General features: G+C 40.5%; 37 protein-coding genes and 2 pseudogenes (1 of these 39 running past the window's edge). 9 read left to right on the forward strand and 30 right to left on the reverse strand.

Translation table 11 applies throughout. The annotated features are described in order from the left end of the window. The 3 genes from CZ487_RS24595 to CZ487_RS24600 all read right to left on the reverse strand — a co-directional run. Positions 1-499: transposase (locus CZ487_RS24595; protein WP_077214996.1), on the reverse strand; the 499-nt coding region annotated here is incomplete at its 3' end. Positions 500-1,151: 652 nt separating this feature from the next. Beyond that, the gene (locus CZ487_RS26830) at positions 1,152-1,310 is read right to left on the reverse strand and encodes a hypothetical protein (RefSeq protein WP_154676063.1); all 159 of its coding nucleotides are present in this window, start codon (positions 1,308-1,310) and stop codon (positions 1,152-1,154) included. A gap of 674 nt (positions 1,311-1,984) precedes the next feature. Next, entirely contained in the window at positions 1,985-4,162 is a 2,178-nt protein-coding gene (locus CZ487_RS24600; protein ID WP_077214997.1) for a leucine-rich repeat domain-containing protein, read from the reverse strand. A 614-nt stretch (positions 4,163-4,776) separates the two neighbouring features. On the opposite strand from CZ487_RS24600, the pseudogene istB reads away from it, so the two are divergent. Then, positions 4,777-5,449: pseudogene (gene istB / locus CZ487_RS28240) on the forward strand (IS21-like element helper ATPase IstB); the annotation flags it as partial. Positions 5,450-5,641: 192 nt separating this feature from the next. Here istB and CZ487_RS24610 read toward each other — a convergent pair. The 5 genes and pseudogenes from CZ487_RS24610 to CZ487_RS24630 form a co-directional block, all read right to left on the reverse strand. After that, the gene (locus CZ487_RS24610; protein WP_077214998.1) at positions 5,642-5,941 is read right to left on the reverse strand and encodes a hypothetical protein; all 300 of its coding nucleotides are present in this window, start codon (positions 5,939-5,941) and stop codon (positions 5,642-5,644) included. Positions 5,942-6,018: 77 nt separating this feature from the next. Beyond that, positions 6,019-6,507: pseudogene (locus CZ487_RS27825) on the reverse strand (JAB domain-containing protein). A 487-nt stretch (positions 6,508-6,994) separates the two neighbouring features. After that, complete coding sequence (locus CZ487_RS24620; protein ID WP_139339615.1) at positions 6,995-7,765, reverse strand: hypothetical protein; 771 nt, start codon at positions 7,763-7,765, stop codon at positions 6,995-6,997. Between the two features lie 129 nt (positions 7,766-7,894). Next, entirely contained in the window at positions 7,895-14,671 is a 6,777-nt protein-coding gene (locus CZ487_RS24625) for a hypothetical protein (RefSeq protein ID WP_077215000.1), read from the reverse strand. Positions 14,672-14,773: 102 nt separating this feature from the next. Beyond that, on the reverse strand, positions 14,774-18,268 hold the full coding sequence (locus tag CZ487_RS24630; RefSeq protein ID WP_077215001.1) for an S-layer homology domain-containing protein: 3,495 nt from the start codon (positions 18,266-18,268) through the stop codon (positions 14,774-14,776). Between the two features lie 489 nt (positions 18,269-18,757). Here CZ487_RS24630 and CZ487_RS24635 point away from each other — a divergent pair, with 489 nt between their 5' ends. Further along, a complete protein-coding gene (locus CZ487_RS24635; protein ID WP_077215002.1) occupies positions 18,758-19,741 on the forward strand; it encodes a C40 family peptidase in 984 nt (327 codons plus the stop codon). Positions 19,742-19,866: 125 nt separating this feature from the next. On the opposite strand, the gene CZ487_RS24640 is transcribed toward CZ487_RS24635, so the two are convergent. Then, positions 19,867-22,329: an S-layer homology domain-containing protein gene (locus CZ487_RS24640; RefSeq protein WP_077215003.1), complete on the reverse strand. Its 2,463-nt coding sequence runs from the start codon at positions 22,327-22,329 to the stop codon at positions 19,867-19,869. 404 nt (positions 22,330-22,733) lie between these two features. Next, the gene (locus CZ487_RS24645; RefSeq protein WP_077215004.1) at positions 22,734-26,225 is read right to left on the reverse strand and encodes a S8 family serine peptidase; all 3,492 of its coding nucleotides are present in this window, start codon (positions 26,223-26,225) and stop codon (positions 22,734-22,736) included. Positions 26,226-26,472: 247 nt separating this feature from the next. Between CZ487_RS24645 and secA2 the strand changes: the two genes are divergently transcribed. Together secA2 and CZ487_RS24655 are read left to right on the forward strand one after the other, a co-directional pair. Beyond that, on the forward strand, positions 26,473-28,830 hold the full coding sequence (secA2, locus tag CZ487_RS24650) for an accessory Sec system translocase SecA2 (protein WP_077215005.1): 2,358 nt from the start codon (positions 26,473-26,475) through the stop codon (positions 28,828-28,830). 105 nt (positions 28,831-28,935) lie between these two features. Then, positions 28,936-29,838 (forward strand): accessory Sec system S-layer assembly protein, encoded by a 903-nt coding sequence (locus CZ487_RS24655; protein WP_077215006.1) that lies wholly within the window; start codon positions 28,936-28,938, stop codon positions 29,836-29,838. A gap of 544 nt (positions 29,839-30,382) precedes the next feature. Here CZ487_RS24655 and CZ487_RS24660 read toward each other — a convergent pair. From CZ487_RS24660 to galU, 6 genes are all read right to left on the reverse strand, one after another. Next, positions 30,383-31,648 (reverse strand): oligosaccharide repeat unit polymerase, encoded by a 1,266-nt coding sequence (locus CZ487_RS24660; protein WP_077215007.1) that lies wholly within the window; start codon positions 31,646-31,648, stop codon positions 30,383-30,385. 12 nt (positions 31,649-31,660) lie between these two features. Then, entirely contained in the window at positions 31,661-33,187 is a 1,527-nt protein-coding gene (gene murJ, locus CZ487_RS24665; protein ID WP_077215008.1) for a murein biosynthesis integral membrane protein MurJ, read from the reverse strand. Positions 33,188-33,202: 15 nt separating this feature from the next. Then, on the reverse strand, positions 33,203-33,910 hold the full coding sequence (locus CZ487_RS24670; RefSeq protein ID WP_077215009.1) for a WecB/TagA/CpsF family glycosyltransferase: 708 nt from the start codon (positions 33,908-33,910) through the stop codon (positions 33,203-33,205). A 30-nt stretch (positions 33,911-33,940) separates the two neighbouring features. Beyond that, the gene (locus CZ487_RS24675) at positions 33,941-35,218 is read right to left on the reverse strand and encodes a nucleotide sugar dehydrogenase (RefSeq protein WP_077215010.1); all 1,278 of its coding nucleotides are present in this window, start codon (positions 35,216-35,218) and stop codon (positions 33,941-33,943) included. Positions 35,219-35,449: 231 nt separating this feature from the next. Further along, the gene (locus CZ487_RS24680) at positions 35,450-36,754 is read right to left on the reverse strand and encodes a UDP-glucose dehydrogenase family protein (RefSeq protein ID WP_077215011.1); all 1,305 of its coding nucleotides are present in this window, start codon (positions 36,752-36,754) and stop codon (positions 35,450-35,452) included. An 87-nt stretch (positions 36,755-36,841) separates the two neighbouring features. Then, positions 36,842-37,717, reverse strand: coding sequence for a UTP--glucose-1-phosphate uridylyltransferase GalU (gene galU / locus CZ487_RS24685; RefSeq protein WP_077215454.1), 876 nt, complete (start codon positions 37,715-37,717; stop codon positions 36,842-36,844). A gap of 460 nt (positions 37,718-38,177) precedes the next feature. Here galU and CZ487_RS24690 point away from each other — a divergent pair, with 460 nt between their 5' ends. Next, positions 38,178-39,353, forward strand: coding sequence for a C40 family peptidase (locus tag CZ487_RS24690; RefSeq protein WP_077215012.1), 1,176 nt, complete (start codon positions 38,178-38,180; stop codon positions 39,351-39,353). Between the two features lie 133 nt (positions 39,354-39,486). Here CZ487_RS24690 and CZ487_RS24695 read toward each other — a convergent pair whose 3' ends face one another. Then, positions 39,487-39,792, reverse strand: a complete 306-nt coding sequence (locus CZ487_RS24695) for a hypothetical protein (protein WP_077215013.1) — start codon at positions 39,790-39,792, stop codon at positions 39,487-39,489. Between the two features lie 565 nt (positions 39,793-40,357). On the opposite strand from CZ487_RS24695, the gene CZ487_RS24700 reads away from it, so the two are divergent. After that, on the forward strand, positions 40,358-41,260 hold the full coding sequence (locus CZ487_RS24700) for a helix-turn-helix domain-containing protein (protein ID WP_077215014.1): 903 nt from the start codon (positions 40,358-40,360) through the stop codon (positions 41,258-41,260). Positions 41,261-41,326: 66 nt separating this feature from the next. Here the strand turns inward: CZ487_RS24700 and CZ487_RS24705 are convergent, their stop codons facing one another. Both CZ487_RS24705 and CZ487_RS24710 read right to left on the reverse strand, forming a co-directional pair. Further along, positions 41,327-42,514, reverse strand: coding sequence for an efflux RND transporter periplasmic adaptor subunit (locus tag CZ487_RS24705; protein WP_077215015.1), 1,188 nt, complete (start codon positions 42,512-42,514; stop codon positions 41,327-41,329). Between the two features lie 14 nt (positions 42,515-42,528). Beyond that, complete coding sequence (locus CZ487_RS24710) at positions 42,529-43,191, reverse strand: hypothetical protein (RefSeq protein ID WP_077215016.1); 663 nt, start codon at positions 43,189-43,191, stop codon at positions 42,529-42,531. 511 nt (positions 43,192-43,702) lie between these two features. Here CZ487_RS24710 and CZ487_RS24715 point away from each other — a divergent pair. Together CZ487_RS24715 and CZ487_RS24720 are read left to right on the forward strand one after the other, a co-directional pair. After that, positions 43,703-45,325, forward strand: coding sequence for an SWIM zinc finger family protein (locus CZ487_RS24715; protein ID WP_237562943.1), 1,623 nt, complete (start codon positions 43,703-43,705; stop codon positions 45,323-45,325). After that, positions 45,318-48,122: a DEAD/DEAH box helicase gene (locus CZ487_RS24720; RefSeq protein ID WP_077215017.1), complete on the forward strand. Its 2,805-nt coding sequence runs from the start codon at positions 45,318-45,320 to the stop codon at positions 48,120-48,122. The genes CZ487_RS24715 and CZ487_RS24720 overlap by 8 nt, the downstream gene beginning before the upstream one ends. Positions 48,123-48,361: 239 nt before the next feature. Here CZ487_RS24720 and CZ487_RS24725 read toward each other — a convergent pair whose 3' ends face one another. Further along, the gene (locus CZ487_RS24725) at positions 48,362-48,541 is read right to left on the reverse strand and encodes a hypothetical protein (protein ID WP_077215018.1); all 180 of its coding nucleotides are present in this window, start codon (positions 48,539-48,541) and stop codon (positions 48,362-48,364) included. Beyond that, a complete protein-coding gene (ssb, locus tag CZ487_RS24730; protein WP_077215019.1) occupies positions 48,538-48,900 on the reverse strand; it encodes a single-stranded DNA-binding protein in 363 nt (120 codons plus the stop codon). The genes CZ487_RS24725 and ssb overlap by 4 nt, the downstream gene beginning before the upstream one ends. A gap of 279 nt (positions 48,901-49,179) precedes the next feature. Here ssb and CZ487_RS24735 point away from each other — a divergent pair, with 279 nt between their 5' ends. Further along, positions 49,180-49,608, forward strand: a complete 429-nt coding sequence (locus tag CZ487_RS24735; protein ID WP_077215020.1) for a YwpF family protein — start codon at positions 49,180-49,182, stop codon at positions 49,606-49,608. A 299-nt stretch (positions 49,609-49,907) separates the two neighbouring features. On the opposite strand, the gene CZ487_RS24740 is transcribed toward CZ487_RS24735, so the two are convergent. The 9 genes from CZ487_RS24740 to CZ487_RS24780 all read right to left on the reverse strand — a co-directional run. Continuing rightward, entirely contained in the window at positions 49,908-50,333 is a 426-nt protein-coding gene (locus CZ487_RS24740) for a hypothetical protein (protein ID WP_237562944.1), read from the reverse strand. 274 nt (positions 50,334-50,607) lie between these two features. Next, complete coding sequence (locus tag CZ487_RS24745; protein ID WP_077215021.1) at positions 50,608-50,940, reverse strand: hypothetical protein; 333 nt, start codon at positions 50,938-50,940, stop codon at positions 50,608-50,610. A 156-nt stretch (positions 50,941-51,096) separates the two neighbouring features. Further along, positions 51,097-51,531 (reverse strand): 3-hydroxyacyl-ACP dehydratase FabZ, encoded by a 435-nt coding sequence (gene fabZ, locus CZ487_RS24750; protein ID WP_077215022.1) that lies wholly within the window; start codon positions 51,529-51,531, stop codon positions 51,097-51,099. A 124-nt stretch (positions 51,532-51,655) separates the two neighbouring features. After that, positions 51,656-52,789, reverse strand: a complete 1,134-nt coding sequence (locus CZ487_RS24755) for a M20 family metallopeptidase (RefSeq protein ID WP_077215023.1) — start codon at positions 52,787-52,789, stop codon at positions 51,656-51,658. Positions 52,790-52,807: 18 nt separating this feature from the next. Continuing rightward, a complete protein-coding gene (locus CZ487_RS24760) occupies positions 52,808-53,848 on the reverse strand; it encodes an ABC transporter ATP-binding protein (RefSeq protein WP_077215024.1) in 1,041 nt (346 codons plus the stop codon). Continuing rightward, positions 53,848-54,834, reverse strand: coding sequence for an ABC transporter ATP-binding protein (locus tag CZ487_RS24765; RefSeq protein ID WP_077215025.1), 987 nt, complete (start codon positions 54,832-54,834; stop codon positions 53,848-53,850). The genes CZ487_RS24760 and CZ487_RS24765 overlap by 1 nt, the downstream gene beginning before the upstream one ends. Positions 54,835-54,848: 14 nt before the next feature. Further along, complete coding sequence (locus tag CZ487_RS24770; protein WP_077215026.1) at positions 54,849-55,775, reverse strand: ABC transporter permease; 927 nt, start codon at positions 55,773-55,775, stop codon at positions 54,849-54,851. Positions 55,776-55,790: 15 nt separating this feature from the next. Then, positions 55,791-56,708, reverse strand: coding sequence for an ABC transporter permease (locus CZ487_RS24775; protein ID WP_077215027.1), 918 nt, complete (start codon positions 56,706-56,708; stop codon positions 55,791-55,793). 65 nt (positions 56,709-56,773) lie between these two features. Beyond that, positions 56,774-57,671, reverse strand: the 3' portion of a protein-coding gene (locus tag CZ487_RS24780; RefSeq protein WP_077215028.1) for an ABC transporter substrate-binding protein. 674 nt of this gene lie beyond the right edge of the window; 898 of the gene's 1,572 nt are visible here — the last part of the coding sequence; the start codon falls outside the window, past its right edge — the gene reads right to left on this strand; its stop codon occupies positions 56,774-56,776.

The following is a 57,671-nucleotide window of genomic DNA, read 5'->3' on the forward strand; positions in this document are numbered from 1 at the left end:
AGTTTTCGAGTGTGATGTATTTATCTTCAATCAACTTTATTATCATGGCTTCAAATAATTCGTCCATCAAGACTTTCATCCGTTCTCCACGGAACTCATTAATAGTACGAAAATCAGGTTGGTGCATCGCAGCTAACCACATAGCTGGTATGTTTTCTTTAATCAATGTTTCTATTCCTCGGCAAGAGTAAACCTTCTGAGAATACGCGAACAGAATGATCTTAAGCATCATTTTGGGATGAAAAGAACTTCGTCCTCCACCTTTATAATGAGAGAATAACCGATCGTTTGGAACAGCTTCGACCATTTCATCCACTACACGAGCCACATGATTCTCTTGAATAAGTGTTTCAATATCAAAAATGGATTGAATTTGACGGTTGTCATAGGGTTTAAACGTAGGAGCTAATTGTCTTTTAGGAGGCGATTTCTCATCAACCTCTGGAAGAAGAATCATTTGAGTGTTATAATCTGCAGTAGTAGTCTTTGGATTACACATAAAAAATCGTCCTTTCTAAAATGTTGGTTTGGTCACTTACATTTTACTAAATAGGGCGATTTTTTTGTGTGCTTTTTTATAATTAGATGGATTTATAAGCCAAAAAAGATTAAATATAGGTTGATTGGAACGGAAGGCACGAAGACTCCTGCGGGACGACGGGGCAGGGGAGACCCCACAGGCGCTTAGCGCCGAGGAGGCTCCCCGTACCGCCCGCGGAAAGCGAAGTGCCTGGAGTGGAAATCAACAACTCCGTTTAACCAACTACTAAAAAATAAAGGGCTGTCAAAGGTCAGTTACCTGACTTTTTGGACAGCCCCTTTGTTTTAAATAGGGAAAGAGTAAATTCGTATGATCGCATATGCACTTTGTTCTTTTACTGTTTCATCTAATCGGAAGAAACCAAGTGACTGAGAAATGTCTTCTTAGTACCATAATATTCGATTCCACTGACTAACCTATCATAGTAAAAATGTACATATCTAGGAAAAGACTAGAATGCAAATGACAGATGTCGTATCCTACAACCTGTTTTTTTAGGACCCAAAGCATATATGGTTTACAAAGATAAATTCTAACCTTCTAAATTACCAATAATTTTTCTTGAGATTTCTACTCTAGTTGTTACATCATGAGAGATACCTGGCACTCGCTAGATATATGCTGTGGTGGCATTGTCTATTTGGGCTTGTGTTTTATTTTCCCTATCATCATAGACACCTTCAGCAGTCGTTATAGCTGCTGCTAACGCATCTCTATCTGCTTGAGCTACCTGTCCTACTTCTGTACCTACAGTCACTTCATTCAACACTGTAGTTGCCACACCTATTTTTGCATTTAGATTTTTGGCATTTATACTATTCTCGTCTTATACCTTCTTTTTTCGGATTTATAACGAGACTTCACCATGCAGGCGGCTTTCGCCGCACACAGCGATCCATCAGCAGTAGTTTCTTACTTATTTCCCCACACTAATTATAAAATAAGGGAAAACGAATTTAAATAATATTTACTAAAAATTCGGACTATTATCGAAGGTATATGGGTTAACTAATAGGGATATAGGTACCTAATGTTTAAATTTGTTATACGGTGATGAGAATAGTCGCTAATTTGACCATTCTCGCATATCCATCTTCTGGGGATATAATTCTTCTATCCTTATAAAGCATGCTAGATTCTTTCACCATTCTTAAGCTAACAATGTTTACACTTTATCAGGCTGCTTCTTCATTTCCACTCCTTCTTCAAGTAGTTCTAATTGCTTCATTGGCTTCCTTACATATTGGTTCATAATTTCTTCTCCTAAAATAAAAATAGCCCTTAACTCCCTGAAAGGAATTAGGGCCTAAAATAGATTCATAATTAAATTAATCTGATCAAACTATTAGTGCTTTTTCATGATTTCTTAAAGATGACTGAACATCTTTCACCACACGTATATGGTGATCAATTAAAGAATATGAAAATGTAGAGATTTCATTTTTATTTGGATCTTACTTCTTCCAGCAATTCTAGTGATTCTGGTGACAGCGGATTATAATCAGCATAAATAATTTGCAGGTTCTTAAGATTTTCCAATGGAGACAAATCGGAAACATTATTGAAACTGAATCTAATTGTTCTAAGGTTGGTTAGTTGACTCACTACGTCAATAGTGGAAACATTATTATAATCAAAATAAAGCTCCCGAATATAAGTGTGATTTTTCAGCGGGCTGATATCCGTAATCTGATTTTTTTCTAATGATAAAGTGTTCAACTCAGTCAAATTACTTAACGGTGTTAAATCTTGGACTCTATTATCATCTAGATGCAAATATACGAGAGATGTTAATGACGATAGTGGCTCTATATCGGTTATTTTATTTTGATTTAAATTTAACACATCCAGGTTTGTAAAATGACCTATTTCATTAATAACACTCAAATCATTCCCATCCAAATTTAAATTTTCCAAATTAGGAAAAGCAGCAATCCCGTGAAGACTACTAATTTCATTGTAGGCAAAGCTTAAAGACTCCAAGTTTGGTAGTTCTTGTAGGCTACTAAGTGTGGAAACATTATTACCATCGATACTAATATGTTTAAGATTTGGAAGTCCAGAAAGAGGAGAAACATCTGATATGTTACTATTTTGAAAGTTGACTCGCACCAAATTTGTCAAATTGCTTAATGGGGTGAGATCGGAAATGCTGTCTTTCCTTAGCTCTAAAACCTCTAAATTTATTGCATATTCTAATCCACTCAAACTTTTAATATTTTCATCTGGACCTGTACCGTAGCCCAATAATTTCGTGAGCTCTGTGATTTTTTCTTTCGTTACCGGTGTATTATTCTCTATCTCAAGGGTGTGTTTAACCGATTTCTCAAGATACTTATCTTCAAAAATTACAATATCATTTACAGGTTCCGGTTCATTATCTTCTTTGATTGTAAATTCCATGACGATGGGTTGTGTTAACGTATTGCCATCAGCCGACTGAATTGAATCATTAATATGTAGAACATATGTGTCACCATGTTTAAAACCATCTGCTGGGGCTTTAATTGTAACAGACTCCCTATCTGTATTTCGATGAACAGTAATCCCGTCTACGTTTTTATCCTCGTGCATAATAAAAATATTATTCGTATTAATGGTAGATTCATCTAAAATAGCATTGAAGGTGATCGTCCAGTCATGATTAGGGTCGACATTCCTTCTCGATTCCCATCGAAATGGTTCCATGGGATATTCCCCTTTTAATTCCTTCTCTATTTCTTCTAGTTCTTCCATACTTCTTTTAATATTTTCTTCAAATCCTGCTTTTGCTGCATAATAAGTGCTTACTAAAAATGGCGAATAGTATTTAAAATATACCGGATCTTGTCCTTTCAAGATTTGATAAATGTCAAAAAGAATTTGCTCCAAGTCCTTTTCAGTTGCTTTACCATATCCATAAGAATTATCGGTTTTAATAATTGGAATGACTGGACCGTCAAGTAATGATAAATTTTCTCCATTAATAATATTTAAGTATGTATCAAACCTTTGAATATTTTCATTGAGTTGTTTTCCATTTTCCATCCATGTAAACTTATCTCCGTCATTAAAAATTCCATCCATATAAGGGATGTTTAGAATAATCCAATCATCTGTCGAAACAGTCCCGCCTTCTTCTGCAATGAGACCATAGTTTAATATTTTTATCGCTTCAATAGCGTAGCTGTCTGGATACTGTTCTGACGGTGTAAAGGTCTTAATCATCTTCTCTACTGTCTCTATGTTTGATTTAACGTCATTTATTTTCCGAATGGCTTCTACACCTTCAAAAAACTTTCCACCTATTATTAAACTACCTGCCTCATAGATTCCTTCTTTCCCATTCTCCACAACAACCTCCCAAGGACTTTCCGCATAGTAAGCATTCTTCATCATAGGACCAACAATAGGAATAAAATCATTAATAAAGTCAAAAAAAACACGAGTATCTTCTGGAATAAAATGCACTTCCCAAGTATCGTTCCCACTGAGGTTATTCCAATAATCCACCTTAATCCCTCTTTGTTTCAGTTCCAGCTCAGCGTCACTATCAAAGAACGCATAGGCTTGGATCGGTGTAAAAACTGATATTACAAGAAGTAATGAAAGTAAAGACTTTAGCCAATTCCCATTTTTCATTATCGATTCTCGCCTCCCGTTTCATAATGCTAAAGTACTAGTTATGTATATATCTCCCATGTTAACACAGTTAAATTTTCCCTTCAATTCTCCGTATGCCAAAAGAGTCAATGACACAATTAAAAGCGAGTTAACAGCCCAAATAATCACTTTTTACCTGCAACTATGTAACATCTGTTTAAATTGAAGGGGGCAACCCAAATAAAAAATGCCCTACAGAGAAATTCCCTAAAGAGCCACATACTCTTTTATTCCTTCGTAACACTCACCACATTCTCTCCATCACAAACAGCTAGGTACATTTTTACTTTCAAATCAATTTTATTCATGTTTCAATTCTTCCGTATATTTCTCTGCTAGCTTATTAGCATGTTAGCATGTCAGCAACCCCTTTTCACTACCACTTGCTTCATAGAAATTGAGAAAGTCCTGTTCAATAGAGTGAATCAGTTCCAATGCCGGCACATTAGCAAAAGTTCAGTCTTACTAATTCATTTTTTAGTCGACCAAAAATTAAACAATCCATTACAGTACATGGATTGGAGTGAATGATGTGAAAAAATTACACTTAGGAAGTCGGGCTCCGCAGACTGGACAAAAGATTGCTCAACTAGAAGGGCTGGACTTATCATGAATTCATATATGAGGTTTTGAGTCATAAATGAATTATCGAGAGAGAAAGAATAAAGAAAGATTAATGAAATGGGCGGACTTCCCGGAGAAATTGACATTCGAAAGTTATAACCTTAGTGAACAGACTGCCATTGGAGAAAAGCAACTAAACGTCCTAAAAGAGTTAAATTGGATAGAAGGGTGTTTCACACTCATAATGATGGGGCCAACTGGAGCTGGAAAAACGCATTTATCAATTGCATTAGGCATTCATGCAGTAGAAAGAGGCTATAAAGTATCATTTGTATCCATGAATCAGCTTATATATATCTTAAAGACTAGGGAATATATCAATAAATCAAAAAACGATATAAAAGAATAATAAATTCAGACTTAGTAATCATCGATGATGTTATGTATATGACCTATGAGCCAGTGGAAGCCAATATGTTTTTTCAATTTATTTATGATTTATATGATAAATCAGCATTTATTTTAACATCAAATAAAGGACCAAGCGATTGGGGCAAGTTTTTAGGTGACCCCACCCTAACGGCAGCCATTCTAGATCGGCTTCTCCATCGTAGCGAGATTCTTACATTCGATAGTGAAGCCGACAGCATTAGAATGAAATACAGAAAAACAATTTTTGAAGATCAAACTGTTGAATCTTAATTGTGGAAAACTGCTTAAAATTATTTGCGGAAAACTGTTTAATTCTACTTGACGGTTACACACCTCCTTTAGAAAATGTTCCTAACATAGCGTCTCACGACAGTTCTATAATAATGGCGTGGGTTTTATTTAAATAAAATAGTCAGTATCTTATGATATTATTGGGTTTTGCTTTACTTTACTTTTTAGTATTTAGAAATGTCGTAAGTTTCTATAAAGAAATGTCGTGAGCTTACTCAAAGGACTCAGGACAGCTTCAAGATAATTGATATAGTTTTGGACCATCTTCCGTTGAAATGGGCTAGAAATACAATTTATAGCTCTTTCAATCTCACCTTCATCAATTTCTACCTCTGCTTCCACCACTTCCTCCATTAGCTGTTGTATTAGCTCGTCCTCAGTCAGCATTTCATTTTCATAGTAACCCCTTGTTGTATCAAACTCTCTAAAGAAGACACTTCCGTTAATCGTGATTTTATGGTATGTTGGCATAATTCATTCTCCTCTGCTATTCTTTTAATTTTTTTATATTCATCAATTTAGCTATTCTAGTTCTTTTACATCCTTTGTCAAACATATCCTTTTTCTTTAAGGGACACATATTTTTCATCGCATACAATCAAATGGTCAAGAACATCAATCCCGATAATCTTACCCGCCTCAACAAGTCGCTTAGTGACTTCGCAATCTTCTCTACTTGGCGTTGGGTCCTGGGAGGGATGATTATGTCCGACAAGAATGGATGCTGCATTAGATATAACAGCTACCTTCATCACTTCTCTTGGATGTACTATACTAGCGTTTAGGCTACCCACATGGCAGATGTTAATGGCAGTTGGTTAATTTTTCGTATCCAAGCAGACAACTACAAATCGTTCCCTGTCTGATTCTACTAGAAAATCTTTTAAGAGTTTGTAAGCATCTTCTGGGGAACTGATTCTTCGCTCCTTGTATAAAATGCTAGATTCTTTTACTAGCTTTAGGCTTACAACGTTCACTCGTTTGGCATGTTGCTTCTTCTTTTCTACTCCTTCTTCAAGTAGTTCTAATTGCTTCATTGGCTTTCTTACATATTGATTCATCATTTTTCCTCCCTAAATAGAAATAGCCCTAACTCCACGAAAGGAATTAGGGCTGATATAAAATATATGTTCTCGTTATTATAATATATATTTATTTTAAATTTTATTCCATTTAAGTTGAGTGATTTTAATCTCAAAAGACTAATAGACTAATACACATAGGTTTCCATTATAGAAATAGTATTTCTACCCCCTCATATTTCATTCTCAATACGAATCACTGTAGTAACAGTGATTCGCTAAGGAACTCACCTTACAAAAGGCAATTTTTAAAATTAATTCATCTAGTAGGTTATTTCTTTATTTCATCACAATCCCTTTTTATCTTCTGATTAAGACTGAATTTCTTTTAAAAAGGCGAAATAGACTTATTTCTAAGCTCATCTCGCCCTATTTTGCTCTACTTTTCCTTGGAGAAACGAGTTCTAATTTGTAAATATTTATCCAATATGGTTTGGTTTGTTTATGAAGATAACGCTAATGAAGGAGCAATAGATTTCATGAATGGATTTATCGATAAAATACCTAAAGCATTTGCTTTAATTAAATCATATTTTTCAATCATTTTTCGCAGCTGAATTTGAAGCTGATTTAACGTGTAGACATTAGATTTATCAAAATGAGTATATAACTGGTATAACTTTTGTCCATCAATTAAACTATTATCAAAACCTAGCCTTGTTAGTGATTTTAACCATTGTTCTTCATTTGTTGGAACCAAGCATTGCTCCCAAATATCTTTGTATATTTCTAGCATTTCTTTCGAATGCTGCATTAATTCTTCTTCAGAATTAAATTGAGTAATACCTTTCATTTGTAACTGCTCTTTAATCCAGTTTCTAGCGGCTCTCCCAATATTAAAAAATGCATCAAAACGCAGTTGTAGCAATGCATCATCCATATATTCAATTGATAAAGGATATGAGATATCAGGAGTAACAGCTGGCTTTTTCTTCTCTATAAACTTCCATTTTGTCTTCAAATTTTGAATACGGATGATACATTCCCAATATAAATCTCCACCATCAGTAAATGCAGTTTTTACCTGTTGTTCGATTTCAACTAACTCCGACTCTAAGACATTTTTAGAAGCTTCTAGTTGCTTAATTTCTTTATTAAAAGCAGTATATTTAGATTCAATAGACTGATATGGTGTCAATGTTAATATCACATTTATATTACCTGCATCTAACTTTAACTGTTCTATCTCTGATGTGTGAGCAACTGTATGCATAGTTCTAATCCTTTCATTTTTAGAATATAAATGATTCATTATTATTTAAAAGAAAACCCCTTCCCTCTAGTGAGGAAAAGGGTTGTCCTATTATACCTTATTAAGATACTAATTTATAAAACTAATAGATTATTTGTTAGCTTCAACGATTGCTTTTACTTGAGCAATTGTTTTAACTGCATAACCTGCTTCTGGCTTAGCGTCTAAGATAGCTTCCGCTAAATCAAGCTTTTGAACAGATGTTAATCCAGCTAAATATTCAGTGCCAGTTAAATCAGTGATTGCAGTAATAATTTCATTTTTAGCTGTAGTAATTTCAGCTGCTGTTGCATCTGACGCAATATCTACATTAGCTTTAGTGTTGAATGCTGCAATATTAGTAGTATAAGTACCTACATATGTTGAAACTGCTTCATCAAATGTTGTTGTACTACTAAATACCGTTTCGTCTGTAGTTGCTTGTAGAATAATGTAAGCACCTAATTCAGAACGTTGAGCACTTGATAAACTAGAGAAATCTACATTGTCTAAAGCAACAATGATTTCTTGTAATGCTATTACATCACCTTCACCGATTGCTGCGTTAATAGTAACAACGTCAAGTAATTCTTGTGCTGCTGCTAAATCAGCTTCTAATGCTGCTTTATCTGCATTGAAATCGTCTGCAGGTGGGTCAGTAACTTCTGTAGTTCCTGGTAATGCTTCTACTAATTTTGCGGCTGCATCAATCTCAGCTTGACCTACACCTTCTGCCAGTGCTGAATCATCTTCATTTGTTAATGCATCCACTGCTGCTTCTGCTGCTGCTAAGTTAACTCCATCTTGAAGAACTTGTGCTGCTGCTAAATCAGCTTCTAATGCTGCTTTATCTGCATTGAAATCGTCTGCAGGTGGGTCAGTAACTTCTGTAGTTCCTGGTAATGCTTCTACTAATTTTGCGGCTGCATCAATCTCAGCTTGACCTACACCTTCTGCTAGTGCTGAATCATCTTCATTTGTTAATGCATCCACTGCTGCTTCTGCTGCTGCTAAGTTAACTCCATCTTGAAGAACTTGTGCTGCTGCTAAATCAGCTTCTAATGCTGCTTTATCTGCATTGAAATCGTCTGCAGGTGGGTCAGTAACTTCTGTAGTTCCTGGTAATGCTTCTACTAATTTTGCGGCTGCATCAATCTCAGCTTGACCTACACCTTCTGCTAGTGCTGAATCATCTTCATTTGTTAATGCATCCACTGCTGCTTCTGCTGCTGCTAAGTTAACTCCATCTTGAAGAACTTGTGCTGCTGCTAAATCAGCTTCTAATGCTGCTTTATCTGCATTGAAATCGTCTGCAGGTGGGTCAGTAACTTCTGTAGTTCCTGGTAATGCTTCTACTAATTTTGCGGCTGCATCAATCTCAGCTTGACCTACACCTTCTGCTAGTGCTGAATCATCTTCATTTGTTAATGCATCCACTGCTGCTTCTGCTGCTGCTAAGTTAACTCCATCTTGAAGAACTTGTGCTGCTGCTAAATCAGCTTCTAATGCTGCTTTATCTGCATTGAAATCGTCTGCAGGTGGGTCAGTAACTTCTGTAGTTCCTGGTAATGCTTCTACTAATTTTGCGGCTGCATCAATCTCAGCTTGACCTACACCTTCTGCTAGTGCTGAATCATCTTCATTTGTTAATGCATCCACTGCTGCTTCTGCTGCTGCTAAGTTAACTCCATCTTGAAGAACTTGTGCTGCTGCTAAATCAGCTTCTAATGCTGCTTTATCTGCATTGAAATCGTCTGCAGGTGGGTCAGTAACTTCTGTAGTTCCTGGTAATGCTTCTACTAATTTTGCGGCTGCATCAATCTCAGCTTGACCTACACCTTCTGCTAGTGCTGAATCATCTTCATTTGTTAATGCATCCACTGCTGCTTCTGCTGCTGCTAAGTTAACTCCATCTTGAAGAACTTGTGCTGCTGCTAAATCAGCTTCTAATGCTGCTTTATCTGCATTGAAATCGTCTGCAGGTGGGTCAGTAACTTCTGTAGTTCCTGGTAATGCTTCTACTAATTTTGCGGCTGCATCAATCTCAGCTTGACCTACACCTTCTGCTAGTGCTGAATCATCTTCATTTGTTAATGCATCCACTGCTGCTTCTGCTGCTGCTAAGTTAACTCCATCTTGAAGAACTTGTGCTGCTGCTAAATCAGCTTCTAATGCTGCTTTATCTGCATTGAAATCGTCTGCAGGTGGGTCAGTAACTTCTGTAGTTCCTGGTAATGCTTCTACTAATTTTGCGGCTGCATCAATCTCAGCTTGACCTACACCTTCTGCTAGTGCTGAATCATCTTCATTTGTTAATGCATCCACTGCTGCTTCTGCTGCTGCTAAGTTAACTCCATCTTGAAGAACTTGTGCTGCTGCTAAATCAGCTTCTAATGCTGCTTTATCTGCATTGAAATCGTCTGCAGGTGGGTCAGTAACTTCTGTAGTTCCTGGTAATGCTTCTACTAATTTTGCGGCTGCATCAATCTCAGCTTGACCTACACCTTCTGCTAGTGCTGAATCATCTTCATTTGTTAATGCATCCACTGCTGCTTCTGCTGCTGCTAAGTTAACTCCATCTTGAAGAACTTGTGCTGCTGCTAAATCAGCTTCTAATGCTGCTTTATCTGCATTGAAATCGTCTGCAGGTGGGTCAGTAACTTCTGTAGTTCCTGGTAATGCTTCTACTAATTTTGCGGCTGCATCAATCTCAGCTTGACCTACACCTTCTGCTAGTGCTGAATCATCTTCATTTGTTAATGCATCCACTGCTGCTTCTGCTGCTGCTAAGTTAACTCCATCTTGAAGAACTTGTGCTGCTGCTAAATCAGCTTCTAATGCTGCTTTATCTGCATTGAAATCGTCTGCAGGTGGGTCAGTAACTTCTGTAGTTCCTGGTAATGCTTCTACTAATTTTGCGGCTGCATCAATCTCAGCTTGACCTACACCTTCTGCTAGTGCTGAATCATCTTCATTTGTTAATGCATCCACTGCTGCTTCTGCTGCTGCTAAGTTAACTCCATCTTGAAGAACTTGTGCTGCTGCTAAATCAGCTTCTAATGCTGCTTTATCTGCATTGAAATCGTCTGCAGGTGGGTCAGTAACTTCTGTAGTTCCTGGTAATGCTTCTACTAATTTTGCGGCTGCATCAATCTCAGCTTGACCTACACCTTCTGCTAGTGCTGAATCATCTTCATTTGTTAATGCATCCACTGCTGCTTCTGCTGCTGCTAAGTTAACTCCATCTTGAAGAACTTGTGCTGCTGCTAAATCAGCTTCTAATGCTGCTTTATCTGCATTGAAATCGTCTGCAGGTGGGTCAGTAACTTCTGTAGTTCCTGGTAATGCTTCTACTAATTTTGCGGCTGCATCAATCTCAGCTTGACCTACACCTTCTGCTAGTGCTGAATCATCTTCATTTGTTAATGCATCCACTGCTGCTTCTGCTGCTGCTAAGTTAACTCCATCTTGAAGAACTTGTGCTGCTGCTAAATCAGCTTCTAATGCTGCTTTATCTGCATTGAAATCGTCTGCAGGTGGGTCAGTAACTTCTGTAGTTCCTGGTAATGCTTCTACTAATTTTGCGGCTGCATCAATCTCAGCTTGACCTACACCTTCTGCTAGTGCTGAATCATCTTCATTTGTTAATGCATCCACTGCTGCTTCTGCTGCTGCTAAGTTAACTCCATCTTGAAGAACTTGTGCTGCTGCTAAATCAGCTTCTAATGCTGCTTTATCTGCATTGAAATCGTCTGCAGGTGGGTCAGTAACTTCTGTAGTTCCTGGTAATGCTTCTACTAATTTTGCGGCTGCATCAATCTCAGCTTGACCTACACCTTCTGCTAGTGCTGAATCATCTTCATTTGTTAATGCATCCACTGCTGCTTCTGCTGCTGCTAAGTTAACTCCATCTTGAAGAACTTGTGCTGCTGCTAAATCAGCTTCTAATGCTGCTTTATCTGCATTGAAATCGTCTGCAGGTGGGTCAGTAACTTCTGTAGTTCCTGGTAATGCTTCTACTAATTTTGCGGCTGCATCAATCTCAGCTTGACCTACACCTTCTGCTAGTGCTGAATCATCTTCATTTGTTAATGCATCCACTGCTGCTTCTGCTGCTGCTAAGTTAACTCCATCTTGAAGAACTTGTGCTGCTGCTAAATCAGCTTCTAATGCTGCTTTATCTGCATTGAAATCGTCTGCAGGTGGGTCAGTAACTTCTGTAGTTCCTGGTAATGCTTCTACTAATTTTGCGGCTGCATCAATCTCAGCTTGACCTACACCTTCTGCTAGTGCTGAATCATCTTCATTTGTTAATGCATCCACTGCTGCTTCTGCTGCTGCTAAGTTAACTCCATCTTGAAGAACTTGTGCTGCTGCTAAATCAGCTTCTAATGCTGCTTTATCTGCATTGAAATCGTCTGCAGGTGGGTCAGTAACTTCTGTAGTTCCTGGTAATGCTTCTACTAATTTTGCGGCTGCATCAATCTCAGCTTGACCTACACCTTCTGCTAGTGCTGAATCATCTTCATTTGTTAATGCATCCACTGCTGCTTCTGCTGCTGCTAAGTTAACTCCATCTTGAAGAACTTGTGCTGCTGCTAAATCAGCTTCTAATGCTGCTTTATCTGCATTGAAATCGTCTGCAGGTGGGTCAGTAACTTCTGTAGTTCCTGGTAATGCTTCTACTAATTTTGCGGCTGCATCAATCTCAGCTTGACCTACACCTTCTGCTAGTGCTGAATCATCTTCATTTGTTAATGCATCCACTGCTGCTTCTGCTGCTGCTAAGTTAGCTGTTGCTTCTTCTGCTGCTTTTAATTGCGCAGTTAATGTTGCTACTTTATTGCGTGAACCTTCAACATCTGGTGCTAAACGATTGATTGCTGTTTCTGCTGCAGTAATGTTTTCAGGCGTTAAGTTTGCTACTGCATCATTCACTAAATCTTCAGCAATATCATCATTTACACCATCAATAAGCCCTTGAATTTCAGATAAGGAATCTGCTGTTGTAGTTAAACCTTCTAATTCTGTAGCATATTTAACAATATAATCTTCATAAGCACGTTCTACACCCGCTTCTTGTAGAGCAGTATTTAATTTCGCTTGATTAATTGGTGTGCTTGCAGTAATTACAGTGTAAACTAACTTAGCTGATTTAATATCTTCTACAATCGCAGTTAAAGCTTCTTTAACATTTTGACCTTTAACTTCAATTGTTACTCCAGCCACTGTTAAATCTGCTTCACCATCAGCGAACACTGAATCTACGTCAACTACAGCTACTTTTTCTTCTGCTTGTGTAATTACTGTATCATTAGAATCTGCAGTAAGAGTTTTCACCGCATCAACAGCATTAGTAACAGTAGCTTCTTGAGCTTTATCAATTACGTTTGATTGGATACCAGTTGCAGTTAATTTTGCAGCGTCAGCTGTTGCAAAACCTTGAATTGTTGCTACATAAGTAGTGAAGTATTTATCAAAGTTTACTCCTGTTAATAAACCTTTTTCAACACCGAATTCAAGAGCAGTATATAATTTTGAATCGTCTACAGTGGTAAGGTCAGCTGTTACACCCAAGTTTACAGCAGCTTCTACTAATTCAACAAATTGTGCTTCAGAGAAGTAAGCTTGGATTTCTTGAACAGTTGTTACTGCTTGTAATTTATCTACTGCTAAATCTGCGATAGTAATAGTTTCATATTCAAATCCAAATGCATCTAATGCTGCTTTTGTTTGGATTGTAGAACCTGCTGTTGCAGCTGTTGTTACTGATTCAACAACGCCAGTTAATTGCTCATCAAAGATTGCTGTTTGAGCATCTAATTGAGCTTGTAATTCAGTCTTAACAGTTTCATCAGCTACTGCGTCTACTGCTGTTTGTGCTGCTACTTCTAATTCTACGACAACTGCAACATCAGCATATGTAGAAATTGTTGCTTCTTCATAAGCTGCGATTGCTTCTGCTGCTGCTACTACTTCTGCAGGAGTTACAAAGTTTACTTCTTCAGCTGCTGCAGTACCGTTAACTGTTAATACACCAGCTTTTTCTGCTAAATCAACAGTTAATGTTACTGTAACACCATCTTCAGCTACTTCAACATTTGAAACTGCGATTGTTTCTTCGCCAACAGTTACGATAAAGTCTTCTGCTGTTGGTACTTCAGTTAGAGCTTCAGGTAATGTAACAGTAACACTTGTAGCGTTAATCGCACTTACTTCAGAAACCTCAAGTGTAGGTGCTTCTAAAGTAACAGTTTGTCCTTCCTGAATTACCAGATCTTCGGATGTAACTGTGTATTCAGTATTTGCTACTAAAGAACTATTTTCAGGCAAAATAAAAGTCACCTTGTTATCTGATAGGCTTCCCTCACTATATGTAAGAGTTAAAGTCTGATCACCGGCAGTTAGAGTAATTACTTTACCTGTTAAATCAGCCTCTTCCACGCCGGAGTTACTGGGAAATGATACGTCAACACTTGTCTCGTCGACTGCACTGATATCGATTACTTCAAATTCAGCAGGTGTTTCCCCACCAACTTCTGGTGATTTTCCATTTTCATCGACATTTTGATAAGTTCCTACAGGGATATCACCAGGTGTATAACTTACAAAACCTGTTTCATTAATAATAAGATCTTCCATAGTTCCAAAAGTATCTTGTCCAAGATACACATATACTTTATCAAGGCCAGCTTTATTTAAAAGTTCATTTACTTTTTCTGGTTGAAGTACATAATCTGCAAGTGACATGTATGCATTTGCTTCTCCACCAAAATAGAAACCTTGTTCTAGTTGTGCTACTTCATCAGCAGATACAGATGCAACTGGTACAGCAAGTAGAGCTGCAAAAGCTGCTGCAGAAAGTAATTTTACGGGAGACTTTTTCATTTCATTATTCCTCCTAATTATATTACACTAGTTCATTTTTTATTTTAAAGAATAGCCGAAGCCAGTTAAAGGGTTCGGCTATTCATACGGTTTAGTTAATAATTACTGGATAGTAACTTTCTGAGTTCCTACTTCTTCTGTTCCGTTGTAGAATACTAGTGTTACTTCATTAAGTTTTTCTGAATTAGCAAATCCAAGTTTAAATCCACCATCTGCCACTGTTGTTTCTGCACCTGCAATACCTTGTGCAACTACACTAGTAACAGTCTTCCCATCCACGATAGTACCTTGGATAGCATGGATGAATTGGCCAGCAATTTCAGATGCCTTTGCAGCTTGAATAGTAGCTATATCTTCAGCAACTACTTCAGCTTCTTCAACTGTAATAGTAGTTTTTGCTTCTACTGCCTTACCTGTAGCATCAGCAGCATCTGCATATACCACTTCTAGTTGATCACCAGCATTTCCTGCGACAGTGTAAGATACTGAGAATATACCAGTATTAACACCAGTTTCAGTCAACTCTACATTAGCAGCACCTACAGTAACAGTAACTTTTTCTACGGTAGTAGCAGACTTGTTTAGGTCAGCATCTTTAACAGTAATTGTTACTGCTTCGCCAACTTTAGCTTTCTCTGGAGCTTCAACTGTTCCAGTAGCTGTTGTTGGTGTTGGGTTTTGTGTATTAGACGCTTTAGATGTAACTAAAACAACATCGATAAAACGAGTTGAGTTCGGGCTGTACACTACTGTTACAGAATCCCCAACTTTAACATCTCTGAACTGTTCTGTTTCTATATTAGAACCTGTATAGTCATAAACGTCAGCACCATTATCAAGTGAATATACAGATCCGTCAACTGTGATTGTTTTATTAGCAACGCTAACAGCATCTACTTTACCTGACTTAGTTGCAATTACATCAACATCTTTAACAAGATCAGTGTTGTCGTTGATTTCTAATACAACAGTCTTTCCTTTAGCAATGCTACCGTCTTTTACTTTGTCAACTTTATAAGTTTCTTCTTTTCCATCAACAAACACTTTAACTTCAACGATTTCATCACTTGTATTACGGATTACCTTTGTAACAACACCATTGTAAAGTGTAGTGTCTTCCGCATCAGAGTTTTCGATCACTAGATACTCAACTTCATCATCTTCGTTGTAGTAATAAGTTGCCTCAGTGATATCGAAACCTTTATCCTTCAAGTCAGCCCAAGTTGTTACTTCGATTTCATCTGCATCAGGATTATATTCAGAACCTGATTTTGATGCATCCCAACCTTCAGAACCATCAAGAACGATAGTGTCAGAAAGAAGTCTATAACCGTTAACAAACTTATCATCAAGCTTTAATTCGTTGTTAGTATTTAATTTGTTGTCAGAGTTTAAGAATTCTAGTTCTTTCACTTGACCATTATCATTTGTTTTAACTTCGAATAATGCGTTATCAGCAGCAGAAACACTAAGGTCAACAATTACTGTTGCAGTTCCGAATGAAGTAGAGACTGTAGTTCCACCAGCGTTGATAGCATTGCCATTTTCATCTAGAGCGATAACATTTCCAGTTGCATTACCAGAAGCGTTATCCGCTAAAGCGAATTTATCAATTTCAACAGATGTTCCTGGGAAGTTTTCATCAACTTCAAACTCAGTACCTGCTGCATTAGTAATCATATCAAGAGCATCAATACGGAATTCGTATAGCTTTTCTTCACTGTTAGTTGTTAAACCTTCAATCTCAACGATTCCTCTTTCTTTGATACCATTGTTATAAGAAACAATTGGAGCTTCAACAGAATGGAATCCAACAGTATTAGAATCAACATCTTCTTGTGCACCAGTGATGAATACTACATCGCCTTTGCGGTCTAAGAATAATGTTACTTCTCCGCCTGCTTGGAATTCTTCAGCGTCGTTATCTGAAAGATCTTTAAACTTATCTCCATCAAGGAATTGAGTTTTCTTTCCGTTGTATTTAACGCTAGTATACTTATAATCTTTTCCATCAATGCGGATATATTCAGCAAATACATCTTCAATTTCACCAGTAACTGTTGTATTTAATACTTCAGCAACGCCGTTCTTTTCGTTAGCATCTTCGTTAAAGTAGATGATGTCGCCTTCTTCAATATCACCAGCAGTGATTTGCTTTCCGTCTTTCATAATCAAGTAATCTTCAAGGTCCAACTCTGAATCATCACCAGCGATTACTACATCTTCATCCATAGAATCTACTACAATGAAATCGTCCCAGTTGTACGCTAAGATTAATTCTACATCACCGTTTTTATCAAATAGAAGTTTAGCATAGTCATATTTGTCACCGTCAGTACCAGCGCCGAATAGGTTGCTTGCTGTCTTCTTTTCATCGTTAAGATATACTTCTACATCTTCAGAAAGAGTATATACATCCCCTGAAGATTTAACCTTAATTTCTCCATCTTCCGTTGTGGAAACTTCTTCAACAACTTCGAAAGAGTCTACTACTACATCTTCTTCAACATAAGAGATGTTAACAAGATCTCTATCTTTATTAAACCAAGCATTCACTTCACGACCAAAAGCATCAGCGTAATCAAATTCAGTATCTTTTGGAATATTAATTGTAGAAGAACCCACTTTGATAGTTCTATCTTTCGGATCAATTTCTACAACTCTTTCATTAACGTGTGCTGGACGGATAAATGAAGTTTGGATTGTTTCACCATTAACAAATACAGTTAAATCATAATATTTAAGTGTATCTAATACCATTTCAGCTACATTTGGTCTTTCGTCTGTAGTGAATAATTCTATAGTAGCGATTTTACCATTTGAAGATAACTTAACGTCTTTAACACCTTTTCTTGCTTTTGAGTCAGCATCTTGAATGATAATATCAGAAGCTTCTACACCAACAACCGGCTTGTTGAATTGCACTTCAACAAATGCACCAACTGTATCAAGCACAGTTACCTTCTCAATTTTTACTTCTTGTACTTTTTCGATCGCGCGTACGATGAATGATGCGAATTGACCACGCTTCACATTTCCAAGTGGATTGAAAGTAGCTTCAGTTGTAATTCCATGTTCAGAAAGCAGGTTAATATTAGCGCGGTGTACTTCCCAAGCTGAATCGTTATCAGTTACTTTTGATTCAACATCTTCAATATCAGTAAGTTCGAATAAACGAGCAACTACTGAAGCCATTTCTTGACGAGTGATGTTTTTACCAGCGTTTAACGCACCGTCAGAACCAGTGAATACGCCAGCTGCACGTACTTTTAAAGCTGCTGCTTTAAGTTCAGTATCAGGTGAAGTAGCAACATCAGTGAATTGTTGAACACCAGTTGTGTCAACATTCCCTAGATAACGAGCGATGATTTTTGCAACTTGACCACGAGTGATATCTTGGTAAGTTCCAAAAGTACCATCTGGATATCCGTTGATAAGACCCATTTCTACTGCCTTATTAACGTTGATTGCATGTGTATCGTTTGCAGATACGTCAGAAAATGCTGCGCTAGCAGCTGGAGCAACAGCAGAAGCTACAACAGCAGCTGTTACTGTACCCGCTAAAAATTTACGGTAAGACTTTGGTTGGTAAGCCATTGAGATATTTCCTCCCTTTAATTAACTAAAAAATTATAAAAGCGTGATCTAAGAGTCTATCTACTTATATATGTATTGAACTCTTAAACTAGCTCGTTAACAAATATTAGTATAGAAGTTTATGGGGTTAATGTCAATGCATATGGTGATTTCCTATAAATTACCATACATATTAATCTGTACCCATAAGAAGCTACTATACATTCTATAATTCTACAGGATTTGCCATAAATATCAATAGATTATTGATATTTTTTTGGTCTTTTGTGAAAAAAGTATGGATTTATGAAGGAGAAACCAACATAATACCTGTCATTCTAACACTCTAGCAAATTTCGACATACACATTACTTCTATAGTTATATTACAGACTACGAATCTTTTGTTACAAAACTGTAAAATAACAATCTTCGATAATATGGTACTATTTTCTTGTCTGAAAAATTTGTAAAATATTCGACTATTATGCCAAGGAGGTTTTTTCCCTATATGTATAGACGATTGATTTTAGGATTGGTTTCAACTTTTGCAATTTTTTTCTTATGGGCTGGATCGGCATCTGCTTCCACGAATTATGATAAGCTTCTTCCAGTTGCAAAAAAGTACATAGGTGTTCCATATAAATATGGAGGAACAACAGCAAGCGGGTTTGATTGTTCAGGATACATAAATGTGGTTTATAAAGAATTAGGTATTAATCTGCCGCGTACGACGAAAGGAATAGCCACAGCTGGTACATATATTGAACGTGATAACCTTCGTGTCGGTGACCTGGTTATTTTCAATACTTTTGGTTCTGGTCCTTCACATGCAGGTATATACATAGGAAATGATGAGTTTATTCATTCGTCCTCAAGCAAGGGCGTTACGATCTCAAGCTTAAATGATCCTTATTATTGGAAAAATAAATACATCGGTGCACGCCGTGTTCTCTCATTTGACCTAGGTGTTGGCGAGTTCCGCGATATTAACTCTGATCATTGGGTTCAGCCGATTGTTAATGAGCTGGCGAAAGAAGAACTAGTACTTGGTTACGAAAACAGTTATTACAAACCGCAAGATAATATCACAAGAGCTGAAGTGGCAGCAATGCTTGCTGAAGCGTTCGACCTAAAAGTGAACAACCGCAGCGGTAATTTCCCAGATGTTAATTCTAACCACTGGGCGGTAGGTGTTGTTAATGCCGTCTACCAAGAAGGAATTTTTCAAGGAAATGATTCTAACCACTTCCGACCAAGCGACGCTTTAACTCGGGGTCAAATGGCTGCTATTATCTCCAGAGCATTTGATTTAGGCGCACCTGCATCAGCAGTTGAATTCTCAGATGTATCTGCAGATCACTGGGCTTATAACGACGTACAGAAGCTTGCAGGTTCCAGAATTACCGTTGGTTTCCCTGACGGAAGCTTTAAACCTGAAGAGCATGTAACACGATCACAGTTTGCAGCGTTTTTATATAGAGCAATGAAATAACAACTTGGCGGGCTGCCAACAGAGTAAAGCCTCGGTTCAATAATTGAACCGAGGCTTTTTGGTTATTTTTATAAAAAAAACACGATTTGCCTCCCTAATGGTGACAAATCGTGTTTCTCTAGCTATTATTCTTCCATCAGTTTAATCGTTCTTTCAAGGAAGAGTGCAAATTGTGATCTTTTGACTGCTTCATTCGGTCTGAATGGGTCAGCCACTGTAATGTTGTTATGTGCTAGTGTGTTAATGTCGTCATAGTTCCAGAATGACCCCTGGTCTGTGAATGAAGTCTGCTGCGTTGGTTCTTCATAGACTTCATCAAATGCTCTGACCAAGATAGCCGCCATTTGCGCACGGGTTAGGGTTTCATTCGGACGAAGTGCTCCGCCGCTTCCCATTAAGCCATGTGCTTCTGCAATGAGCATATCCTCATACCCAATCTGACCCGGCGCCATGTCTGTTGCTTTCATCTCATAGCCTTGTGGCCGTTTCATATCAAGTGCTTTTACAATGAGAGATGCAGCATGACGTCGGAGTAATTGCGTTTCCGGTCTAAACGTGCCATCTGTGTATCCATTAATAATGTCTCGATGCTGCAAGTAAGCAACAGCCGTAGCAACTTCTTCTCTGTTCACATCCGGGAACAAATTGATATTCCCCTCTACAATATTAGAAGAAGCAATATAGCCTTCAAAGCCTGTACCCTTTACCTTATACATGGCATACTGATTTTCAGGGTTTGAAGTCGTCTCAAAAGGACCGCCGATGATTTCTAGCGGATTATAATGCTTCAACTTCTTAGACACACTTCCGTCAATCCCATCTCGAAGGTTGGAATAGCTTAGGTGTGGATTTTGGCTGTGTACCATATCTCCAACCTGATAGTTTTGTGTAGTCCTTGTCTGCGTTGGCCACTTGTAATTTGATGTTTCACCAAAGACGATGATTTCCGGTTTGTCCTCATGTGGATAGCTGATATCAAGTTCAGGTGTCTGTCCAATCTCAAGCAAGCTGCGATTTCTGATAATGTCATAGACGCGTTCTTGATAGGCATCCTCATTTAGATTTGGATCATTACGTTTTGATAAGCCGTTATATGCCATGACAGCAAAATACCAATCTTCAATGCTATTTTTATCATGATTATTGATCGTTGGCAGACGTAAATCCCATTTTTCTAGTAAAATATCTGCCCCAACTTCAATGTTGTAGCGGATGTCGTATTTTACTTTTTCCTTATCAATGCCCTTACTTCCATACTCCTCATCACTCATCGTGATTTGCATCATGCCGATCCCGCCGTCAGCCGTAATGAGCGGTTCGCCATTTTCATCAAATTGCTGAAAACCTGTTTCTACATAAGCAATAGCCTTTAAGATCTCGGCTGGAATTCCTTTTTCATTCGCCACTTCTGTCAGCATTTCCTTAATTTCAGGAACAGTAAGCTGCATTTGCTGATAAGCGTGGATTTGCTCTTTTGTCTTTACAGTCTCATTAATAGTTTCATAGGCAAGGTTGTATGTGGCAGAACCTCTGTTGAAGCCGTCAGCATTATGCTGCACCGCCTGAAGCCTTACTCCAGTGAAATCTTCCCCATTTAATACCCAAGATTTCTCACTATCTAGTTGACCGTGGCGCACCCAGCCTTCCTGCTCATCCTCACCTGTCCACTTTAAAATTTGAACCGGAGAATAAGCGAAGTTGTCATCCTGTGCCACCACGTATGTGTTCTGACCATTTAAATTTTGGCCATAAAGCTTCAAGTCATAACGATTATAAGGTGACTTTTCAAAATCCGTAACATATAAGGAAGGACTTTCTTCTAACGGATATTCTCGGTCAGTCAGTAGATCATTCCAATATCCCATGATGCTTGGATTATCAAATGGTGTATCAATCTGTCCGTTCATTTGCATATGGTCTTTGATGGCCGATTCTGTTCCAAACAGCTGTACATAATCTTCAGCCAAAATTTCCGGCATACTCCATTGGTACTCGCCGCTTCCATCTACATGGACATCAGGAAGTGAGCTTAAGCCTCTCTCCTGCGCATATTGTGATGACAGCCAATTTTCCGGAAGAACCCGCTCTCCTACTATTAAATGGTAGTACGTAAAATGATGTCCGTACTCATGCGATAGTGTCGTTGCCATTGCTTCAGGAGTACCATAGTCATTCCCGCCGTACAGCTCAATCACACGGTCGTCTGAATAACGGATGATGTTTCCTCCATGCTCATAGCTCGCATAGTACTGCCCAAGCACACCTTTACCTGCTGGATAATCCGAGAAAATTTTGACCTTTCCTAAATAAGCAAGCTCTTCGCCTGTCTTATTTTTCAATAATTCCTGCTCAAGTGCTTTTAATTCTTCAACAGTCTTCCAATTCTTACTATAGTCCTTGCTGTAGCTTTCGAACGTTACGCCGCTTTCGCCTGTATATTGCTGCTGAAGCGTGTAGTAATCCTCATAGCTGCCTGCAGCCGCCTGCTTTCCTTGCACTTCGTCAATGACATTCGCGCTTGCACTTCCTGAAAATAGGAATGCTAAAAGAAAGAAGAGGGAGCCAGCTGCTAGTTTCCAATTCTTCATTTCCAATCTCCTTCCACTCTTTTTCTATTATATTAACATGAATAAAGGAGGAACCTATAATAAAAGAAAAGATTGGGAATTTAATAGAGCTAGAGTGTCGTTGAGGTTTTTATATAAAAATGGTCATTGAGCTTGGTAATTGATGTATAAGTACGTCTATTGGACCGATTTTCCTCGAATTTACTGATTTGGGGCCTTTAGAATTTTCTAATGGACCAAGTTATGTAGTTTCCGGCATGTTTGGGTCATTAGACTCTTTCTATTGACCCAAATACCTTCAATGTTACCTATTTCGGGCCATAAGAGTTGCTTAGACCACTATCGTTAACCCTAAACCACAATAACCTTTTTCAAACAAAGAAAAACCCAGCAGTTCAACACCGCCAGGCTTCTCTCCCAATCTATTACTTCACTAAAACCTCTAACTCATAAGCTTTCGTACTAGCACGGCTTGCTGCTTCGCTAACTTCAATGTAATATTGGCCTTTTTGCAGGGCAACTGTACCTACTTCATGATCGGCTACACCATAGTAATCCATTTCCTTCACAAGAGCGCCGTTTGCATTATAGACTTTGATTACACCGTCTAGTGAACCTTCTGTCTTAAATGTTATTGTGGCAGAACCATCCTTCGCCATATTCAATCCATAATAGTCCTTGTCGCCGAAATCAACGCCAGAGTTCAAGTAGCCTTGTGCTTTTAACACACCATTTGCCGCTGTTAGTGCAAGTGGTTTTGATGGAACATTGTTTTTCACAACAGAACCGGCATCTTCATCAGCCTTCGTCATATCTGTTAATACGACTTGATACGGCTGCACAGAAGCTGTTCCCCATGAACCATTTTGGGCCATCACAAAGTAACCTACATCCTTCTTCGCTTTGAAAGACGCACTTACTTCATACGTCAACGCATTCGTTGGGTAGAACGATAATGCCTTCATCGCTTCTTCTGGATCAATGTTCATGTTTCCGTTGCTGTCTTCAATGATCGTTGTGTAAATGTATAATGGTTCTTGTACAGACTTCGGTAAGTTTTTCTTTTCCTCAGCTGTGAATGGTTGAGGAGTTAACTTCAGATTGAAAATCTTTTGATCGGCGCGATGCTTATAATAATAGATGTCGTTATCCGTATTCTGGATTAGGTAGTTTGTATACGCTTTTCCAGGACTGATGACTTTCGCACGGACTGGATCATTTTCATCATTGTCATTTTCTTCTGGTGAATCCATGATCTTGCTCGATTTAATCACATAAGGATCTGCTGACATTGCGTACATTTCATTGCGCATTTGAATAAAATACTTCTTATCCTTCTCTAACGCGGTAGACATCTTAATGTCTTCACCATACGAATAAAAGTATCCGAAATCAGTGATAGGAATTAAATCATTGTGCTCTTCATCATATTCATAAATCGTTCCCCATAAGTAGGTTTCTTCCCCGGCATCTAAGCCGAATTCATAGATCGCATCTGAATCAGAAGTGAATGAATAGAAATCTTCATCTCCTGCGAACTGGAAGTAGCCTTCAACATCTGTGCCAATTGTCATTTCCGGGGCACCGTTTACAATCTGATCAACCATTTCTTCTTCAAACATGCGGTAGTAAGTTTCCGCTTCTTCAACTACATCTTCCGCAAATTTCTTGAAATCAGCTTTCTTCGCTTCCATGTACTCAATTGTAGTCATTTCGTCTTTCATATACATTTCTTCTGGACTGTTCATAGGGTAGCCATCTTCATCAGGAGGCAGCTCTAACCCTTCAATATCTAACTCATAAGGAACACTAGAGTTACCAGGTGTAAAGTCTAAATTAATGCCTGTAAAGAATGGATCATAAATCATATACTCAAAGCTAGGTGCAGCCGAAACCTCTAACACATACTCCATGCCTGGTACCGCTTCAAAGACAAGCTTTTCATCTGCACCTTTGCCACCTTTATTTGACATCTGCACTGGGTATGGCCATGTTTCCCATTCCGGCAGATCCGGCGGACGCTCCATTTCAAAGTCTTGTTTAAAGTATAGCCCGAGTGTGGAGTCGACACCTGGAATTCCGGATACATCGATTGATAGCATTTGCGGTTCTTCTACGGAGAAACTAAAGTAATCCTTATCTCCTTCTTCATCCTCTGAGAAAAGGGTGAATGGTCCATTTTTATCATCAGCGCTTGCATATGGAATCGCTGAAATTGGGATGATATTGTCCTTGGACGATTTGTCACTCTTAATCTCTGAAAGTACCTCCGCTGTGAACGTATACTTAGAATCACCGCCCACATGATAGTTTCCGTTCGCATCCTTGACTGTAATCAACAATGTTCCCGCTGACTCTGCTTTATATAAGTAACCTTCTGCTTCTCCTGCTCTTGCTGCGTTCACCTTTACAGGCTCCGCCGTTGCACCGACCTCTGGAATAAACGTCAGCTCCATGCCATAATCAAATTGCTCTGATCCTTCTAGCCCCGTTTGTAAGTATTCACCTTCATTTAGATGAACTTTGTAGTAATGTCTTTCTTCTGGCTGGGTAAAAGAGCCGCTTTGTGTATCTTCGCCTTTTAACTCAGTAGCATTTGCTAACTTTTGCGCAGCTGTTAATGACTCGATTTTTGGCAAATTAGCTATGTCATACTTTAAAGCCGCAACCGGATCTACAAGACCGTTGGCAAACTTAAGATCGTAGCCTTCTTCCCCTAAGTCTTTCGCCGTTTGTTCTAAAATATATTCCACTTCAAATGGCTTTAAGTTTGGATATTTTGACTTAAGAAGTGCCGCCACACCCGCTACGACCGGTGACGCCATGGACGTACCGCTTGCTTCTATGTAGCTGGAACCTTTTTGAAAATCGTAGACCGTACTGTACACATTTTCCCCAGGTGCCACGATGTCAACAGATGGTCCGAAGTTGGAGTAGCTTGATAATTCATTTTGATCATTTGTTGAGCCAACGCTGATGACGCCATCATAGGAAGCTGGAGATGCATACTCATCCCATCCTTCGTTTCCTGCTGCAGCGACAACCGTAATGCCCGCGTCAATTGCCTTTTGGACCGCGTCTTCAAAAACAGGCGATTCCATGTAGCCGCCTAAGCTCATATTAATGACATCGGCGCCTTTCTCAATTGCATAGAGAATTCCTTCTGCAATGACGTAGTCACTTGCGCCCCATTCTCCATTAAAAACATCAACCGGAAGAATTTTTGCATTAGGAGCAACCCCTTGTCCGCCGATACCATTATTAGCGCCAGCCGCAATGATTCCCGCCACATGGGTACCATGCATATCTGTGAACGAACCGTTGGCAGGATCTGCTGCATTATAAGGAGGCAGTACTTGTGACTTAAGATCTGGATGGTTGAAGTCCAAGCCCGTATCAACTACTGCAACTGTTACATCATTTTTTCCTGCAAATTTTAATGCTTCATCTATTTGTAGCAGAGATTGATGGTATTGTTTATCCTTTTTCGGATCTGGTGCACTACTTGTTTTATACTGAACACTCTGAGTAGCTGATTTTACACCTTCCATATTGCTATAAAATGAGAGAGCCGATTGTAAAGATTGACCTTTTTTCACTTTCACGACATCATAACCTAGCGTAGGGATTGATTTCACCAAAACCGTACCTGCCTTCTGGTGGACAGATGGTGAAAGCTTCTGATCGTATTTAATCACTAGAGTATCGCTGCTAAGCTGGTCTTTCTGTTCCTGCTGCTTTTTATAAGCAAGAATCTTCTTTTCTGTGTCAGATCCTAAGATGTCTTTTAAAATATCGGGCTTTTCTTCTTTCTGTAACTTACTAATTTCATCAAACGTTGCCGCTGATGCAGCACTTGGTACGACTAAAGCCGCCGTTGTTCCAAGCGCAAACCCTGTTTTTAGCCATTTTTTCACAGTTTGACCCTCCCAATGTAATAGTTAAATAGTTTACTACTCTAGTATATGACGGATGGAATTGGAAAAAGTTTCATTTATATGAAATTTTTCAAAATCTTTTATTTTTTTATGGAAAAAGTAGCAATGATTTGGGTAAGATAAGCGTGGATATAAATGGATGTTGTATCTTTTGTTACATAAGATGAAAGTGGAATTAATCAGTGATATACTTAAGTCAAGTGCCATTTTACAAGGAGAGAATAGAATGCTATCTGGATTAAAGAAGCTTATTGGCGACAAACAAGATCGAAAAATTAAGCAATACTACAAGCAAGTCGAGAAAATTAATAGTCTTGAGGCTGAAATTGAAAAGCTTTCAAATCAAGAGCTGCGAGATAAAACGAACTATTTTAAAGAACAGTTAGCAAACGGAAAAACAATTGTTGATATACTGCCTGAAGCCTTTGCGGTCGTCCGTGAAGCATCAAAGCGCATTACGGGAATGCGCCATTTTGACGTTCAGCTGATTGGCGGAATGGTGCTGACCGAAGGAAGCATTGCGGAAATGCCCACGGGAGAAGGAAAAACGCTTGTTGCTTCCCTCCCGAGTTATTTGCGTGCACTAGAGGGAAAAGGTGTTCACGTTATTACCGTCAATGAATATCTAGCACGCCGTGACCGAGAGCTGATCGGGCAAATTCATGAATTTCTTGGCTTAACGGTTGGTTTGAACCTTCCGATGATGCAGCCTGAACAGAAAAAGCTATCCTATGAAGCGGATATTACATACGGAGTCGGAACGGAATTTGGCTTCGATAATCTCCGCGACAATATGGTGTATGAAACAAAGCAGCGCGTGCAGCGACCGTATCATTATGCGATTATTGATGAAGTTGACAGCGTGCTGATTGACGAAGCGAAGACACCATTGATTATTGCTGGTAAAACAGGTGTCAGCTCCGAGCTCAGCTACTTATGTGCTAGAGTTGTGAAAACTTTTAAAGAAGATGAAGATTTTCTATTCGATTTGGAAACAAAGACGACGAACCTTACTGATGAAGGAATTGTCAAAATCGAACGCGGCTTTGATATCGATAACCTCTATGATTTAGAGCATCAGACTCTCTATCATTATGTGATTCAGGCTTTGCGCGCCCGCGTGATGTTTGAACGCGATGTCGATTATATCGTCAAGGATGGGAAAATTCTCTTAATTGATATGTTTACAGGCCGTCCAATGGAAGGTCGTACTTTGAGCAACGGTCTCCACCAGGCGATTGAAGCAAAAGAAGGACTGCATGTAACAGAAGAGAACAAGACACAGGCAGCGATTACGATTCAGAACTATTTCCGCTTGTATCCTGTGCTGTCCGGCATGACTGGTACAGCAAAGACAGAGGAAAAAGAGTTCCAGGAAATCTACGGCATGCAGGTTGTGCAGATTCCAACGAATAAACCGAGAGCACGCGTTGATTCACCGGACCGTGTCTATGATACAGCTGAGCATAAATATTCTGCTGTTGCAAAAAGAGTGAAGGAACTGCATGCAGAAGGACGCCCCGTCTTAATTGGAACTACGTCCATTCTTCAATCTGAAAAAGTAGCTGCGGTTTTAAGGGCAGAAGAATTGAGCTTTGAGCTGTTGAACGCGAAAACGATTGAACAGGAAATTCAATTAATCTCCCTTGCTGGTCAAAAAGGACGGATTACTGTTGCGACAAACATGGCGGGCCGTGGTACCGATATCATGCTTGGTGAAGGTGTCGCTGAACTTGGCGGATTGTATGTCATCGGGACAGAACGTCATGAATCACGCCGCATTGATAACCAGTTAAAAGGACGTTCCGGTCGTCAAGGTGACCCTGGTACAACTGAATTCTTTATTTCGATTGAAGATGACATGATTAAGCGCTTTGCCAGCGATGATGTCGAGAAGTTCAAGAAATCGATGAAAACTGATGATACCGGGAAGATTTTGAATAAAAACATCCACGAGTTTGTCGATCGTGTTCAGCGTATTTGTGAAGGAGCGAACTTCTCAATCCGCGAATACAACCTGAAGCTGGATGATGTCTTAAATGTTCAGCGTAATACTGTTTACGAGCTGCGCAACAAGGTTTTAGAAAGTGATGATTTAATTCCACTTCTCAAGTCGTCGATTGAGTCTTATGTCAAAGAGGAAATTCACCATTGCTGCCCAGAAGATGTCGATACTTCTAAATGGAAGATTGATCGCCTGCAGAAGAATATCTCGGAAATCCTGCCTTCTGGAAAAATCGAACTTCGTAAAGATGTGTTGGATAAGAGTGAGTTGACTGATCCGATCTATGAAGCGGTGAATGCTTATCTTCCATTATTAGATGAGTATCAAGACAAACCGGAAATCGGCGAGGCGATTCAAAGATTCCTTCTATCTGTGGTAGACTACCATTGGCTCCGACATATCGATGCGATGGACCGCTTAAAAGAAGGTGTCGGACTGCGAAGCTACAGCCAGGAAGACCCAATGCGTCAATATGCTCGTGAAGCGTTGGAGCTATTTACACAAATGTACTTTGTGCTTGAGATGGATATTAGTAAGCAGACGGCGAGTTTAGTTCAAGCTTTAGAGAATAGGAAATAAGCTTTACAAGCAGGACCGTTTTGCGTTTCAATTAGAGGGAAGCTTTGCCTTGCTAATCAACCTAGCCAATAGGCAAGGCTTCTTTCACATGATGGAGGTTTTTATATGTTCAATCTTTTTAAAAGAAATAAAAATGTTGGAAAACAAGGTGCAGACAGTACAGTAGATTCAAAGGAATTATTCGGCGGCGAGGACTCCAGTCAGGAAAAGATTGTTAAAACAACCTTATCACTGCCGCCTAACGGAAAGTTAAAACCAGAAGATCGCTACTACTTTCAGTTTTTAAACAATGAACTGCCCCCTTTAAAGCAAAATCAGATTTCATTATCTGGAGTGGAGCTGAAGGTCGATGATGATAGCGGAAAAGTGTTCGTTACTGCGTTCGTACGCAACAGTCTGGCAAGAGGCATTCGCCTTGAAAAAGAAACAACGTTGCTTTTATTAGGCCCGAATGACGAAAGAATTGCGCGCCAACAGTTTGATTTAACCAAAATTGGAGAAATTCCCGCTGAAAGCAGCCGTCCGTGGTATTTTATTTTTGAAGAAAAAAATGTCTTGATCAAAGAGATTCCACAGACTGATTGGAAGCTGGCGTTTGAATTAAAGAAAGCAAAAGGGCCGCATGCCCTTGATTTAGAGGAAAGCTGGGAGAAATCGCTGGCTGACCAGGATAAAGAAAAGCTGGAAAACCTCGTGAAGTCAATGACACCGCCTAAGGCTGGTGAAGTGAATTTCATGGGTGTACAAGCTCGTGTTGCTGATGATGGCGGTTTGCATGTTACTCTGTTGATCCGTAACGGCAGTGAAAAGAACCTTACTTTGCAGCAGCTGCCATTGACAGTGGAAGATGCGTCAGGTGACGTTATCGCTAAGGGTGGCTTTAAACTTGAGGATTTAGAGGTTAAAGCCAATACTAGCAAGCCTTGGACGTTTATTTTCCCGAAGGAGCTTGTGTTGAAGGAAGAGTTGGATTTAAGTAAGTGGAAGGCTTATCCTCCGCAGAAATAAAGTTGATGGCACCGCTTGTTGGCGGTGCTTTTTTAGTCTTTCTACCAAAATTGGTAATCAATCTTTTGGCGGTGGTGCTTCAACTAGCTTCTGCTCAATTCTATTGGACCGGTTTTGCTTATTTTCACTCATATGCGGCCTTTAGAATTCTTCTAATGGACCTAGTTTGCCCTTCCGCACCTTCTTCGGGACTTTAGATTAATTCTATGAGACCAAATCCTATAGGAGCCACCTATTTCGGACCATGAGCACTCGCTCAGCCTACGCTTTCTACCTAGGCCCTCAGCTCAAATCTACCTACGACTCTCTGCCCCCTACGGTTTGCCCATAAAAAGAAAAAAAGATGCCCACGTCAACCAACGCGAACACCGAAAAATGAGAAAACACCTATCAATTGATAGGTGCAGTCTCATGGGCTACCAACCGAGATATTTATATCAGAAGCAGAAGGAAATAAATCTCTCTGTTAACTACATTCTACCACTATTGCTCTTTTATCTCAATCAAATAATTACGAAAATGTACCTTTGTTACCAAATATTTCTTAAGTATTTTGTAATGGCTTTTTTTCGATACTGGTTGAGACGATCGCATAGGCGATCATGAGCAAGAATACTAAGTCTAATAGTCCTGTGTGCAGTGAAAGAACAAAGATCGTTGTGACGAAGGCATAGCCGACGGTTTGATAGGATTTAATGCCCGTACGCTGTACTTGGTTATACAGCATGCCAATGATCAATCCATATAGGGCAAATCCAATGATAATCGCGATGTATCCGGCTTCTACATAAAGCTGGCCAAGATATGTAGGCGTCGTCGTCCGGCCTGGTCTTGTAATATACTTCCCTTCATCGACACTCAAGGAGTTCACCATTTCGGTCACTTGCATCCGTGGTGACAGCTGCTCACCCGGCAGTACCGTTGTAAAAATACCAGAATGCAATCTTCCATACATATAGCCATGTTCATCTGTGTATTCGATTAGCTTACTTAACACAATATGACCAGTAACCATTTCAGAGTTTAATGCTCTCACCCATTTAGGTGTGGCATTAATTTTACGCTGAATCTTAAGATTCTCATCAAGATCTTCCTCAGTTAGCTCCACATCTGGACCTTCTCTAGAGTTATGTTTCTCTGTTGGATCCTCCGAAATAATGCGGATGAAGCCGAACAGCGAGAACAGGATTCCAAGTATTACGAGGACACTAAGAAACCACGTAAGCTTAATTCTCTTAATAATATAATGAAAGACGATAAATGACGTAAAGAACATCACCATGATCGGCGTTCTGTAGCCCATTAGGATAAAGAGCACAAACACGACCATCAAGATTCCGCCGTAAGTCAGCTTCTTTTTCGTCGTTAATTCTTTTTCTTTTAAAATCTGATGACATAGTAAAAAGATTACCGAAAACCATAAGAATGAACTTAAGAAGTTCAATTTCGGATCGAGGTTTCGGCGGACTGATTCATCGAGAATCCCTACTTGTCCTGTAAATAACATGATTAAATAGGCAACTAAGCCGATAGCTCCTAATAGATAGAGGAACCAAATCGTTTTCCCTCTTAAAAAGCCTAAGCCAAACGAAGGAAATGTCCACTGCTTTTTATCCGTAATGTACACCGCCGCGTAATACGCTGCCAATCCAAGCAGGACAGCGAGGAAGACATTGCGGTTGACATCAAAGTACTCAAAGCGGCTGAAGTCGAAAAGACTGATAAAGAAATATAAGACCAGCACAAACGGTAGAAAAAAGTATGGTGAAAATGTATCAATACGATTAATTTTTTGAATGAAATTTTTCATATTCCTGATCCTCTAGGTAGAAGACTTTGCTTTCCCTCCCCTTGCAAGAAGCTGGGTCATTGATGTTGTTTTTAGTATATACAGACCCGCGAAATATACGACGGCCCCCGTGATGATCATGATTGCTAAATAGAGGATGTCTCCCAGTAACGCTGGAGAAATAACCTTTCCTAGACCCCATAAAGCAAGGAACATCAGCGCTGTCGCTGTTATCATTTTGATGTATTCTTTTCCAATGTATTTAAGATTAAAACCGTTGAAAATTTTATATAGCGTTGAAAAAGTAATAACGGAATAAATCATGCCGACTACCGACGTTGATAGCGCCAAACCTGCCGGCCCCATGATATTCGATAGAATCCAGTTGGAAATCACGTTAACGACAACGGAAATCATTCCGATTCTCATCATATAGTGACCTTTGTCTAATGTATAAAAACCTTTGGCAACTACGGCTTGTATGCTGTAAAAGAAGACAGAACCGATATAAAATATCGCGTATTGTGTCGTCAGCGCCGTTGCACTTTCGGTGAACGCTCCTCTTTCATACGTTAAACGAACGATTGATTCCATTAAAATCAGCATGCCAATCACAGTTGGAGCCAGGAACATAAACATATATGAAAGTCCCCGTTCCATTCCAAGCTTAAAGCTTTGGTGATCACCATCTGACTTTGCTTTTGCCAGTAAAGGATAGACAATCGTTGCAATCGTCACCCCAAAAATCGCCTGCGGGATGTTCACCAGCCTGAAGGCGTAATTTAAGTTAGAGACGACCCCTTCCCCCATTCCAGATGCAAATATCTGGTTGACGGCAAGGTTGATTTGCCCGACCGCAATCGTGAGGCCGACCGGAATAAAGATCCAATAAAAGGACTTAATCTCCTGCCAGTCCATCTTTTGCGTCCATGCCATCATTTTTCCAGGCTTCAAGACAACTAGCTTCAGTAAAAATGAAAAAAGTGTCCCGACAAAATACCCGATCGGCACCGCATAAATGCTTAACGTTTTATGAAAGATAATCGCAAATAAAATCGTCGTTAGAACGACAATGGTTTGTGAAAAGGTGGAGAATGAGAATTTTTTTTGCGAATCAAAATAACCCTCGTATACGGCATTTACCCCAACTAAGCTGATTGACAAGAAGTAAATCGCTGCCGTCCAGGCTGCTATCATCATGCCTTGCTCGAATTTGGCAAAGTCCGGATAAAGCATCCCTACCAGCCATGGTGATGCGGCCGCTCCCACAATTGACACAGCAAGTGAAATCCAGAAGGTCCCCTTCACAATATTCGTTAAATGCGAGAAGCCTTTCCCCAATTTGTCATATTTGAAATAACTGGGCAGAAACGCATCCTTCATTCCCGTCAGCATAAACAGGACGATCGCATTCGGAATGACCATGGAGGCGAAGTAGGCGTCGGCCATATAGGAGTCGCCATACAAACCGGAAATGACAATGTCGCGGATCATGCTCGAAAATTTCAAAAAGAAGGTAGACAGCAAAAATAATATGCTGGCCAATCGTAATTTTGACATAGCGTGTCCTTCCTTCTATTTCTTTATTGCTTTTAAAATGAACTTTGGCAAGAGGAGTTGACGCTTCCATCTCCATGGTTCCTTCATTAAACGGTAGAACCATTCCAGTCCAAGCCTTTGGAATCCAGCAGGTGCCCGCTTAATATGGCCGGAAATCACATCAAATGAGCCCCCTACCCCTTGGTAAACTTTCGGGGCAAGCTGGTGCATATGATCGACAATCCAATATTCCTGTGTCGGACTTCCTTTTGCGACAAAAATAATGTCCGGATTCGCATCATTGATGGTTTGCCTAATCAACGCATCATCCTTCACGTACCCATCAAGAGTCCCGACAATTTGCAGACCAGGAAAGCGTTCTTCAAGCTTTTGCTTTGCCTCATCTGCGCGCCCCGGCTTTGCACCGTAAAGGAAGATCGTCTTGCGATTTTTCCAAGCAGCATCGCAAAGGGCGAGCATCATATCGATTCCCGTGACCCTTTTACGAATTTTTCCGCCTTTTAGCATCGATGCAATGATGACACCTATTCCATCTGGGATTTGATAATCGGCCTTATTTAAAAGCTCCTTTAAAGAGACGTCCTCCTGAGCCTTCATAATTTTCTCAGGATTGATCGCCACGATAAAGGATTTTTTATTTTTTTCAATATCATTCATTAAAGACGAGGTGATTTGTTCGTATGTTTGATTACAGACATCTACCCCTAGAAAATTCTCTTTCATCTCATCACCTATTTTTGTGAGATCAGTTTTTTAGACGTTTTTGGAATCTCCAAGAACGGTTACTTCAAAGCCAGCATCTTCCCAGACATTACGGACAATGCAATTTTTCGTATCAAACACATGCTTTGTACGAAGCATATCAGCGAAACCTTCTGGGTTCAGTGTCTTGAACTCATTATGATCAGTCAAGACTAGCACAAGATCAGCGTGATTCACTGCTTCTTCGAGGCTTTGTGTTTGATGGGCAAGTTTGTTTTCTTTAATATGCGGATCGTAAGCTGTGTAATCAAGGCCAAGCTCTTCGATGTGCTTAATCACTTCAACGGAAGGACTTTCACGCATATCATCAATATTTGCTTTAAATGATAACCCAAGAACAGCCACACGGCCATGGGAAATATTCTTTTTATCTAAAATTGATTTTGCCTTCAACGCTGTGTATTCCGGCATTGAATCATTTGTTCTTCTTGATTTATGAATAATCTTGGCAACCTCTGGCTGTAATTCAACCAAGAACCATGGATCAACAGCGATACAATGTCCGCCGACTCCAGGACCAGGCGTATGAATATTCACGCGCGGATGGTAGTTCGCAAGCTTAATCGCTTCCCATACGTTGACACCAATGCTATCACAAATTTGCGCCAATTCATTTGCAAACGCAATGTTGACATCGCGGTAAGTATTTTCCATAACCTTAACAAGTTCAGCTGTTGTTGCATCTGTAAGGTGAATATTTCCTTTTACAAATGTTCTGTACAGTTCTTCTGTTAAGCGTGAAGATTCTTCGTTAATTCCGCCGACAATGCGGTCGTTGTTAACAAGCTCTTCGAACACTCTTCCTGGAATCACACGTTCCGGTGAGTGAGAAATATATAGATCGGTACCCATTTCAAGGCCCGTTTCTTTTAAAACTGGAATCATAATATCTTCAACGGTTCTTGGCGGAACTGTTGATTCAAGGATGACTAGGTTTCCTTTTTTCACAAATGGCACGATTGATTTTGTTGCATCGCGCACATAATCTAAATTAGCACTTTTATCAGGATTGATTGGGGATGGAACCGCAATAATGAAGACATCTGCCTCCACCGGCTGCGTTGATACGGTGAAATTCCCGCTGTCAATCGCTGTATTTAAGCGGTCCTGAAGACCATTTTCTTCAATGTGAAGCTGCTTCTCCGCGATCATTTTAACAGCTCTTTCATTGATATCTACTCCATGAACCGTCATTCCGTGATTCGCAAACATGACGGCTGTTGGCAATCCAATGTATCCAAGGCCAACCACGCACAGTTTCTTTGTCATAAGTATTTCTTCCTTTCATAGGCTGCCTTTTAGAAAAACTCGATTCTGTGGAAATCGAGGACTTTTCTCTTAAGAGAAGTTACACTTTCCTAAAGTACAAAAAATAACCTAAATGATATTATATCGAAAATTGTCTAATGATGATAGCTTTTCATGTATATATTTAGCATTCCAAAGATAAGACGAAATTTGCATGGAATAAGTGACAACTGTTTCCTTCACTTCGCGCCCTTATTCAACCGGCTTGCGGCCAATTGAATAATACTGGATGCCAAGTTCCTTCGCCTCGTGAAGTGGATAACAATTTCGCCCATCAAAAATGACTGGCTGCGCCATGCTTTCTTTGTATTGTGCTAGCGTAAGCTCTTTGATTTCTCTCCACTCCGTGACAATAAATACCATATCTGCTTCTTGAATGGCCTCTAGCGCCGAATTTGCATAATTGATTTTGTCATGAAACAGTTCTTCTACATTACCCATTGCAATCGGATCAAAAACCGTAATTTGGGCATTCTCTTTTAGAAGACTCTCAATGATATCGATCGAAGGAGCTTCCCGAATATCGTCCGTATTCGGTTTAAATGCCAATCCGAGCACGGTTACTTTTTTTCCAGTGAAGTCTTGAAAAAGTTCTTTCGCTTTCAGGAAAAGCTTATCCTTCTGGTATTTGTTCACGTTGATGACCGATTCGAGAATTCTAAAATCAAAGTCGTACTGCTTTGCAAGGTAATTAAGCGCCTTTGTATCTTTTGGGAAACAAGATCCGCCGTACCCGATGCCTGCGCGAAGGAATTGATTTCCGATCCGCTTATCATAGCCCATTCCTTCCGCCACTTCTTCAATATTGGCGCCTGTTTTTTCACAAAGATTCGCGATTTCGTTGATAAAACTGATTTTCGTCGCTAAAAAGGCATTTGACGCATATTTGATCATTTCGGCACTGCGGATATCGGTCGTGACAATCGGAATGTTGAGCGGCTCGTAAATGCTTCTTAACAGCTGCGCCGTTTCTTGACTTTCCGTTCCAATCACAATCCGGTCTCCGTTAAAGGTATCGTGAATCGCTGACCCTTCTCTTAAAAATTCCGGGTTAGAAGCGACTTCGATGTTAATCGATGGATCCACTCTCTCCTTAATAATGCGGGCAATTCTTTCGTTTGTCCCCACCGGCACGGTGCTTTTTACAACGATTACGGTGTCTTTGTGGATGTACTCGGAAATCATAATCGCTGCTTGCTCTACATAAGATAGGTTTGCTGAACCGTCCTCATTTTCCGGTGTACCGACCGCGATAAAAATGCAATCGGCGTCAGCATATGCCTGCTCGGGCTCTGACGTGAAATGCAGCCTCTTAGCTTCAAGGTTTTTCGTGATCAAGTCTTCAAGGCCTGGTTCGTAAATCGGCGACTTTCCCCCATTGAGCTCTTGAATTTTTCTTTCATCTATATCAAAGCATGTGATGGTGTGTCCGACATCAGCCAGGCAGACACCTGTCACAAGCCCCACATATCCGGTTCCTGCTATCGTTATTTTCATGTTATCCCTTCTCTAAATCCTTAGTTGCGAGTGTGCTTCGCTTGTAAAATAGGTCCCAAATTCCCGAGGGGTTTCGGACATTTTTATTTATTTATCATTTACCAATAATTGATTTAAATACTGACGCAGTTCGGTGCGTAAATCGTCGCGCTTCAAGGCCAGTTCGAGTGTGGCTTTGATGAAACCAAGCTTGTCCCCGACGTCATAACGGTCACCTTCAAAGTAGTATGCCAGCACTCTTTTTGTGTTCGTTAGTGTTCGCAGTGCATCGGTTAACTGCACTTCTCCGCCTGCTCCCGGCGGCAGATTTTCTAGAATTTTTAAGATTTCCGGTTCAAGAATGTAACGCCCCATGATCGCATAGTTGGAAGGAGCCGCTTCCTGCTCTGGCTTTTCGACTAAGCTTTTAACTTGAAAGATGTTTTCGTCAAGTTTTTGCTCTGAATCGATAATTCCGTATTTTGATACTTCTTCGCTTGGTACTTCTTGAATGCCGATCACGGTTGAATCGTGCTTTTCATAGACATCCATAAGCTGTTTCAGGCATGGTGTCTCCGCTTGTACGATGTCATCGCCAAGCATGACGGCAAATGGTTCGTCGCCAATAAAACTGCGGGCGCAGTAAATCGCGTGCCCCAGCCCTTTCGGCTCTTTTTGCCTAATATAATGAATGTTCGCGAGGTTGGAGATTTCTCTGATTTCCTCGAGCCGATCCCATTTCCCTTTTTTGAGAAGAGTCTCTTCCAACTCATAGGATTTATCAAAATGGTCTTCAATCGCACGCTTTCCGCGGCCGCTGATGATCATAATATCCTCGATGCCCGATTTCACCGCTTCTTCGACAATGTATTGAATCGTTGGCTTATCCACAATCGGCAGCATTTCCTTCGGCTGTGCCTTCGTGGCCGGCAAAAAGCGTGTTCCCAGTCCAGCTGCCGGAATGATCGCTTTACGAATTTTCATGCAGGGCGCACCTCCCTCGTTCACCTGCATCATCATTGGATCTACTTCTATTTTCATATTAACTTTTATATCGATAAACATAAATACAGGCATCACCCAAAAAGATGCCCGTCCACTATTATAGCTCAAACTCCAGTAGTTTACATGAAATAACCCCAGAATTCAAACACAAGTAACCAAATTGTAACATTATTAATATGGTACCAGGTACCGCCCATGGACACTTTCCCCTTTTTGTCCACCGCCGGTACCTGGTACCGGCGGTGGACAGTGTCTTTTCGGGACGGACAGTACCTGAAGCATACTCAGCCAAGGTTTATCTTGCGAAATTTGCAGAGAATTTTGTAGAAATTTTTGGATTTATTTCTTGTAGAAATTGCTAATTTTCAGTCAACAAAAATCGCTTATATGGTAGAATAATGATAGATTAATAGCCAATTATAGGAGGGCTGAACTAACGATGAAGAAAAAAGTTGTCGCTTTTACGACTGTTGCCATTCTATCATCAACAATCGCGTCAAACGCTTTAGCTGATACATATAAAGTGCAACAAGGAGACACACTTTCTTATATTGCAAAGAAGTATAGTTTAAGTGTTTCTGAGCTTAAAGCTTTAAATAATCTTTCATCAGATTTAATCTACGTGGATCAGACACTTAATGTAGCAGCAACTGCACAAGTAAAGGTGCCTGTAATTGACAAGGCTCCGGCTAAGCCAGCGGCAACCACCATGACAACTGCACCTGTCGTGTCCAAATCCTACTCTTCAGCTCCCGCTGCTGGGAGTACCGTCTACACCGTTGTTAAAGGCGATACGTTAGGAAAGATCGCGAATCAGCATAAAATCCCTCTGGCGGATTTAATGAAACTGAATAATCTTAGCAGTTACATGATCTATCCTGGACAAGTGCTGAAGGTATCGCAATCAGCTTCTCCTGCTCCTGCTGAAAAGGTTGATAAGGCGCCAGTTCCTCCGAAGGAATCCAATTCAGCGCTATCAAGTACAGGTGAGTATGTTGTCAAAAGCGGTGATACATTAGGTCATATCAGCGTCAGAAACGGGATGACCGTGGCAGAACTAAAGGAACTGAATGCTCTTTCTTCTGACCTTATTTACGTTGGACAAAAATTAAAGCTGCGCGCTGGTTCCACGTCCAGCGCTAACAGTACATCAACCGTTAAGCCGATAACAGCTGATAAGGGTGACAACATCAGTACACCAGGGCAGACAGTAAAACCAGAAGCGTCTGAAGGTGACAGCCTCTACCCTGTTAATTCCCAAAGTTTAATAAATGAAGCAACCGATTTACTTGGGACTCCTTATGCTTGGGCAGGAAATTCACCGGAGGGCTTTGACTGCAGCGGATTTATTCATTATGTTTTAAATGGAGCTGGGACAAGCATGACCAGACAATCAACAGAAGGCTATTACAGCCGTTCCTTTTATATAGATGAACCGCAGCCAGGTGATTTTGTCTTTTTCGAGAACACCTATAAAGCTGGCATCTCACATATGGGAATCTATTTAGGAAATAATGAATTCATTCATGCCAGCTCTTCAAAAGGCGTCATCATCAGCAGCCTCGACGAACCTTACTATGAATCACGCTTCGATGGATTCAAGCGTTTATACTAGTTACTAGAAAAGACGTCCACGTGGACGTCTTTTCTATCTAAATTGAAGGTTTTTATCTTCTGTCCTCCCGGCGCGGACAATATCAAGAAAATGTCCACGAGCGGTACCTGGTACCTAAATGAAGGGTACCTAATTATTTTGATATGCATGTATGGATGCCGATGATGTTGAGGAAGTGGTGTATTTTGTTTAGGGATATTTTTATATATTCTTCACAGATTGTGTGCTCTTTGAGGTAGGCTATCTTTTTCTTTTGTCCGGCGGGATGATGATGGGTGGTGGTTCTGCGGTTGCTTTCAATTTCTTCACACGGTGCTTCACCATAAGTGAATACCACTGCTTCACCAATCTTTTTAGCATTTTTACTAAAGTAAAACGAAAAGACAATGGCACATTCATGATCAATAAAAGAGGGTTGAATCTTCATTTCGATATCCATCCTATTTCCTCCTTTTACCGTTGTTCCTTATACTGTAACAAAATCCAGAAAAGGTGGTTTTTTCGATAGACATGGCAGAAACGCAGCCAAGCAAACCATATGTACCTATATATCTTTTATTTTTATAAATATATAACTATAGGCATATGCTTAGGGAATATTTCTTCCTATCGATGATTACCCTTTTTACAACCCAGCTCTTCAAACATAAAAAAAACACCTCATAAAGAGATGTCCAAGAATAAGGGATATCAATCAGTATTCAGATGGAAGTTCGTGAATGGAGTCGCCGCCGCCAATTGGCCCAGGCGAAATGATTCCTGCGTTTGTTGCTAAAATAAGCGCTAATGCTAGTCCGATAATACGTTTTTTCATTGGTAAACCTCCTCAAAAAGTGTTGATAGCGTTAAAATGAATATATCTTGACTCTAGTAAAACATATTTCTACAATTTTCAATTTTTCGATATAAGTTGATTTTCTCTACTTTCTACTCTAGTAAATCCGTTATACATACTATTTAACCAAAAAATATAATTTTGGGAATATTTGCAGGAGGTGTTTTAAATGGACTTTTCAGCAGTAGGGAAAAGGATCAAGGAGCTTCGCAAGCAAATCGGCTTGTCTCAAGGAGAGCTGGCCAAAGGGATTTGTACACAGGCGCAAATTAGTAAAATTGAAAACGGGGATGTTTATCCGTATGCTTCTACTCTTTATTTGATTTCTGAACGGCTTGGTGTTGACGTTAACTACTTTTTTGACATCGGACTGACACCCCGCCTTGATTATGTACAAGAAGTTTGTAAGCAGCTTCGGATTACGAGGAGAACAATGAATTATGAAGAAATGAAGCAAATTGTGGAGATGGAGCAGAAGAACCCGCTGTTTTCGCAGAATAGACGAAACTATCAAGTGCTTCTCTGGCATAAAGGAATTTATGAGCATGCAATGAACAAGGATCTCGGAAAAGCTATACAGACCCTCCAAGAAGCCATTTCCCTCACGCAAACTACCGAGAAAATTTACTCTGAGAGAGAGCTTGAGATTATGCTGACGATCGGGGTCATTTACTTTGAGGAAAATGATTTAGACAGCGCACTGAAAATATATAAAACAGCTTTTCATGCCATTAAGCAGCTTCCTTATTTAAATGATATTTCGATACAAACCCGGCTTTATTATAATATCGGCCGCGTCCTTACCAGACAGGAGAAATACCATGAATCGATTCAGTACTGCCAAGAGGGAATTGACTGGTGCATCAAGAGGGAAAGCCTTTATCTGTTAGGGGAACTTCATTATCATACAGGCTACAACTACGAACTGCTAAACAACCCAATAAAAGCGATACAACTCATGGAAAAAGCCCGGCTCATCTTCGAACTCCAACACGACAATCGCTTCCTCACCTTCATCACCAAAAAAATCAAAAACATGGTACCAGGTACCCCTCATGGACAAATGGGGTAAGTTTGTCCACGGACGGTACCTGGTACCGTTCGTGGACATTTGTCTCCCTGAGGGAGACACCCCTGTTTATTTGGTTAGGAGTCCTCGGCCGATGTAGCGGAGGATTTCTTTTTTGGGCATGGTGGTTAGCTCAGTTTTTGATAGTTTACTTATGTTGATTGGGGTGAAGTAGGGCGCTTGGTTTTTGAGGCCTTCTGGTTCGTACGCAACCAATTCTCCTTCTTCCCCTTCACTAATCAGTTCGACGGTTTTACCTACAACAAGGCCTTTCTCGATTTCGCGCTTCTGCACCTTGCCATCCCGTCCAAGCACAAAAATGCTATCCTTTCTTATAGCCTTTTCTGATACCGTCAGAACATCCTGAGCTTCCGCTACTTTAATCTTCAACCCAACATTTGCCCCAACTGGAATCAATGTTTCCGGCTGCTCCTCAAGCTCGACGGTAAAACTGTACTGGCTTTCCTCATCCAGCTTAGGATCACTTATCGGGTTAACAGACACACTTGAAACAGTCCCCTTCAATTTCTCCGGCAGCTTATTTGAAGTGATCGCAACTTCCATCCCTTCAGCGATTTCAAGCACCTCATCCTCATCCAATACGCCCTCCACCTTCATGTCATGCGAAGTAATCGTAACAACCGGATTTTGCAGTTCATAGCTGATGTCTTTCACGACACCCGCCATTCCGCTATCGACGGTCAAACTTCTAAGGCCGTCTTCGGCAATGTCGATGAGATCGTTATATTTATCAATTTCCGCTTCAACTTTTCCTAATTCCCATTTCTTTTCGGAGATTTCCGCTGAAAAACTGTTCACAATCGAATCAGCATAAGGGTTATCATCCCCAAAAGATGTTGTTCTCTCGAGCTTCTCCAAATCATCGATATTATCCTCAAGCGCTTCTTTCTCACGGTCCAGTTTGGAGATTTCCGCTTCAAAACTCGAGATGGTCGCCTCGATATCGACCGGAGAGTACTCAAATAAAGCTTCTCCAGACCTTACCTCTTCTCCCTCACTGACGAGAAACTCTTCAAAAATACCGCTTCCAGCTTGATAGTAGACATACTCCTCTTGCGCAGGAACGAGTACGCCGGATTTATTTTTCGACAATACCAAGTCCTGTTCTTTAACTTCAGTCCATTCACCAATATAAGCTGCTCTCTCGATTTTACTTTCTTTTTTAAAAATCAAGAAAAGGTTCGCGGCAAGCAATAACCCTATGATCGCCAGCACCGTCCATTTTTTTCTATTCAAGTTTGCCGCCTCCTTTAAAGCATGACTTCAAATTTTATATAAGAAAAGAGTGCAGAAAAGATCCAGATAAATAGATTAGTAGATAAAACGATAAGTAGAAGTACCCCGTTCTTTTTCTCCGTTGTCCATTTTAAATATAAATAATGAAGGACCATCATCCAGATTGAAAAAATTGAAATGTTCCCAAGTAACTGGATGAGAAATTCAAGTCGAGTTACATACTGCGCCACAACACCCAATCCAAAAGGAGACGATGCCTCATCCAGTCCGAAAAACAGCTGAAATGGGATCAGCATGGCTTTTTCTAATAACGAAATTGCCGCTGTCAGCAAGCCGATCACCACTAGTTTGCTATACTCGATATCGGTAAAAACCCAAAAGACGAGCGCCGGGAAGAATATCAGTGCTGTCGTTATTAACATACTCAGAACAACTTGTCCAACCGCAAATAATGCCTTCATATTTTCAAACTCTGCTGCTGAAACATCATAGATCTGCTTCGATAGTGATTCATTCCCAATTCCGAAAAAAGCAGAAATTCCTGCTAAAATTAGGCTAATCGCGAGAATCATGGAGGTACGTGTCCAAATTCCATGAATTTGCTCCGCTTTATGTAATTGATGTGCCGCGACATATGGTGAAAAAAGTCCTCGAAACAGCCTAACTTGAAAAAACATAATGAATCCTCCAACAATTTGTCATATTCTGTGTATTCATTTTACATCACTTACAGGAAACAGGCATCTGAAATCCATCGTAAATTCTAAAGATTAAGGTAAATCTGTTAAAAATAGTAAATAATACCCGACCAAAAAAAGACACCCCAGACTTTTCTGGAGTGTAAAAATGGAGATTCTAATAGTATTGTTCTCAAGGAACAATAGAGCTAAAGGATTGTTACATTAGGATAGCGCCTTTTGGGCTAGACCTATATCCTTATTGAATCACAGTTTTCAGAAAAGAATAAACCCTAAAAAGCAGCGATAATCCACTGGTATTACGGCATATATTATCTTTATCTGCCCTTTCTGCTCCGAAATATAACTTTAGGAATATTTTTAAAAGAATTCCCAAAAACGTTAAGCAATTCCCATCAAACTTCCATGCCCCTCCCCTCTCACCCTAAAATTTTGTATAATAAGATATTATGGTGTTTTTTACACGTGCAAACGGTGGGAGGTTTTTGAATTGGCATCGATCCCAATGAAATATGAAGAGCTGCTTCAAGCAGCGGCAGCGGATTTAAAAGCGCTACTGTGGTCGGAACGGATCGAAGATGAAAAAATCGTTCAAAAAGGCCTTCTTTTATACCGACAAGGTCTTGTCTCTAAAGCAAAGCTTGAAAATGACTTTGTCACGGCATCGGTACAGGATGTCACGAGAGTCCATGTCGAGCTCGACTTAAACTTTTTAAATTTGAGCACTTGCTCCTGTCCTACTGACGGGACGTGCCGGCATATTCTTGCTGTCTTTTTCTACGCATACTCCCAAGTCGGCAGTGTCGCAGAATGGGTGGAAGACTGGCGGCAGCCCGCTAAAGAGAAAAAATCAGCAGAAACATGGGGGCTGCAAAGAGCAAAGGACTTGTTGAAGACAGCCGGTGCTTTGCAGCCAGATTATGATTCCTGGGTATCCAGCTTTCGTGAAGACTTCGATTCCATCATGAAGGGAACGAAAAACCCTAAACCCTATTTAGTACCAGATTTATTTCAAGTCTACAGCCGTAAGCTCAAGGCGAGCGCGCCCGTGAAGCAGGAATGGAAGCAGTTATATTATATCGTCGCTGCCATCCACTCTTTTCAACAATTGCTCAACCTGAGCCGGGAGCTGGATCATCAGGAAGCAGACATTAACCGGCACTATCGGCATCTGTTTTTTTCCATTATCGATGAAATTGAAGAGCTGGTGGAAAAGTTAAGTGTGCATGCCATGCCCTTTGCGTTTGATGAGTTTATCGCAAGATTGAAGGATGATTGCATTTATTTGTTGGCAGAGGACTTTGACCTTGAATTTGAACGGACCCATCTTTATGTTGTGCTTTGGACAAAGCTTTACAAAAAGAAGGGCTGGCGTGAACAAGAAACCAAAAAACTTCAAGAGCTTTATGAACAAACACACACCGTTCCTCTTTTGCTTGGAAGCGCCCATCAGCACATCATGCTGCGGGATGACGACCGCGCATTAAAAATTTTACAGCATCTTGAAGAAGAAGCAGCACCTTATATGCTTTTCTGGCTGGAAATGTTGAAGGCTTCAAAGGATTGGAAGCGAATGGGCCCTTTTGTCGACATATTTGCGAACATGCTGCAAGGCTATATTAAGGAACTTCACGATACATATGCGCGCATGGAATTTACCCGCTGGGCATTGAAGGCTGTTTCTGTCTACTGCATTGAAAATCATAAGTTCGATTTATATGAAAAAATTCTCGTTCAAACCCTGCCGTACAGTTACCGAATTTATGACGATTTTCTTTTCGAACAAAAACAATATGATAAATGGAGTGACCTGCAAGTCTACATTGGATATGACATTTCTTCCTTATCAAACGACAAACTTAAGGCACTGCAAAAAGAAGAGCCGACGGTCCTGCTCCCGCTTTATCATCAATCAGTTCAACAGCAAATTAATTTAAAAAACCGCAGCAGTTACCGTGTAGCTGTCAAACATTTAAAGAAGCTGCGGACGATTTATAAGAAGCTCAAGCGTGAAGACGATTGGCAGCAGTTTTTATCAGTACTTTTAGAAAACACGAAACGGCTGCGAGCCTTCCAGGAAGAATGCGAAAGGGGCAAGCTGATCAATGCTTAAGTCAACATCGTTAAAAATTAATATAGAACCCTTGGAAGATGGCCAATTCTTTTTAACAGCCGAAAATGAAGACGGCTTTGATCTCAAGCCTAGCGAATGGAAGTCTCTCCTTTTCAATCGTCATGAAGCAAGCTACTATGGAACATTTGTTCAGGAGAAAAAGCTCGGTGTGGTCGTCGACGGCTGGCAGCTCGTTACGCTGCTTGCCAATGAGCAGTTTAACCGGCTCGTTGAATGGGATTGGGACGATACCGGGCAAATTTGCTTAGCCGCCGCCCATTCGATGTATGAATCGATCCAGGAAAAAGACTGGTTCCCCGACTTCGAGGCGCTCCAGCAGGATGAATTCAAATGGCGCCTCCCCCAGCGGGTGTACCATGAATTCGGCGAAAACTTCTGGGAGCAGAACGTCGAGCATGACATCCCTGTTAAAGATTTTGTAACAGGCTGGTATAACGCATCCCTGCAGGCTTTTTTTAAAAAAGAACCGCAGTGGAAAGAAAAAATCGGCAAGAAGCTCGAAGCCATTCAAAATCATTCTCTTCCTCCACGGGCACTTTCTTCTTATTTTGATGAAGAAACTTGGAGTGAATGGATTGGATTGAAGGATAGCGCCCTGCCCTTTTCGATAGGGCTGAGATTAGAAGAGCCCGCTGATATCGCTGAACCGTGGGAGCTGCGGATCTTTTTACGAGGAAAAGATGATCCTGAAGTCGTCGTTGATGTAAATGATCATAGCAATATGCCTGCGAAATGGTTTGACTTCCTTGAAGCAGTCGATCGAGAGCAGCAGCGCTGGATTGCGCTTTTTCCCTGGCTGGAAGGTAAAAATGGCGTAACAAACATACTGACGGAAAATGAAGCATGGCTATTCTTAACAGAAGGCAGTGAAACACTATTGGCGTTAGGAATTGAGATTCTTCTCCCTTCATGGTGGCTGGCGATGAAAAATGCCAATTTGAAAGTCAAAGCGAAATTGAAGGGTTCCGCCTCCAGCCATAGGCCTTCATTCGTTGGATTGCAGGCGATGCTGGATTACAACTGGCGCTTCTCGATGAATGGCGTTGAGCTTTCTGAAGAGGAGTTCTCACAGCTCGTTGAAGAAAAGCGGCGACTTGTCTATATTCGCGGCCGCTGGATTAAGCTTGATCCTGGGTTTGTTCATCAAATTCAAGAATTGATGAAACGAGCTGAAAAGGAAGGCCTGCATGTTCGCGATTTAATTCAGCAGGAATTACTTGGACCTGATGAAAATGAAGGCGATTCAGCTGAAGATCTCGGGCTGATGCGCGTGCAAATTGAACTGAATCGTCAATGGAAGCAAATGATCAAACAGCTCCGCGATATCAAATCGATTCCTGAAGCATCTGTGCCTGACAGCTTCCAAGGCGCGCTCCGCCCTTATCAAATTCAAGGGATGAGCTGGCTCTTGTTTTTACGCCAGTACGGTTTTGGGGCTGTGCTTGCCGATGATATGGGACTTGGAAAAACGATTCAATTGATCTCGTATATTCTGTCTGTGAAGGAAAAAGAAAAAAGCGGTCCTGCCCTGATTATTTGCCCTACCTCCGTTTTAGGAAACTGGCAAAAGGAGATTGAACGTTTTGCACCTGATTTGAACGTCTATCTCCACTATGGATCAAATCGTATGAAGGAAGACGCTTTTACGGAAAAAGTGTCTGAAGTTGATATCGTGCTGACCTCATTCGGGCTGACCCATCTTGATCTTGCTGAATTTGAGAGCATTGAATGGAGTTCTATTTCAATAGATGAAGCGCAAAACATTAAAAATGCGCAGACGAAGCAGTCGCGGGCGGTGCGCAAGTTAAAAGGCAAGCATCATATCGCATTAACGGGGACACCGATGGAAAACCGCTTGAGCGAATTGTGGTCGATTTTTGATTTTACCAATCACGGTTTCCTTGGCAGCCTTGGTCAATTCCAGAAAAACTATGTCGTTCCAATCGAGAAGAACGATGAAAAAGAAAAGATTGGTGAGCTGCAGGCGTTGATTCGTCCCTTCCTTTTAAGAAGGACGAAAAAGGATGAAGAGGTTGCACTAAATCTGCCTGATAAGCAGGAGCAAAAGGAATACTGTCCGCTGACGGCCGAGCAGGCGTCACTTTACGAACAGCTCGTCCGCGATACATTTGTGCAAATTGAGACATTAACAGGCCTTGAACGAAAAGGATTAATTCTGCAATTATTGAGCCGTTTGAAGCAGCTTTGCAACCACCCTGCACTGTATTTGAAAGAAGAAAAGCCGAAGCGTGTGCTGGAACGATCTGTGAAGCTTGAAAAATTGGCCGAACTAGTCGACGCCGTGCTGGAGCAAAAGGAAAGCTGCTTAATTTTTACCCAATATATTGAAATGGGTGAAATGATGCGGACGATGCTGAAGCAGAAGTTCAAAATCGAAGTTCCATTCCTGAATGGCAGTGTTCCAAAAAGCAAGCGTGATGAGATGATTACCCGTTTCCAAAACCACGAGTTCCCTGTATTCATACTGTCGTTAAAAGCAGGCGGCACCGGTTTGAATTTAACGGCGGCCAATCATGTCATCCACTATGACCGCTGGTGGAACCCCGCTGTCGAGAATCAAGCAACAGACCGTGCTTACCGCATTGGCCAAAAGCGGTTTGTCCATGTTCATAAATTCATCAGCACCGGCACACTCGAAGAAAAAATCGATGCCATGCTCGAGAAAAAACAATCGCTCAACGACGCCATCATCCAAAGCGACAGCTGGATCACCGAACTCTCCACAGACGAACTCCGCGACCTCGTCTCCCTATAAAAAAGCGGTACCTGGTACCGTCCGTGGACAGTTGTTCGATTTTGTCCGCACGGAGCGGACACACACTATATTTTACGGCACCAGGTCTTTCCTGGTGCTGTTTTTCTGTCTTGAAATAGAAAAAACGACGGTTCTAGTTTACCGTCGCTGGAAATGTGAGGTTTGGAGGATTGCTTTGATTTTTTCTACCAAGAACTTGGGGAATTGGGGGGATAATATTTAGTAAAGATCATGAATAATTATGATATAAATGATTTCTTTTCAGCAGGTTCTTTGGGGCTTTCGTTAAGTAAGATGTATTCAAGCTGCAGGATGCGCTTATGAAGCTGTTCGGCTCGTTCATTTGATTTCCCAACCATCATTATGAGCCGTTCGAGTAATATTTCGAGACTTTTGTCTCGATCGATCAGGGTCTTCAATTGGTGACCACCTCTTTTTCAGCATGTGTACTATTCGCTTTCTTGCTATCCAGAAATTTTACATTTTCGGCAATAACCTCCGTTACATAGGTTCTCTTTCCATCTTGATTATCATAATTCCTCGTTTTAATTCGTCCCGTAATGCCGATCAACGACCCCTTTTTACAATAGCGCGACGTATTTTCAGCCATTTTCCTCCACAAGGTGCACTGAACAAAATCCGCCTCAATTTCACCCTGGTGATTTCGAAAATTTCTGCTCACTGCAAGTGTTACGTTGGTTACGGCATTTCCATCTGTCGTCACCCTTAACTCAGGATCTTTCGTCAACCTTCCAACCAGTGTTACTTGATTGATCATCTTTCATCACCTCTCTCCCTTGGGATATCGTTATCATAACCGGAGATGACCATTCTCGTAAAACCGCCGAAATTAAATTTTAGCCTCTTTTCAAAGCCGAAAATCTGATTTTCCCCTAGAGAAAAATTAAACTTTTAACTTAAAATAAACCCAATACGACAAAATTCTTTTCTCTTTCCTATTTTTATCGACAATATTCGACAATGGCAAAATTTTCATTATCAGACTGGTATGGTATAATTTTATCTAGCAAATACTACTGCGGTCGGGAGGTGTAGGATGAAGACATTTAAGCTTGTTTCGTTAAAAGTGGTAAAAGAAGACGGTCTAATGGATGTCCCGCTTGAGGATGGCATAATGATTAGTAAAGAGGATGAAGAAAATTCTTGGTTAATTGAGAGTTATATTGATAAATCATTTCAGCGTTTTTTCCAGGAAGCGTATGACCAGAAGAAGGAATTGCTCATCCAAACAATCATTTCCAAATTAGATAATGATCCCGTTCTCTTCCGTGTCCACACAAGATCAGTTATTTCCTTCGAGAAGCATATTAGCATTCTGCTTCAAGGAACACTGAAAAAAATGAGAAGCAGCTATGCTGAGAACCTGTTAAGCAGTTTGATCTCAAAAGGCCTCAGCGGAGAGAATCTATTAATTGAGTTTAAAGATAAATTCTATAATCGTCCTAAGTCCAACTCAAAGGTTTAAAACAAGCGTTGAACAAGCTGCACTGCACCCGAGACACTGCATCCGCCGCAATATTTTTGACATAACAAAACTCCCGGCCCTGAAGGATGCTCGGGAGTACTTATTTATAGTCAAAAATCAGTGCAGAATACTCGATTGAAAAACGTCTTTCTTTTCTATGATCTTGATATTCAGCTGTTCAATGATATAATCAATGTCCTGATTTTTATAATCACGAAGGGGAAGCTCCTCACTGTAACATTGGTAGTACAGGATGGAAGCCAGCTTTAATTTTTCCTCACTGGCAGGCATTAGCTGTTCTACTTTTTTTTTAACTCCTGCTTTAAATCCTCAATGACAAACTTTGCTTCCGTTTTACAAGAATAATTCCGTTCTTCTCCAACTTCCTGCTGAAGTCTATCAATTTCTTGCATTTGCTCTTCTGTTGGTTCTTCCGAAAGGATTTTATCAATGGTTTCATTAATCTTATCTGCAAGCTGCTCATGAAACGCAGGATTATTTTTAACATCATCGCTAATTTTTTCATACCAAGATGAGTTATTTGTTATATAGTGCTGCCACTCACTAATAAATTTTTCAATATCAAATTTATTTTCATTCCAACGTATTTGATTCATGTATTGTTCAAATGCGGTTGAAATGGATCGTGAAATGCTAATTTTTATGCCTGGTGAAAGATCTTTAAACATTCTAGTAAAAGTACCCCCAAACTTAATCTCGACCATAAACTCCTTCTCAACATTTTCACTTTATCATAATAGCTTTCATCTGACAAATAAAACTAGGTAAATTCAAAATTCGACCGTTCTTCATTCGCCATTAAAAAAGCCGCGCTCATGGTTCGCGATTACTCTATTTAGAGCTGATTTTTCAATTAGTCCAGGCAGATGCCCTCTCTAACTTTCTGTAATTTGTTTCGTAAAAATAAGGACAGGTCACCCTGTCCTATTTATTGCTATGACATTATCGGGCAGTGAAACCACCTTTAGAGATTTCACATTATTTATCTTGATTATTCTCGTCTTCCATATCATTTTGATCTTCCAGCATATCTTCGCCTTGCTCATTATTATCTTCGAGCATATCGCCGCCGCCAGTTTGATCCTCTGTTTGGTTCATATCCATATCGCCATTTCCGTTCTCTCCAGTTGTGCCAGCTCCGTTATCGCCATTTGTACCAGCACCGTTGTTGTCATTAACGTCGCCGTTATTTGGAGTCTCCACATTCACATCTTCTTCTGGAGGCGGATCCTGATCATTCCCAGCACAGCCAGCCAGTACCATCGCTGTCAATAAAGTACCTCCAAGGAGTGCTAAAAGCTTTTTCTTCATAAGTATAAGCTCCTTTCATATTTTATTGATTCTGGACCTAATATGTATCGGTCTGTTGTTATGTTGCCCAAAAGCGATAATTATTTGCATATTTTTTCAAAAAATTTTTTTGCAAATAAAAACACCCGGCACAACACGTACCAGGTGGATCCTTTGCTATTCTTTTTTCTCTCCAAGACCAAACATAATTTCCGCTTCTACCGCGACTTCTCCATCTACCGTTGCCACCGCTTTCCCTTTTCCAAAAGAACCGCGCACACGAGTCATTTCTACCTCTAAGCGGAGCTGGTCGCCCGGTACTACCTGTCTTTTCATCCGGCAATTATCAATTCCAGCAAAAAACGCAAGTCTTCCTCGGTTTTCTTCCTTTTTTAAAATTGCCACAGCGCCCACTTGTGCTAACGCCTCCACAATCAATACTCCCGGCATCACCGGGTACTCTGGGAAATGACCGTTGAAAAATTCTTCATTCGCTGAAACATTCTTAATGCCGACAGCTCTTTTGCCTTCTTCTACTTCTAAAATTCGATCCACAAGCAAAAACGGGTAGCGGTGCGGAATAATATCTTTAATTTCGTTAATATCAAGCATATGTAATTAGTACCTCCTACTAACACTAGGTTTTATCTTATTTTATAGGCTAAACCTGGAACATGCAAGCTTTGCCTTTCCCTTACAAACAAATAGAGAGCCTCAATCGGCTCTCTCATTTTACTTAATCAGTCAGTCTTTCAATCGTCTTTGCCAGCAATAATGTACGTTCCGGCAGCGTATCTATTTCTAAATACTCTCTTTCACTATGTGCATTCCCGCCAACAGGGCCTAGACCGTCAATTGTTGCCACACCTGATGCAGATGTGAAGGAAGCGTCTCCCCCGCCGCCAGTTGCGGTATCGCGGACACTAATTCCAATCTCTTTTCCTACATCCTGAATGATCTGCAGCAAAGACTCTGTTTGTTCATTATATTCCATTGGAGGACGGCTGATATCTCCCTCTAGGAAAATTTTCGTCCCATCGACTTCCGTTTTTGAACAGATTTCATGAATCTTTTCTTTTAAATATTCAGCCTGCTCCATTTCAGAAATGCGGATATCAACATGCGCAACCGCACTGGCAGATACGGTATTCACAGAAGATCCGCCTTCAATTAACCCAACATTCACGCTGATTCCTTTTTCATGATCGGTTAAGGAATGCAATTGAATAATTTTAAAAGCTAGCTCTTCAATGGCACTGCGCCCTTTTTCCGGTTCGATCCCAGAATGCGCTGCTTTCCCTTTTACAATCAGCGTATAACGGCCGCCGCCGCGTCTTGCAGAAACCAATGAGCCATCCTTTCTCGCCGGTTCCATGACAAGCGCATACTCTTTCCCCTGTGAAAGTTGTTCGATTAACGGACGAGATGTCACCGATCCGATTTCTTCATCGCCATTTAAAATGATTTGCACATTTTTAATCGCTTCTGACCCGTTCTGCTCCAGCGCTTTAATCGCATAAAGCAGCTCTACCAAGCTCGATTTCATATCGACTACGCCTGGTCCATAGGCGCGGTTGCCTTCGATGCGAAATGGACGCTCTGCCACCGTTCCTTTTGGAAAAACCGTGTCCATATGAGCCACTAAAATAATTTTTGGATCCTTGGCATCTCGATGCTGAATCACCAAATTGTTGCCATTCTCATTCTCTTCTTTCACGTCAACGACAAAACCTAATTCTTCATACTTTTCCTTTAAAATACTGCCTACTTCATCAATGCCTTCTTTCACATATGAGCCGCTATCAATATTTACCAGCCTCTCAATTAGTTGGAGCATTTCATCTTTTTTCCCCTGTATAAAGTCTTCCATTTTCGCATCTCCCTATTTTTATTTGTCTAGTAAGATACCGTGGCCTTCCTCTAACGGAAAATGACAAGCCACAAAATGATCTTGTTGTTCTTCCACTAGTTTAGGTTCTTCTATTTTACATCTTTCCTGCGCATATGGACATCTCGGATGAAAACGACATCCTGATGGCGGATTAGCAGGACTTGGCATATCACCTTCAATGATAATACGATTCTTTTTATCACGAAGAGTTGGATCTGGTATAGGTACCGCAGACAGCAATCCTTCTGTATAGGGGTGCAATGGCTGATCAAACAGTTTTTCCTTTGTCGTTATTTCAACGATTTTCCCTAAATACATCACGGCAATGCGATCGCTTATATGTTTTACGGCCGGCAGCCCATGGGCGATAAAAATATAAGTAAGATTAAATTCTTTTTGCAGCTTTGCCATTAAATTAAGAATTTGTGATTGAATCGAAACATCCAGCGCAGACACTGGTTCATCACAAATAATCAGTTTCGGTTTTAAAGCAAGTGCTCTCGCAATGCCGATTCTCTGGCGCTGACCGCCGCTGAACTCGTGCGGATAGCGTCTCGCATATGAGCGGTCCAATCCAACAACATCCATCAATTCGTATACCTGATTTTCTAACTCTTTTCCCTTTGCCACATGATGAGTTTTTAACGGTTCGGCAATGATATCGAATACTCTCATTCTTGGATTTAAAGAAGAGAACGGATCTTGGAAAATCATTTGAATTTCTGCTCGTTTTCTGCGCAGCTTTTCACCTGAAAGCTTTCCTAAATCGACGCCTTCAAAAATAATTTCACCTTCTGTTTTATCCAGCAATTGCATAATCAAGTTTCCAGTCGTTGATTTACCGCAGCCTGATTCCCCAACAATCCCAAGAGTTTCTCCTGGTTTTACAAAAAAATCAATATTATCAACAGCTCGTACAAAGGATTTTCTTTTCTTAAAAAGCCCTTCAGACACATCAAAATATTTTTTTAATCCTCTTACTTCTAATAGATATTCAGTTTGAACGTTTTTGCTATCTTCTTTCATTAATTGTTCCATTAAATGGCCACCTCTCCTTCTTCATGAAGCCAGCAGCGTACTTGGTGGTTTGGAGAAACTTCCGTTAGTTCGGGTGTTTCCGAGAAACATTTTTCTGTTGCGTAAGGACAGCGAGTGTTAAAACGGCAGCCAACCGGAATGGACCCCGGCGGAGGAACTGTTCCTTCAATAGACTGAAGCTCTTCCTTCAGTTCATGAATCTTCGGTGTACTATCAAGCAGCCCTTTTGTGTAAGGATGTTTTGGATCTTTAAACAATGTATATACATCGGTATGCTCCACCACTTGGCCAGCGTACATCACAATGACCTTATCAACCATTTCCGCCACTACTCCTAAATCATGGGTAATTAACATGATAGAAGTATCATTTTCACGCGAAAGGTTCCTCATTAACTCTAGTATTTGTGCTTGAATTGTTACATCCAATGCAGTTGTTGGCTCATCAGCAATTAATAGTTTCGGATTACAAGAGAGAGCCATGGCAATCATCACGCGCTGCCGCATTCCACCGCTTAATAAATGCGGATGTGAGGAATAAATTTTCTCTGCCCTTGGAATCCCAACCTTTTTCAACATCTCAATCGCAATCTTCTTCGCTTCTTCTTTGCTGGCTTTTTGATGAAGCCGAATGGACTCAGAAATTTGGTTTCCTACCGTAAACAACGGGTTTAAGGAAGTTAATGGTTCTTGGAAAATCATCGCAATTTCATTGCCGCGTAATTTTCGCATCTCCCGCTTCGATATTTTCGTAATATCTTTACCTTCAAAAAGAATTTCTCCGCCAGCAACTTTCCCTGGGGACCCGACCAACCCCATAATGGATAGTGATGTTACACTTTTTCCACTTCCAGATTCACCAACAATCGCAATTGTCTCGCCTTTTTTAATATCAAAAGTTACTCCATCAACAGATGGGATGACGCCGTTTTCTGTATAAAAATATGTCTTTAAATCTTTCACTTCTAAAATTGTATCTGTAGTCATCAGCCAACCTCCTCTTATCGCCCGTTATTCGCTCTTGGATCCAGTACATCCCGCAGCCAGTCACCCAAAAAGATGATTCCGAGTACTGTAATCGTGATCGCAAGTCCTGGGAATGTCGCCAGCCACCAGCTTGTTGCAATATAATCTCTTCCGTCACTTAAAATGCCTCCCCAAGAGATTGTTGGCGGTTGAATCCCTAAACCTAAGAAGCTTAGTGAAGCCTCTAAAATGATGGTTGTTGCTACGCTTAACGTTGAAATAACGATAAAAGGCGAGATAACATTCGGAAGCAGATGCCGAAGAATAATTTGGTTATCCCGAACACCGATTGATTTTGCTGCTTTTACGAATTCTCTTTCCTTTATGGATAATACCTCTCCGCGGACAAGCCGTGCGTATTGAACCCAGTTGGTAATCCCTAAGACAACGATTAACGTTGGAACACTTGGACCAAAAATACTTAAAATAACAAGTGCAAATAGAATAGTAGGGATCGCTAGAAATGAATCCACCAGCCGCATGAGAATATTATCGATAATTCCGCCATAGTACCCAGCTACTAACCCAACAAAGACACCGATTACCCCTGCTAATACTACAGCAGAGATCCCAACAGCCAGTGATATTTGCGAACCGAAGATAATTCTGCTCAAAATATCTCGTCCTAAATTATCGGTACCAAGGATATAATCAGCGCTGCCGCCATCCATCCAAACAGGTGGCTTCAGCATCATGGCTGGATTGATTTGATTTGGATCATGCGGTGCCAGTTGTTTCGCGAAAATGGAGATCAGAATGACCGTTAGTACAATGATTAAGCCTACGGTTCCTGTTTTACTTTTGAGCAGCAGCCGGAACCAGCGTTTGAACGCACTAGGACTTTTCGATATGGGAGTTGCAACAGGCCCAGTGCCTGTTGTTGTTTGTGGATTTGCCGCCATCTTTGTCCCTCCTTCTTAGTTGTATTTGATTCGTGGATCTAATACTTTATAAATGATATCCGCCAGCAGGTTCATGAGGATGACAATAAATGCAATGACAAAAACGCTTGCTTGCACGATCGCCATATCTCTCGTGTTAACTGCTTGAATTAAAAGCTGACCAAGTCCTGGCCAAGAAAAGACGGTTTCCGTAATTAATGTACCGCCTACTACGGTCGAAGTTTGCAGAGCCGTTATCGTTACTACTGGAATTAGGGCGTTTCGAAAGGCATGTTTGTTAATAACAAAGAAATCTCTAATTCCCTTACTTCTTGCCGTTCTAATATAATCCTGGTTAAGGATTTCTAGCATACTTGACCTTATTAATCTCGTCATTTCTGCGGCAATTCCGGTTCCTAACGTAATAGCCGGCAGAATCAAGTGCATGAATGTTCCTCTTCCCGAAACAGGGAACCAGCCAAATGTTACGGAGAATAGTAAAATCAACATAATCCCGAGCCAAAAGTTCGGCATCGCTTTCCAAAGTACTGACCCTCCTGTAGCAAGCAGATCAACTGGTGAATTTTGCTTTGTAGCAGACCAAATACCAAGAGGAATGGCAATGACAATTGCAATCACCATTGCTGCGATTGCTAATTCAATTGTCGCTGGGAGTCGTTCAAGAACGATTGGAAGGGCACTTTCGTTGTAGCGGAAAGATTCTCCGAAGTCGAGTGTGAACAAGCCTGCCATGTATGTCAGATATTGAATATGAAACGGTTCATTTAAACCTAGAGACTCTCGAAGCTGTTCAATATCTTCTTGACTAGCATCCTCTGGCAGCATTAATGCAACAGGATCTCCTGCAACAAACACAAGACAAAATACTATGAAAGATATAATGAAAAGCACTGGAATAATCTGTAGAAGTCGACGTACTAAAAACTTTCCCATTATCTCACCTCGATTGGATGAAAAAGGACTAAGGATCACTCCCTAGTCCTTTTTCGAATGTAAGTTTATTTTCTTGTCATGGATGGTGCATACAGCATTTCATCTGGAGTTGGTACGAAATTAATACGGTCGCTTACACCGAGATTAATTTTTTCCTGATGAAGCATAATGTGTGGAACTTCTTCAGCAGCGATTTCTTGAATTTCTTGAATTTGCGCTGCACGTTCTTCTTGATTCATATTAACAGCAGACGCTGCCAACAATTCTTCGATTCTATCATTCTTATAATCTGTATGTCCTTCAAATCGAGCAGCACGGTACCAGTCAACAGAATAAGCTCCATCAAACATTGAGTTTCCAAGACCGATTAAGTAAGCTTCCTTATTTTCATTTGCTGCACGCATTTCAACGAAGTTACTCCATTCTAAGAATTCAACATTCACTTTGATATTAATAGCTGATAGCATACCAGCGATCATTTCAGCCACTTCAGCATCTTGCAGGTAACGGCCGCGTGGAGATTGAAGCGTCATTTCAAAGCCATCCTCGAAACCTGCTTCAGCCATTAGCTGTTTTGCTTTTTCAAGATCATAGTTGAATTTGTTAAATAAATCTTCAGCAGCCCCAAAGTTACCAGGACCTACACGAGTAAGGGTTGGCACTGCGCCGCCCTTTAGAACATTTTCAGTGATAGCGCCATTGTCAATCGCAAAATCAATCGCTTGACGTACACGAACATCTGATGTTGGAAGACCTTCCGTTGAACGAAGGATCAACATAACGACACGGTTTGAGTTTTCTTGAACGACTGATGTACCTTCATTGCTATTAATACGATCCCAGTCAGCAGGTGGAACGTTAACAGCAATGTCAACACCGCCTGTTAATAATTCAGAAACACGCGTAGAATTTTCAGGGATAATACGGAATACTAGCTCATCCCATTCTTCTACTTTTCCATCA

This window comes from Robertmurraya dakarensis (genome assembly GCF_900156875.1).
In the GTDB taxonomy this organism is placed as follows: Bacteria; Bacillota; Bacilli; order Bacillales; family Cytobacillaceae; genus Robertmurraya; species Robertmurraya dakarensis.

Coding starts and splice junctions, on each gene's coding strand:
- CZ487_RS24775 (WP_077215027.1), bottom strand. CDS start 56,708: ATGGGAAAGTTTTTAGTACGTCGACTTCTACAGATTATTCCAGTGCTT.
- CZ487_RS24690 (WP_077215012.1), top strand. CDS start 38,178: ATGAAGAAAAAAGTTGTCGCTTTTACGACTGTTGCCATTCTATCATCA.
- fabZ (WP_077215022.1), bottom strand. CDS start 51,531: ATGCTTGATATTAACGAAATTAAAGATATTATTCCGCACCGCTACCCG.
- murJ (WP_077215008.1), bottom strand. CDS start 33,187: ATGTCAAAATTACGATTGGCCAGCATATTATTTTTGCTGTCTACCTTC.
- CZ487_RS24675 (WP_077215010.1), bottom strand. CDS start 35,218: ATGACAAAGAAACTGTGCGTGGTTGGCCTTGGATACATTGGATTGCCA.
- CZ487_RS24620 (WP_139339615.1), bottom strand. CDS start 7,765: ATGCATACAGTTGCTCACACATCAGAGATAGAACAGTTAAAGTTAGAT.
- CZ487_RS24630 (WP_077215001.1), bottom strand. CDS start 18,268: ATGGCTTACCAACCAAAGTCTTACCGTAAATTTTTAGCGGGTACAGTA.
- CZ487_RS24610 (WP_077214998.1), bottom strand. CDS start 5,941: ATGCCAACATACCATAAAATCACGATTAACGGAAGTGTCTTCTTTAGA.
- CZ487_RS24760 (WP_077215024.1), bottom strand. CDS start 53,848: ATGGAACAATTAATGAAAGAAGATAGCAAAAACGTTCAAACTGAATAT.
- CZ487_RS24755 (WP_077215023.1), bottom strand. CDS start 52,789: ATGGAAGACTTTATACAGGGGAAAAAAGATGAAATGCTCCAACTAATT.
- CZ487_RS24660 (WP_077215007.1), bottom strand. CDS start 31,648: ATGAAAAATTTCATTCAAAAAATTAATCGTATTGATACATTTTCACCA.
- CZ487_RS24735 (WP_077215020.1), top strand. CDS start 49,180: ATGAAGACATTTAAGCTTGTTTCGTTAAAAGTGGTAAAAGAAGACGGT.
- CZ487_RS24765 (WP_077215025.1), bottom strand. CDS start 54,834: ATGACTACAGATACAATTTTAGAAGTGAAAGATTTAAAGACATATTTT.
- CZ487_RS24740 (WP_237562944.1), bottom strand. CDS start 50,333: ATGGTCGAGATTAAGTTTGGGGGTACTTTTACTAGAATGTTTAAAGAT.
- CZ487_RS24635 (WP_077215002.1), top strand. CDS start 18,758: ATGTATAGACGATTGATTTTAGGATTGGTTTCAACTTTTGCAATTTTT.
- galU (WP_077215454.1), bottom strand. CDS start 37,717: ATGAAAATTCGTAAAGCGATCATTCCGGCAGCTGGACTGGGAACACGC.
- CZ487_RS24600 (WP_077214997.1), bottom strand. CDS start 4,162: ATGAAAAATGGGAATTGGCTAAAGTCTTTACTTTCATTACTTCTTGTA.
- CZ487_RS24710 (WP_077215016.1), bottom strand. CDS start 43,191: ATGTTTTTTCAAGTTAGGCTGTTTCGAGGACTTTTTTCACCATATGTC.
- CZ487_RS24640 (WP_077215003.1), bottom strand. CDS start 22,329: ATGAAGAATTGGAAACTAGCAGCTGGCTCCCTCTTCTTTCTTTTAGCA.
- CZ487_RS24700 (WP_077215014.1), top strand. CDS start 40,358: ATGGACTTTTCAGCAGTAGGGAAAAGGATCAAGGAGCTTCGCAAGCAA.
- CZ487_RS24720 (WP_077215017.1), top strand. CDS start 45,318: ATGCTTAAGTCAACATCGTTAAAAATTAATATAGAACCCTTGGAAGAT.
- CZ487_RS24745 (WP_077215021.1), bottom strand. CDS start 50,940: ATGAAGAAAAAGCTTTTAGCACTCCTTGGAGGTACTTTATTGACAGCG.
- CZ487_RS24670 (WP_077215009.1), bottom strand. CDS start 33,910: ATGAAAGAGAATTTTCTAGGGGTAGATGTCTGTAATCAAACATACGAA.
- CZ487_RS24695 (WP_077215013.1), bottom strand. CDS start 39,792: ATGGATATCGAAATGAAGATTCAACCCTCTTTTATTGATCATGAATGT.
- CZ487_RS24770 (WP_077215026.1), bottom strand. CDS start 55,775: ATGGCGGCAAATCCACAAACAACAACAGGCACTGGGCCTGTTGCAACT.
- ssb (WP_077215019.1), bottom strand. CDS start 48,900: ATGATCAATCAAGTAACACTGGTTGGAAGGTTGACGAAAGATCCTGAG.
- secA2 (WP_077215005.1), top strand. CDS start 26,473: ATGCTATCTGGATTAAAGAAGCTTATTGGCGACAAACAAGATCGAAAA.
- CZ487_RS24680 (WP_077215011.1), bottom strand. CDS start 36,754: ATGAAAATAACGATAGCAGGAACCGGATATGTGGGGCTTGTGACAGGT.
- CZ487_RS24625 (WP_077215000.1), bottom strand. CDS start 14,671: ATGAAAAAGTCTCCCGTAAAATTACTTTCTGCAGCAGCTTTTGCAGCT.
- CZ487_RS24655 (WP_077215006.1), top strand. CDS start 28,936: ATGTTCAATCTTTTTAAAAGAAATAAAAATGTTGGAAAACAAGGTGCA.